This is a genomic window from Agromyces protaetiae (genome assembly GCF_030866785.1).
GTDB lineage: Bacteria > Actinomycetota > Actinomycetes > Actinomycetales > Microbacteriaceae > Agromyces > Agromyces silvae.
The window spans coordinates 2854567-2912237 of record NZ_CP133018.1; the positions used below are offsets into that span (position 1 = coordinate 2854567).

General features: G+C 71.4%; 50 protein-coding genes, 1 tRNA gene and 1 other RNA gene (1 of these 52 running past the window's edge). 24 read left to right on the plus strand and 28 right to left on the minus strand.

Annotation, left to right across the window (positions count from 1 at the left end; all coding sequences use genetic code 11):
* Positions 1-234: 234 nt before the first annotated feature.
* Positions 235-1713, minus strand: a complete 1479-nt coding sequence (locus tag QU602_RS13120; protein ID WP_373692817.1) for a malate:quinone oxidoreductase — start codon at positions 1711-1713, stop codon at positions 235-237.
* A 179-nt stretch (positions 1714-1892) separates the two neighbouring features.
* On the opposite strand from QU602_RS13120, the gene QU602_RS13125 reads away from it, so the two are divergent.
* The gene (locus QU602_RS13125; protein WP_308796912.1) at positions 1893-3014 is read left to right on the plus strand and encodes a glycoside hydrolase family 6 protein; all 1122 of its coding nucleotides are present in this window, start codon (positions 1893-1895) and stop codon (positions 3012-3014) included.
* 175 nt (positions 3015-3189) lie between these two features.
* On the plus strand, positions 3190-4221 hold the full coding sequence (locus tag QU602_RS13130; RefSeq protein WP_308796913.1) for a winged helix-turn-helix transcriptional regulator: 1032 nt from the start codon (positions 3190-3192) through the stop codon (positions 4219-4221).
* Positions 4222-4336: 115 nt separating this feature from the next.
* On the opposite strand, the gene QU602_RS13135 is transcribed toward QU602_RS13130, so the two are convergent.
* On the minus strand, positions 4337-5839 hold the full coding sequence (locus QU602_RS13135; RefSeq protein WP_308796914.1) for a glycosyltransferase family 2 protein: 1503 nt from the start codon (positions 5837-5839) through the stop codon (positions 4337-4339).
* Between the two features lie 146 nt (positions 5840-5985).
* On the opposite strand from QU602_RS13135, the gene QU602_RS13140 reads away from it, so the two are divergent.
* On the plus strand, positions 5986-6627 hold the full coding sequence (locus QU602_RS13140; protein WP_308796915.1) for a hypothetical protein: 642 nt from the start codon (positions 5986-5988) through the stop codon (positions 6625-6627).
* 7 nt (positions 6628-6634) lie between these two features.
* Here QU602_RS13140 and QU602_RS13145 read toward each other — a convergent pair whose 3' ends face one another.
* The 4 genes from QU602_RS13145 to QU602_RS13160 form a co-directional block, all read right to left on the minus strand.
* Entirely contained in the window at positions 6635-7789 is a 1155-nt protein-coding gene (locus QU602_RS13145) for a GGDEF domain-containing protein (RefSeq protein ID WP_308796917.1), read from the minus strand.
* A complete protein-coding gene (locus QU602_RS13150; protein WP_308796918.1) occupies positions 7786-9426 on the minus strand; it encodes a sensor histidine kinase in 1641 nt (546 codons plus the stop codon). The genes QU602_RS13145 and QU602_RS13150 overlap by 4 nt, the downstream gene beginning before the upstream one ends.
* A 66-nt stretch (positions 9427-9492) precedes the next feature.
* Positions 9493-10548 (minus strand): aspartate-semialdehyde dehydrogenase, encoded by a 1056-nt coding sequence (locus QU602_RS13155; protein WP_308796919.1) that lies wholly within the window; start codon positions 10546-10548, stop codon positions 9493-9495.
* Positions 10549-10699: 151 nt separating this feature from the next.
* The gene (locus tag QU602_RS13160; protein ID WP_308796920.1) at positions 10700-11974 is read right to left on the minus strand and encodes an aspartate kinase; all 1275 of its coding nucleotides are present in this window, start codon (positions 11972-11974) and stop codon (positions 10700-10702) included.
* A 181-nt stretch (positions 11975-12155) separates the two neighbouring features.
* Here QU602_RS13160 and QU602_RS13165 point away from each other — a divergent pair, with 181 nt between their 5' ends.
* Positions 12156-12650 carry a hypothetical protein gene (locus QU602_RS13165; RefSeq protein WP_308796921.1) on the plus strand — a complete coding sequence of 165 codons (495 nt, stop codon included), beginning with the start codon at positions 12156-12158 and terminating at the stop codon, positions 12648-12650.
* A 51-nt stretch (positions 12651-12701) separates the two neighbouring features.
* Here the strand turns inward: QU602_RS13165 and QU602_RS13170 are convergent, their stop codons facing one another.
* The 3 genes from QU602_RS13170 to QU602_RS13180 all read right to left on the minus strand — a co-directional run bounded on the left by QU602_RS13170 (position 12702) and on the right by QU602_RS13180 (position 16976).
* Positions 12702-13064, minus strand: coding sequence for a nuclear transport factor 2 family protein (locus tag QU602_RS13170; RefSeq protein ID WP_308796922.1), 363 nt, complete (start codon positions 13062-13064; stop codon positions 12702-12704).
* A gap of 630 nt (positions 13065-13694) precedes the next feature.
* A complete protein-coding gene (recR, locus tag QU602_RS13175; RefSeq protein WP_308796923.1) occupies positions 13695-14291 on the minus strand; it encodes a recombination mediator RecR in 597 nt (198 codons plus the stop codon).
* Between the two features lie 3 nt (positions 14292-14294).
* Positions 14295-16976 carry a DNA polymerase III subunit gamma and tau gene (locus tag QU602_RS13180; RefSeq protein ID WP_373692818.1) on the minus strand — a complete coding sequence of 894 codons (2682 nt, stop codon included), beginning with the start codon at positions 16974-16976 and terminating at the stop codon, positions 14295-14297.
* A gap of 116 nt (positions 16977-17092) precedes the next feature.
* Here QU602_RS13180 and QU602_RS13185 point away from each other — a divergent pair, with 116 nt between their 5' ends.
* A complete protein-coding gene (locus QU602_RS13185; RefSeq protein ID WP_308796924.1) occupies positions 17093-17464 on the plus strand; it encodes a TraR/DksA family transcriptional regulator in 372 nt (123 codons plus the stop codon).
* Between the two features lie 42 nt (positions 17465-17506).
* Here QU602_RS13185 and QU602_RS13190 read toward each other — a convergent pair whose 3' ends face one another.
* The 3 genes from QU602_RS13190 to ffs all read right to left on the minus strand — a co-directional run bounded on the left by QU602_RS13190 (position 17507) and on the right by ffs (position 21062).
* Complete coding sequence (locus QU602_RS13190) at positions 17507-18724, minus strand: acetate/propionate family kinase (protein WP_308796925.1); 1218 nt, start codon at positions 18722-18724, stop codon at positions 17507-17509.
* The gene (pta, locus tag QU602_RS13195) at positions 18721-20913 is read right to left on the minus strand and encodes a phosphate acetyltransferase (protein WP_308796927.1); all 2193 of its coding nucleotides are present in this window, start codon (positions 20911-20913) and stop codon (positions 18721-18723) included. The genes QU602_RS13190 and pta overlap by 4 nt, the downstream gene beginning before the upstream one ends.
* A gap of 52 nt (positions 20914-20965) precedes the next feature.
* Positions 20966-21062, minus strand: an RNA gene (gene ffs / locus QU602_RS13200) — signal recognition particle sRNA small type.
* Positions 21063-21188: 126 nt separating this feature from the next.
* On the opposite strand from ffs, the gene QU602_RS13205 reads away from it, so the two are divergent.
* Positions 21189-21276 (plus strand) — tRNA-Ser (locus tag QU602_RS13205).
* 107 nt (positions 21277-21383) lie between these two features.
* Here the strand turns inward: QU602_RS13205 and QU602_RS13210 are convergent.
* The gene (locus QU602_RS13210) at positions 21384-21884 is read right to left on the minus strand and encodes a helix-turn-helix domain-containing protein (protein ID WP_308796928.1); all 501 of its coding nucleotides are present in this window, start codon (positions 21882-21884) and stop codon (positions 21384-21386) included.
* Positions 21885-22221: 337 nt separating this feature from the next.
* Between QU602_RS13210 and QU602_RS13215 the strand changes: the two genes are divergently transcribed.
* Both QU602_RS13215 and QU602_RS13220 read left to right on the plus strand, forming a co-directional pair.
* Positions 22222-22446 (plus strand): DUF433 domain-containing protein, encoded by a 225-nt coding sequence (locus QU602_RS13215; protein WP_308796929.1) that lies wholly within the window; start codon positions 22222-22224, stop codon positions 22444-22446.
* Positions 22443-22811 carry a DUF5615 family PIN-like protein gene (locus QU602_RS13220; RefSeq protein ID WP_308796930.1) on the plus strand — a complete coding sequence of 123 codons (369 nt, stop codon included), beginning with the start codon at positions 22443-22445 and terminating at the stop codon, positions 22809-22811. Before QU602_RS13215 ends, QU602_RS13220 begins: the two co-directional genes overlap by 4 nt.
* 11 nt (positions 22812-22822) lie before the next feature.
* Here QU602_RS13220 and QU602_RS13225 read toward each other — a convergent pair whose 3' ends face one another.
* Complete coding sequence (locus QU602_RS13225) at positions 22823-23908, minus strand: type I restriction endonuclease (protein ID WP_308796931.1); 1086 nt, start codon at positions 23906-23908, stop codon at positions 22823-22825.
* A gap of 174 nt (positions 23909-24082) precedes the next feature.
* Between QU602_RS13225 and QU602_RS13230 the strand changes: the two genes are divergently transcribed.
* On the plus strand, positions 24083-24715 hold the full coding sequence (locus tag QU602_RS13230; RefSeq protein WP_308796932.1) for a hypothetical protein: 633 nt from the start codon (positions 24083-24085) through the stop codon (positions 24713-24715).
* Between the two features lie 101 nt (positions 24716-24816).
* Here the strand turns inward: QU602_RS13230 and QU602_RS13235 are convergent, their stop codons facing one another.
* From QU602_RS13235 to QU602_RS13260, 6 genes are all read right to left on the minus strand, one after another.
* Complete coding sequence (locus QU602_RS13235; protein WP_308796933.1) at positions 24817-25503, minus strand: GNAT family N-acetyltransferase; 687 nt, start codon at positions 25501-25503, stop codon at positions 24817-24819.
* Positions 25500-27581, minus strand: a complete 2082-nt coding sequence (locus tag QU602_RS13240) for a helicase HerA-like domain-containing protein (RefSeq protein WP_308796934.1) — start codon at positions 27579-27581, stop codon at positions 25500-25502. The genes QU602_RS13235 and QU602_RS13240 overlap by 4 nt, the downstream gene beginning before the upstream one ends.
* A gap of 186 nt (positions 27582-27767) precedes the next feature.
* Entirely contained in the window at positions 27768-29168 is a 1401-nt protein-coding gene (locus tag QU602_RS13245; protein WP_308796935.1) for a sulfate/molybdate ABC transporter ATP-binding protein, read from the minus strand.
* Complete coding sequence (locus QU602_RS13250) at positions 29165-30028, minus strand: ABC transporter permease (protein WP_373692937.1); 864 nt, start codon at positions 30026-30028, stop codon at positions 29165-29167. The genes QU602_RS13245 and QU602_RS13250 overlap by 4 nt, the downstream gene beginning before the upstream one ends.
* Before the next feature lie 196 nt (positions 30029-30224).
* Positions 30225-31043, minus strand: coding sequence for a molybdate ABC transporter substrate-binding protein (gene modA, locus QU602_RS13255; protein ID WP_308796937.1), 819 nt, complete (start codon positions 31041-31043; stop codon positions 30225-30227).
* A gap of 44 nt (positions 31044-31087) precedes the next feature.
* Positions 31088-31492 (minus strand): TOBE domain-containing protein, encoded by a 405-nt coding sequence (locus QU602_RS13260; RefSeq protein WP_308796938.1) that lies wholly within the window; start codon positions 31490-31492, stop codon positions 31088-31090.
* A 451-nt stretch (positions 31493-31943) separates the two neighbouring features.
* Between QU602_RS13260 and QU602_RS19145 the strand changes: the two genes are divergently transcribed.
* The 4 genes from QU602_RS19145 to QU602_RS13285 are packed head-to-tail and all read left to right on the plus strand — an operon-like array spanning position 31944 to position 35561.
* The gene (locus tag QU602_RS19145; RefSeq protein WP_373692819.1) at positions 31944-33539 is read left to right on the plus strand and encodes a ThiF family adenylyltransferase; all 1596 of its coding nucleotides are present in this window, start codon (positions 31944-31946) and stop codon (positions 33537-33539) included.
* Positions 33536-34837 (plus strand): molybdopterin molybdotransferase MoeA, encoded by a 1302-nt coding sequence (locus QU602_RS13275; protein ID WP_308796939.1) that lies wholly within the window; start codon positions 33536-33538, stop codon positions 34835-34837. The genes QU602_RS19145 and QU602_RS13275 overlap by 4 nt, the downstream gene beginning before the upstream one ends.
* The gene (moaC, locus tag QU602_RS13280; protein WP_308796940.1) at positions 34834-35316 is read left to right on the plus strand and encodes a cyclic pyranopterin monophosphate synthase MoaC; all 483 of its coding nucleotides are present in this window, start codon (positions 34834-34836) and stop codon (positions 35314-35316) included. The genes QU602_RS13275 and moaC overlap by 4 nt, the downstream gene beginning before the upstream one ends.
* Complete coding sequence (locus tag QU602_RS13285) at positions 35313-35561, plus strand: MoaD/ThiS family protein (protein WP_308796941.1); 249 nt, start codon at positions 35313-35315, stop codon at positions 35559-35561. The genes moaC and QU602_RS13285 overlap by 4 nt, the downstream gene beginning before the upstream one ends.
* Positions 35562-35856: 295 nt before the next feature.
* On the opposite strand, the gene moaA is transcribed toward QU602_RS13285, so the two are convergent.
* The 4 genes from moaA to QU602_RS13305 form a co-directional block, all read right to left on the minus strand.
* Entirely contained in the window at positions 35857-36903 is a 1047-nt protein-coding gene (gene moaA / locus QU602_RS13290) for a GTP 3',8-cyclase MoaA (RefSeq protein WP_373692938.1), read from the minus strand.
* A gap of 275 nt (positions 36904-37178) precedes the next feature.
* Positions 37179-37610: a molybdenum cofactor biosynthesis protein MoaE gene (locus QU602_RS13295; protein ID WP_308796942.1), complete on the minus strand. Its 432-nt coding sequence runs from the start codon at positions 37608-37610 to the stop codon at positions 37179-37181.
* Positions 37607-38347, minus strand: a complete 741-nt coding sequence (locus tag QU602_RS13300) for a MogA/MoaB family molybdenum cofactor biosynthesis protein (RefSeq protein WP_308796943.1) — start codon at positions 38345-38347, stop codon at positions 37607-37609. Before QU602_RS13300 ends, QU602_RS13295 begins: the two co-directional genes overlap by 4 nt.
* A 170-nt stretch (positions 38348-38517) precedes the next feature.
* The gene (locus QU602_RS13305; protein ID WP_308796944.1) at positions 38518-38979 is read right to left on the minus strand and encodes an SRPBCC domain-containing protein; all 462 of its coding nucleotides are present in this window, start codon (positions 38977-38979) and stop codon (positions 38518-38520) included.
* Positions 38980-39079: 100 nt separating this feature from the next.
* On the opposite strand from QU602_RS13305, the gene QU602_RS13310 reads away from it, so the two are divergent.
* Both QU602_RS13310 and QU602_RS13315 read left to right on the plus strand, forming a co-directional pair.
* Positions 39080-40075, plus strand: a complete 996-nt coding sequence (locus QU602_RS13310) for a helix-turn-helix domain-containing protein (RefSeq protein ID WP_308796945.1) — start codon at positions 39080-39082, stop codon at positions 40073-40075.
* Positions 40072-40914 carry an aminoglycoside phosphotransferase family protein gene (locus QU602_RS13315; RefSeq protein ID WP_308796946.1) on the plus strand — a complete coding sequence of 281 codons (843 nt, stop codon included), beginning with the start codon at positions 40072-40074 and terminating at the stop codon, positions 40912-40914. Before QU602_RS13310 ends, QU602_RS13315 begins: the two co-directional genes overlap by 4 nt.
* Before the next feature lie 156 nt (positions 40915-41070).
* Here the strand turns inward: QU602_RS13315 and QU602_RS13320 are convergent, their stop codons facing one another.
* Entirely contained in the window at positions 41071-42033 is a 963-nt protein-coding gene (locus QU602_RS13320) for a phosphatase PAP2 family protein (RefSeq protein WP_308796947.1), read from the minus strand.
* Positions 42034-42202: 169 nt separating this feature from the next.
* Here QU602_RS13320 and QU602_RS13325 point away from each other — a divergent pair, with 169 nt between their 5' ends.
* The 3 genes from QU602_RS13325 to QU602_RS13335 all read left to right on the plus strand — a co-directional run bounded on the left by QU602_RS13325 (position 42203) and on the right by QU602_RS13335 (position 45144).
* The gene (locus QU602_RS13325) at positions 42203-43357 is read left to right on the plus strand and encodes a fatty acid desaturase family protein (RefSeq protein ID WP_373692940.1); all 1155 of its coding nucleotides are present in this window, start codon (positions 42203-42205) and stop codon (positions 43355-43357) included.
* Positions 43358-43466: 109 nt separating this feature from the next.
* Positions 43467-43670, plus strand: a complete 204-nt coding sequence (locus QU602_RS13330; RefSeq protein ID WP_308796948.1) for a cold-shock protein — start codon at positions 43467-43469, stop codon at positions 43668-43670.
* Positions 43671-44196: 526 nt separating this feature from the next.
* A complete protein-coding gene (locus QU602_RS13335) occupies positions 44197-45144 on the plus strand; it encodes a hypothetical protein (RefSeq protein WP_308796949.1) in 948 nt (315 codons plus the stop codon).
* Positions 45145-45578: 434 nt separating this feature from the next.
* On the opposite strand, the gene QU602_RS13340 is transcribed toward QU602_RS13335, so the two are convergent.
* Entirely contained in the window at positions 45579-46841 is a 1263-nt protein-coding gene (locus QU602_RS13340; RefSeq protein WP_373692941.1) for a multidrug effflux MFS transporter, read from the minus strand.
* 489 nt (positions 46842-47330) lie between these two features.
* The gene (locus QU602_RS13345) at positions 47331-48506 is read right to left on the minus strand and encodes an ROK family protein (protein ID WP_308796951.1); all 1176 of its coding nucleotides are present in this window, start codon (positions 48504-48506) and stop codon (positions 47331-47333) included.
* A gap of 160 nt (positions 48507-48666) precedes the next feature.
* Between QU602_RS13345 and QU602_RS13350 the strand changes: the two genes are divergently transcribed.
* The 4 genes from QU602_RS13350 to QU602_RS13365 are packed head-to-tail and all read left to right on the plus strand — an operon-like array spanning position 48667 to position 54346.
* Positions 48667-49971: an ABC transporter substrate-binding protein gene (locus QU602_RS13350; RefSeq protein ID WP_308796952.1), complete on the plus strand. Its 1305-nt coding sequence runs from the start codon at positions 48667-48669 to the stop codon at positions 49969-49971.
* Between the two features lie 7 nt (positions 49972-49978).
* Positions 49979-50962 carry a carbohydrate ABC transporter permease gene (locus QU602_RS13355; protein ID WP_308796953.1) on the plus strand — a complete coding sequence of 328 codons (984 nt, stop codon included), beginning with the start codon at positions 49979-49981 and terminating at the stop codon, positions 50960-50962.
* A 1-nt stretch (position 50963) separates the two neighbouring features.
* Positions 50964-51845 (plus strand): carbohydrate ABC transporter permease, encoded by an 882-nt coding sequence (locus tag QU602_RS13360; RefSeq protein WP_308796954.1) that lies wholly within the window; start codon positions 50964-50966, stop codon positions 51843-51845.
* On the plus strand, positions 51842-54346 hold the full coding sequence (locus tag QU602_RS13365; protein WP_308796955.1) for a beta-xylosidase/alpha-l-arabinosidase: 2505 nt from the start codon (positions 51842-51844) through the stop codon (positions 54344-54346). Before QU602_RS13360 ends, QU602_RS13365 begins: the two co-directional genes overlap by 4 nt.
* 34 nt (positions 54347-54380) lie before the next feature.
* Here the strand turns inward: QU602_RS13365 and QU602_RS13370 are convergent, their stop codons facing one another.
* A complete protein-coding gene (locus QU602_RS13370) occupies positions 54381-55406 on the minus strand; it encodes a LacI family DNA-binding transcriptional regulator (protein ID WP_308796956.1) in 1026 nt (341 codons plus the stop codon).
* A gap of 104 nt (positions 55407-55510) precedes the next feature.
* On the opposite strand from QU602_RS13370, the gene xylA reads away from it, so the two are divergent.
* Positions 55511-56701 carry a xylose isomerase gene (gene xylA, locus QU602_RS13375; RefSeq protein WP_308796957.1) on the plus strand — a complete coding sequence of 397 codons (1191 nt, stop codon included), beginning with the start codon at positions 55511-55513 and terminating at the stop codon, positions 56699-56701.
* Positions 56702-57021: 320 nt separating this feature from the next.
* A protein-coding gene (xylB, locus tag QU602_RS13380) for a xylulokinase (protein ID WP_308796958.1) crosses the window boundary here: on the plus strand, positions 57022-57671 show its start. Its footprint extends 754 nt past the window's final position; the window shows 650 of its 1404 coding nt (coding positions 1-650); it begins with the start codon at positions 57022-57024; the stop codon falls past the right edge of the window.

Consider the following 57671-nt stretch of genomic DNA (forward strand, 5'->3'; position numbering starts at 1 on the left):
GGGTGTGCACGACATGCTGTCGCGATTCAGGCTGTGTTCGGTCAGGCGGTACCTGAGCGAACGACGAGCACACCCGGAGTCAACGGCGCCTCAGGCGCGGGACGATGGGATGTGCTTACTTCATAGCGGAAACGACCGTACCAGATCGTCGCGCGGAACGCGAGGATGCATCGCGCGACAGCGCGACAGCGCGACAGCGCGACAGCGCGGCGGCGCGGTCGGCGCGGGCCGGAGCTAGGCCGTGAGCTTGAGCGCCTTCGCGGTCGCGGCGAGCGACTCCGCCGCCACGGCCGGGTCGTCGTTCAGCGTGCGGCCGTAGTGCGGGATCATCTCGCGGATCTTCGGCTCCCACTCGGCCATGCGGTCGGGGAAGCAGCGCTGCAGCAGCCCGAGCATGATCGGTGCGGCCGTCGACGCGCCGGGCGAGGCGCCCAGCAGGCCGGCGATGGTGCCGTCGGCCCCGGTGATGACCTCGGTGCCGAACTGCAGCACGCCACCCTTTTCGGGGTCCTTCTTCATGACCTGCACGCGCTGACCGGCCGTGATCAGCTCCCAGTCCTCGGCCTTCGCGGTCGGCATGAACTGGCGCAGGGCCGCCATCTTCTTGTCGCGCGACGCGAGCAGCTCACTAATGAGGTACTTCATGAGGTCGAAGTTCTTCGCCGCGACCTGCAGCATCGGGCCGAGGTTGTGCGCGCGCACCGAGAACGGCAGGTCGAACCACGTCGAGCTCTTCAGGAACTTCGGCGTGAACCCGGCGAACGGCCCGAAGAGCAGGGCGGTGTCGCCGTCGACGATGCGGGTGTCGAGGTGCGGCACCGACATCGGCGGTGCGCCGACCGCGGCCTTGCCGTAGACCTTCGCCTTGTGCTGCGCGACGACCTTCGGGTTCGTGGTGCGCAGGAACTGGCCGGAGATCGGGAACCCGCCGAACCCCTCGATCTCAGGGATCCCGGCGTGCTGCAGCAGCGCGAGCGCGCCGCCACCGGCACCGACGAACACGAACCGCGCGCGCACCTCGTCGGGCGTGCCGCCGACGAGCCGGCGGAGTCTCAGCTTCCAGCTGCCGTCCTTCTGCCGGTCGAGCCAGGTGACCTGGGTGTCGGTGTTGATCTGGGCGCCGCGCCGCTTCAGGTCGTCGAAGAGCGAGCGGGTCAGCGAGCCGAAGTCGACGTCGGTGCCCGACTCGATGCGGGTCGCGGCGACCTTGGCCCGCGGGTTGCGCTTCTTCGCGAGCAGCGGGGTCCACTCGGCGATCTGGTCGAGGTCTTCGCTGTACTCCATGCCGGCGAACAGCGGCTGGTCCTTGAGCGCGGCGAACCGCCGACGCAGGTACTTCACGTTCGGTGCGCCCTTGACGAAGGTCATGTGCGGCGTGGAATTGATGAACGTCGAGGGGTCGGGCAGGTCGCCCTGTTCGACGAGGTGCGACCAGTACTGACGGCTGATCTGGAACTGTTCGTTGATGCTGATGGCCTTGGCCGGGTCGACCGACCCGTCCTTCGCCTCTGGCATGTAGTTCAGCTCGCAGAGCGCCGCATGACCGGTGCCCGCATTGTTCCAGGGGTTGGAGGATTCCTGGGCGACCTCACCCAGGCGCTCGTAGACGCGGATGGTCCAGTCGGGCTGGAGCCGCGAGATGAGGGAGCCGAGCGTGGCGCTCATGATGCCCCCGCCGATGAGCACGACGTCGACGGTTTCGTCAGAATGCACGACCGCCAGTCTATGTCGACCTGAGACGGTCGTCGGACCGTGGCCACTCGAGGCCCGTCGCCCGCGCGGGCGAGCGCATTCCACGAACCCCAATAGGATGGCCGAAACGGGGGTACTGGCGCTCGGGGAGGGAGCCGCTCGACGTGACCGATGAGGTGACGCCGAACGATCGATCGCGCGTGCGACACGTTCGCGACGACGAGGTGTACATTCGCCGCGTCGGCGAGCCCTTCAGCGGGCCGGTTCCGGTCGCGTCGACGGATGCCTCGGCCCCATCGGATGCCTCGCCGCGGACCAGGCGGCGTCCCGCGAAGCCCGCCGCGCCCGCGCCGACTCCGCCGCCTTCGGCGCCACGACGATACTCCGGCGTGATCCTGCTCGTCACCATTCTCGTCGTGGCCGCCGCGGTCGGCGCGACGGCGTGGTGGGCGATGGCGCAGAGCACCGATCACGTGTTCGCCGGACGCGCGCTCTACGTGGATCGGGACTCGTCGGCCGCGGTCGCGGCGGAGACCACCCGGTCGGCGGCCGAGCGCGAGGCGGCCGAGCTGATCGCGGCCCAGCCGACCGGCATCTGGCTCACACCCGAGCGGAACCCCGCCGGCGAGGTCGCCTCCACGGTGCGCTCGATCGTCATCGCGTCGAAGAGCGCCATGCCCGTGTTCGTCGTCTACGGCATCACCGACCGTGATTGCGGCGGCCAGTCAGCCGGCGGGCTCCCACCCGACGACTATCTCGAGTGGGTCGATGAGATCGCCGACGCCATCGGCCACACCCAGGCGATCGTCGTGCTCGAACCCGACGCGCTCGCGCTGGCCCCCGAGTGCGGCGATGCCGCGGGCCGCGCCGAGCTGGTCGGCGAGGCTCTCGCGCGCCTCGAGTCGAGCGGCGCGATCGTCTACCTCGACGGCGGGCACTCGAACTGGCTGCCGGTCGACGAGATGGCCGAGCTGCTCAGCGCGGCGGGCGTGGACCGGGCGCGCGGCTTCGCGACGAACGTGTCGAACACCCAGACCACCGACGCCGAGTCCGCCTACGCGACCGAGCTGTCGGCCGCCCTCGGCGGCGCGCACGCGGTCATCGACACCTCCCGCAACGGCAACGGCCCACCCGCCGACGCCGAGTGGTGCAATGCTCCGGGCCGGGCCCTCGGCGAGGTCCCGACCATCGTCGAGGATCCGGTCGTCGACGCACTGCTCTGGATCAAGCCGCCCGGCGAGAGCGACGGCCGCTGCAACGGCGGGCCCGCGGCCGGCGAGTGGTGGCCTGAGCGCGCCATCGAGCTCGCCGGCACCGGCTGACCGGGACGTCGCCGCCGCGACACCGTACGACCGCTTCACCTGCACCACCGCACCACACGAACCACGCACCACGCGAACCACGCACCACGCACCACACGAACCACGCACCACACGAACCACGCACGACACGAACACGCACGGCAGCACCGCGCCAGAAGCACACCGGGGGAACGACATGGCCACCACCGACCACCGCGTCGCCGTCATCATCGAAGACGATCCCGACATCCGCCGCCTCCTCGTCGAGGTGCTCGAACAGGCCGGCTTCGAGACGCACAGCGCGGGCAACGGTCTCGAGGGCGTCGAACAGGTGCGCCGGTACAACCCCGGACTGACCACGCTCGATGTGAGCATGCCCGGCATCGACGGGTTCGAGGCGGCCAAGCGCATCCGCGCGATCAGCGACACGTTCCTCATCATGCTCACCGCGCGCGGCGACGAGATCGACACCCTCATGGGTCTCGAGTCCGGCGCCGACGACTACATGGTGAAGCCGTTCCGCCCGCGCGAGCTGCGCGCACGCGTCGACGCGATGCGTCGCCGGCTCGAGCGCGAGCGCATCGCCGCAGAACAGCGGGCGGATGCCACGCAGACCGCGCCGATCGTCGGCGTCGCGCCGGCCACGGTCACGCCGCCAGAGGGACTCGTGCTGCCCGAGGCATCCGTCACCGTCACCGTCACGACGCCAGGCGCCCCGACCGCGCCGACCCCCTCCGCAGAGCCGACCGCGCCTGCGGCGCCGGCCGCGAATCCCTCCCCCGCGGCACCAGCGGCCGCCACGCCCGTCGCCGGAGCGCCGGCACCCGCGGGCGACGCCGCGCCCGCGGGCGACGCACCCGACGCCGCCGACCCGGCCGAGTCCGGCGCGGGCGACGATGACGGATGGCTCGAACACCGCGGTCTGCGTCTGCATCCCGAGATGCACCTCGTGACACTCGACGGCGCCGGGGTCGAGCTCACCCGCAGTGAGTTCGAGCTGCTCTACCTGCTCTTGACCACCCGCCGCCGCGTACGCAGCAAGGCCGACCTCGCCCTCGCGCTCCGCGGCGAGAGCTACGTGACCTCCTACTACGTGAGCGAGGCCGACAAGCGCGCGGTCGAGGTGCACCTCGCGAACCTGCGTCGCAAGCTCGGCGAGAGTGCCACCAACCCGCGCGTGATCGAGACCGTGCGCGGCGTCGGCTACCGCCTCACCGCCGACGAGTGACGTGTCAGGGCGCTGACCGAGTGGAGCGCACAGCACGAGGACGCGTATCGAGACCGGGGCAAGGGGTCTCGATACGCGTCACCGCTCGGTGTGGTCGCTCGTCAGCCGACGTGCGTCAGACCTTGTAGCCGTGGTGACGACGCACGAGGCTGCCGAACATGGTCAGGGTCTGCACGACCGTGATGATGCCGAGCACCGGCCAGCCGACCCAGAGGATCGACGACTGCACGACCGGGCTGAGCTGCGTCCAGATCGCGACCAGCGCGACGATGACGCCGAGCACCACCAGCAGCGGCGTGAGGTAGGCGTGACCGGCACCGCGCTCGGCCTTCGCCTGCGCCGCCCAGTTGTCGACCTGCTTGCGACTCGCGAACTTGCTCCACGCGCGGACGAAGTGACCGAGGCGGATCCACATGTAGATCTCAGCCGGGAACAGGAGCACCGCGAACAGCACGTCACGCGCCTTGCGGTTCTGCATCGACAGCGCGATGCGGAGGTTCAGCAGGATCGCGATCGCCGGCGGGATCAGCCAGATCGGGCTGAACACGAAGGCGCCGATCGAGAGCGACGCGACCAGCAGCGCGATGAACATGACGCGGGAGACGGCGTTCATGACCATCGAGAAGTTCTCGAGCCACCGGAGCCGCAGGTTCGGGTGGAACGGCTGCCCCTTCGTGTCGCCGCGCTGACCCGGCCACATGAGCTCGATCGCGCCGTAGTTCCACTTCACCTGCTGGGCGTCGAGCCCGCGCATGGTCGTCATGCCGCCGACGTCGGCGCGAGCACGCGCACTGATCTTCGTGAGGTATCCGGCGCTCTTGATCTGCAGCGACAGCAGGGAGTCCTCGACCTCGCTGTCCTTGACCCACGGCGTCGTCTGGTGGTTCGCGGTCATCGCGTCGCGCAGCGCCTTCGTGGCGAAGATCGAGTATTGGCCGCCCAGCACCGCCATGTTGCGGCCGCGCAGCATGTTCTGCATGTTGAACGCCGCGAACTGCGCGCGCTGGCCGGCGATGAGGAACGGGGCGACGAGACCCTTGAAGGGGCGGTCGTCGATCGAGTAGATCGCCGAGATGCCGCCGATGCGGCTGTCGGACACGATCTCCGCCTCGAGGAACTCGACCGCGCGCGGGTCGGCGACGGTGTCGCCGTCGACGCCGAGCAGGTAGTCCATCGTCTCGACGAGCGTGTAGCCGTAGTTCAGCGCGCCGACCTTCTTGTCGGGGTTCTTGCCGATGTCGTGCACGAACACCTCGGTGAACTGCTCGACGCCCTGCTCGTCCTGACGCGTGTGCAGGCCGGCGTACTTCGCCGCGAACTCGACCGTTCGGTCGGTCGTGTTGTTCACGACCACGTGGATCACGTCGGGCAGCCGGGTCTGGCCGAGCAGCGACTCGAGCACCTCGGCGATCGACTCCTCCTCGTTGTACGCCGGGACGATGCACCCGATGGTGGCGCGGTTGTCGGGAAGGGTTTCCACGACCGCGACAAAGTCATCCGCGTACGCTTCCAGTTCGGGTTCGGGAAGCGGCAGTGCCGACCGTGCGGGGTCACGACGCGACTGAGCCGGAATACCCGTCCGCGGGGCAACGGAGGGGCGGGCTGCGAGGTCGGTCATCACGGTCTCCTTGACTCTGGTGTTCCGCTGGGTGCATCATCCCGGCGATGTGTCGAGTCTGCAGGGGACACCGCGGGAAGCGCTCCGGAATGGGATAGCGTCAGCTCAAGATCAGCTCAAGATTCACGACACGAAAGGATCACCACGTGCGCTCGCGCCCTACCGCCCGCCGCATGACGTTCGCGATGGCGGTTGCGATCGCCGCAGCCGGTCTCGTCGGCTGCTCATCCGAGGTGCCCCCGTGGCTCGAGGGCCAGACCGAGACACCCGCGGCCACGACCGCGCCGCCGAAGACCGCCGTCCCGGTGCAGAACGACCTCGCCGCCGGCTCGGCCACCCGCACGGTGCCGATCGGCGCGATCACCCTCACGATCGACTACTGGTCCACGCTCACGATGGACCTCTGGACCGCGAATGCCTCGAAGCCGCTGAGCTTCTCGATCCGCGGCACGGTCACGCCCGCCGACGGCCAGAAGCTGTACCTCTCGCGCGTCACCGCGGAGACCGTGGTGCGCGACGCCGACGGTGAGGCGCTGCCCGGCGTGGATCCGATCGTGGACCAGAGCACGGTGGCGCCCGGCTACCTGATCCTCGACCCGTACACGTACAGCCAGACGTTCACGCTGCCACCGGTCGACCCAGAGGCGGCGAGCATCGAGGTCAGCATGCGGTACGAGCTGCTGCAGCAGTCGACCCCGACATCGGCGGACTATGCGAAACAGACCGCGGTGGACACGCTGACGATCGCGATCGCGCCGGAGCCGGCCGACGAAGGCGGGTCTCGCTAGCGACAGATCAGTCGGCGAGCACCACCGCGTCGCCGCCGCGCTCCCGGGCGGTCGCGGCCGCGTCGAACGCCGCGGCCACGAGCGCGTCATAGCCGTACCCGTGGGCGTCGGTGCCGGCGAGGCCGATACTCGCCGAGATACGCAGTCCCATCGCCTGCTCGATCGGCCGGTCACGGAGCCCCGACTGGATCGCGAGGCCGTTGCGCCGGGCCTCCTCCATACGGCTGTACGGTGCGACGACGAGCAGCTCGCCCGGGCCCACGGCGCCGATCGCCGCATTCGGCGTGCTGTAGCGGCGCACGCCGGCCGTGAACTGGGCGATGAGCTCGGTTCCCGTGGACCGGCCGAACGCGGTGTCGATGGATTCGCGCTCGTCGAGGCATACGCTCGCGACCACGAGCTGCTCGTCGTGGAAGTTCGCCCGCTCCAGCCAGTCCCCGACCACGGCACGGAACGCGGGCTCGGCGAGCACACCGTCGGCGGTGTACGCGCCGGTCGCGGCCGGGCGCTCCCCCACGCGCGGCACGCGCTCGGACTGCAGGATGACCATGCTCACGACCGTCACGATGACGAGCGCGATGATCACGAACGCCGACGCCTCGGTGCCCAGGAAGACCTGGAACACCATGCTGTCGGGCCCCGAGACGACGAAGACCCCGAACCGGGCCGCGTAGAAGAGCGCGACGACGACGAACATCGCGGTCAGCCCGCGCGCCGTCCAGTTCAGTCGCATCGGTGCACGCATCGACTCGATGGCGCCCATCACCGCGAAGCCGGCCACGAGCGCGAACATGAGCGGGCCACCGGCCCACGCACCCCCGTTCGGCCCCTCGGCGAGCACGGCGACCGCCGCCGCACCCGAGCCCACGATCGAGATCCAGGCGCGATCCCGGCGTCCGTTGTAGACGCGCGCGCCCGTCCAGAGCAGAGCCACGCTGAGCACCAGTGCGGAGTTCCCGGCCGCGACCGCCCACCACCCGTCCGGGATCGCGATCCAGATCGCGTAGGAGAACGACGCCAGGATCCCGGCCATGAACGACGCCGACCAGACCCGGCCGGCCGTGTCCGGCCGTCGCAGGAACGTATCGAGGATGAACATCACCCCGGCCACGATGATGACCGCGCTCGTAGCGAGCTGGATGGAATACAGGTCGATGTTCATTGCGTCGTTGGCCCCTCGAGCGGCAGGGTCACGAACACCGTCGTACCACTGCCTTCTTCACTGCTGATGTCGATGTCGCCGCCATGCCTGAGGATGAACTCGCGCGCGATACCGAGCCCGAGACCGCTGCCGTGCACCGTGCCCTGACGCACCGCGTCGGAGCGGTAGAAGCGGTCGAAGACCTTCGAGACCTCGGACTCCGGGATGCCGATGCCGGTGTCGCGCACGACGATCCATGCGGTGCCCTCGTTGGCGGTCACGCCGATCGTCACCTCACCGCCGTCGCGGTTGTACTTGATCGCGTTCGAGAGCAGGTTGTCGACGACCTGCCGGATGCGGAAGGCATCGACGCGCGCGATCGCGCTGTCCGCGCTCGTGACGTGCACGGAGATCCCGTGGTCGTCCGAGCGCGGGCGCAGCGCCTCGACCGCGTCGCGCACGATCTCGCTGAGGTCGGTCTCCGCGAGCACCAGCGCGACCGGCTGGTCGGCCTGCTTGGCACCCTGGAGGATCGAGGACACCAGCTCGAGCATGCGCTCGCCGTTCCGCTCCATGATCTTCAGGTTGCGTCGTACGCCATCGGACAGCGTGGGGTCTTCGAGTGAGAGGTCGACGTAGCCGAGCACCGACGTCATAGGGGTCCGCAGCTCGTGCGAGACCGAGGCCACGAGGTCGTCGCGCGCCCTGACGGCACGGAGCTCCGCCGTGACATCCCTCGCGACGATCACGCTCCCGTCGGCCTCGCCCAGCTCGTCGTACAGGTTGCTCGCGGTCACCGCGACGGCACGCAGGTCGCCGCCGCCCGCTGCCGTCCACGTGATCACGTTCTCGAACTCCTCACCGGCGATCGCCCGGTTGAACGGCAGCTCGGGCCCGCTGAGCTGGGTCGCACGGTCCTCGGCGAGGAGCACGCCGTAGCGGGCCGCGTCGAGATCCGAGATGTCCAGGTCGTACAGCTTCGCGTAGGCACGGTTCATGACTGCACCGCGACCGTCACGGGTGAGTCGCACGACCCCGAACTCGACCGCGTTGAGCACCTCCGCGAGCAGCGCCTCCTGCCGTTTCGCGCGACGCAGCGCACGCTCGAGCTGCAGGGCCTGCGTACGCATGAGCGTCCGCTGCGCGCTCGCCCGCCGGCTCGTGAGCAACGAGCTCGTCGCGATGAACACGAGCGCGATCGGCAGCACGATGATGCTCGGGAGGCTCTCGGGCGTGAAGACGCGGCCGCCCATGATCTCGGAGACCCAGATGAAGGCACCGGCGAGCGCCAAGGCGAGCGTCGCGCCACGCAGACCGTAATAACTCGCGAGCCAGATCGTCGGGAACACCCAGAGCAGACCCACACCGCTCGTCGGTTCGCCGATGCGCACGAGGCCGATCATGATGGCGTCGAGCACCGGCACGAGCATGACCGCGGCGCGCGGCAGCCGGTGCCACGGCACGACGACCGTGACCCCCGTGACGATGAACGCACCGGTGATGCCCGCGAGCACGAGCGGCGACGTCACGAGCTCGGGAGCGAAGACCTGCAGGGTGAAGATGACGACGACGAAGACGACGCCGAAGAGGAGCTGCGAGAGGATGACGGAGCGGTCGAACGTCACGCGCGCACGGCGCGGCTCCCCCGAGACCCCCATGGCTCGAGCCTAGTGGGCCGTCGCCGGTCGAGAAGCGCGGCTCGCTCCTCGACCAGCTGACTCGGACTAGACGGCGGCGGGCAGCTTCGCCGCGACGAGCTCGGCGATCTGCACCGCGTTCAGCGCGGCGCCCTTGCGCAGATTGTCGTTCGAGATGAACAGCGCGAGGCCCTTGCCGTCGGGCGCGGACTGATCCTGCCGGATGCGGCCCACGTAGCTCGGGTCGTTGCCCGCCGCCAGGAGCGGCGTCGGGATGTCGGTGAGCTGCACGCCCGGAGCATCCGTCAGCACCTCGATCGCGCGCTCAGGCGTGATCGGGTTCGCGAACTCGACGTTGATCGACAGCGAGTGCCCCGTGAACACCGGCACCCGCACGCACGTGCCCGCGACACGCAGGCCCGGCAGCTCGAGGATCTTACGGCTCTCGTTGCGGAGCTTCTTCTCTTCGTCGGTCTCGAGGTCGCCGTCGTCGACGATCGATCCCGCGAGCGGGATGACATCGAACGCGATCGGCCGGGGGAACTTCACGGGCTCCGGCATCTCGACGGCGGAGCCGTCGTGCACGAGCGCGAGCGTGTCCTGTTCGAGCGCGGCCTTCGCCTGCTCGTAGAGCTCCTCGCCGCCGGAAAGACCGGCGCCCGAGACCGCCTGGTACGTCGAGACGATGAGCCGCTCGAGACCCGCCTCGCGGTCGAGCACCTTCAGCACCGGCATGGCCGCCATCGTCGTGCAGTTGGGGTTCGCGATGATGCCCTTCCTGGCCTCATCGATGGCGTGCGGGTTCACCTCGCTGACGACCAGCGGAACGTCAGGGTCCATGCGCCAGCCCGACGAGTTGTCGATGACCGTCACGCCGGCCGCGGCGAACCGGGGCGCCTGCGCCTTCGACGTCGTCGCACCCGCGGAGAAGATTGCGATGTCGAGACCCGTGGGATCGGCCGTCGTGGCGTCCTCGACGACGATCTGCTCGCCCTTCCACGGCAGGGTCGTGCCGGCCGAGCGCGCGGACGCGAAGTAGCGGATGGACGCGACCGGGAAGTCGCGCTCCTCGAGCAGCTTGCGCACGACCGCGCCGACCTGTCCGGTCGCGCCGACGACGCCGATGTTCACTCCGTGAGCCATGGTGTTCCTTCGTTCAGTGCTCGGGGCCGCGGGCGGCCACGATGCGGTGGGGCTTGGGTCCAGTCTGGAGGAGATCGCCTTGGAAACGGGAGGGAACCCGACGAGGCATCCGCTTCTGGCAGGAATTGATGGAGGACCGACGCGACCGGGGCTACCGGCCGGTGCCGGCGTGCACGACCGCGTCCTCGTCGCCGTCGAGCTGGAACGCCGTGTGCACCACACGCGCCGCCTCGTGCACACTGTCGGCCCGCGTCACGACCGAGATGCGGATCTCGCTCGTCGAGATCATCTCGATGTTGATGCCAGCCTCGGAGAGCGCCTCGAAGAGCTTCGCCGAGACGCCGCTCGCCGAGCGCATCGCGTTGCCGACGAGCGAGAGCTTGCCGATCTGGTCGTCGTACTGCAGCGACAGGAAGCCGACCTGCTCCTGCGCGCCCGCGAGCGCCGTGAGCGCCTTCTCGCCCTCGGCCTTCGGCAGGGTGAACGAGATGTCGGTGCGGCCGGTCGACGCGGCCGACACGTTCTGCACGATCATGTCGACATTGGCGTTCGTGCCCGCGACGATCTTGAAGATCTTGGCGGCGACACCCGGCTTGTCGGGCACGCCGACGACCGTGATCTTCGCCTCCGAGAGATCGACGGCGACACCGGCGATGACGGACTCTTCCACAGCTGCTCCTTCGGGGAGGCGCGAGGGGTCGTAGACGATGGTCCCCTCGGCGTTGTTGAACGACGACCGCACGTGCAGCGTCACACCGTGACGACGCGCATACTCGACCGCGCGGATGTGCAGGACCTTCGCGCCCGACGCGGCGAGCTCGAGCATCTCTTCGCTCGTGACCTTGTCGAGCTTGTGCGCCTTCTTCACGATGCGCGGGTCCGACGTGAACACGCCGTCGACGTCGGTATAGATCTCGCACACGTCGGCCTCGAGGGCGGCCGCGAGCGCGACCGCGGTCGTGTCACTGCCGCCCCGGCCGAGCGTGGTGATGTCGCGCGACTCGCGGCTGAAGCCCTGGAACCCGGCGACGATCACGATCGCGCCGTCGTCGAGCGCCTCACGCAACCGCACGGGCGTGACGTCGACGATGCGCGCGGCGCCGTGCGTGGCATCCGTGATCATGCCCGCCTGGCTGCCGGTGAAGCTGCGCGCGTCGTGACCCATGCTCTTGATCGCCATCGCCAACAGCGCCATCGAGATGCGCTCACCGGCCGAGAGCAGCATGTCGAGCTCGCGCGGGGCCTGGATCGGCGTCACGTCGTTCGCGAGATCGAGCAGTTCGTCGGTCGTGTCGCCCATGGCGGACACCGCGACGACCACGTCGTTGCCGGCCTTGCGCGTCTCGACGATGCGCTTGGCGACCCGCTTGATGCTCTCCGCGTCGGCGACGGACGATCCGCCGAACTTCTGGACGATCAAGCTCACGTGGTCTCCCAGGGGGTGTGTACGCGGGGGTGTGCGCCTCGACCTTGGGCCGGCGGCGCCGGAATGTTCATCATACGGCGCGGTGTATGCGCCCCTCGCCATGTGACGCGGGTGCGCGGCGCGGTGGTGCGGGGCGTGGCACTGCAGGTCCCCCGTGGCGCGAGGGCGATAGCATGCCGCCATGTCGGAGCTGCTGGACACCTGGAGCGAGTTCAACGTCGCGATGGTCGGTGCGACCGCGGCGCTCGCAGGTCTGCTGATCGTCGCGATGTCGGTCAACATCAGCACGATCATGCAGTCGAAGACCATGCCCGCACGGCTCGCGGCGTCGATCGCGGCGCTCGTGCTCGCGATCGTCGTCTGCGCACTCGGATTGATCCCCGGCCAGCCGCTCGTCGTCTATGGCCTCACGATCCTGGCGGCGACGCTCGGCGCCGGCGTGTTCCAGTGGCACGTGATCAGCCTGGTGTTCCGCCAGCCCGGCGTGCCGACGAACTACCGCATCGGCCAGAGCGCGGCCGGGGTGTTCCCGATCGTGGCATTCCTGCTGGGCGGGGGGCTCGTCGTGGCCGGCCAGGGAGAGGCGGGACTCGTGGCCGCAGCAATCGGCTCGATCCTGTCGATCATCGCCGCCCTGCTCATGGCGTGGGTCGTGCTCGTCGAGCTGCTCCGCTGACGCCTCGACCCGCGTTTCCCGACGCGCAGACCACGTGGGCGTGTGGCGATGTCAGGTGCGCGGGCGGGTCATGTACCACTCGGTGAAGTGGGTCGCGCGACCGTCGGGGCCGAGCCGGATGACCCACAGGTTGTCGTAGTCCTTCTCGGCCGGGTACTCGGTGCGGCCGGTGATGATCACGAGCTCGGGGGTGTCGACCAGTAGTCGCCAGTCGAACGCCCACGTGCCCGCGTCGTCCTTCGACTCGAGCCACGAGGCGATGATGACGTCGCGGCCGCGCGCGGCCTCTGGATCGTCGGGCCGGTACTCGTAGACCGCGTCATCGGTGAACAGCGCACCGATGTCGGCCGGATCGTTCGTCTCCCATGCCCGCACGTACCCCGCGACCCACTCTGCCCCTGCGCTGGCTGCCATGCCGCCATTCCACCGGCCCCGCCGCGCCGCCGTCAACCCCGGCCGCGCGCCTGCTCAGGAAGCACGCACCCGCCTCCGGCGTGCCGGGCGCCGACACGCCGACCCCACGCCAGTTCTTCCTGAGCAAGGAACAGTCAGCTCTTCCCTTCCCGGGCACGGAACACGGCAACGGCGCACGCCGCGGCCGCCCCGGTCCGACGCGGCCAGGCCCCGGGCCCGGCCTGGCCCGCGCCCCGGCCCGCGGCGACACGGCATCGAATCACCTCCGCGCCCGCGCCTGCTCAGGAAGAACGAACCCACCGCCGGCGCGCCGAGCGCCGACACGCCGACGCCACGCCAGTTCTTCCTGAGCAAGGAGAGGTTACGGGGCCGCGGTCAGTCGGAGCGGTGGACGAACCGGGAAAGCGGCGCCGCGAACCGGGATGGTGGCGCCACCCCACGGGACGCCACCGCCCTGCGAGACCACGGCGCCACCCCGCGAGACCACCGCGCGCGACCACCGCGCCACCGCGCGAGACCACGGCGCCACCCCGCGAGACCACGGTGCCACCGCGCGAGAAAACCCCGGGAGACCACGGCGCCACCCCGCGACACCACGGCGCCACCGGATGCCGGCGGCGGGTGTTCTGCTCAGCCGACGGTGCGGCGGCCCTCGAACGCGCGGCCGAGGGTGACCTCGTCGGCGTACTCGAGGTCGCCGCCGACCGGAAGGCCGGAGGCGAGCCGGGTCACCCTGATCTCGAGCGTGGTGAGCAGTCGGCTGAGGTAGGTGGCCGTCGCCTCGCCCTCGAGGTTCGGGTCGGTCGCGATGATGACTTCGACGACGGTGCCGTCGGCGAGGCGCTGCATGAGCTGACGGATGCGCAGCTCATCGGGGCCGATGCCGTCGATCGGGCTGATCGCGCCGCCGAGCACGTGGTAGAGGCCGCGGAACTCGCGCGTACGCTCGATCGCCACGACGTCTTTCGCCTCTTCGACCACGCAGATGAGCGTGCCGTCGCGCCGGGGATCGCGGCAGATCGCGCAGGTGTTCTCTTCGGAGACGTTGCCGCAGATCTCGCAGAACCGCACCTTGGTGCGGACCTCGGAGAGGATCTCGGCGAGCCGGCTCACGTCGAAGTGCTCGGTCTGCACGATGTGGAACGCGATGCGCTGCGCGGACTTCGGGCCGATGCCGGGAAGCCGCCCGAGCTCGTCGATCAGCTCTTGGACGATGCCTTCGTACACGGATCAGCCACGCTCTCCGAAGCCGGGGGCTTCGATCTCTTCGAGGAAGGTCGCGCCGAGCACCTCGCGCACGACCGCCTCACCGTACCGCTGAATGCCGTCACCGCTGCGCTGCGGGATCGGCCGCGGCGTACGCCCGGCGCGCGCTGCCGGCGCTGCGGCGGCTTGGGCGGGCGGCGTCGCACGAGCGGCTGACGCGGTGACGGATGCCCCGGTGGAGGCCGTCGGCGTCGGCGCGCCCGAACCGCCGCGGTCTGCCGGGAACTCCGGCGCGGGTTCGGGGCCGGGGTCGAACGGCGGTTCGATATCTTCTGGCGGCGCGTCGGCGTCGTTCGGCATGTCGTCGAATGCCTCGCGCCCCGGCGGTTCGGCGACCGCCGTCGCGGTTCGCGTCACCGTCGCCGGCGCAGTGCGCGCCTCGGCCGCGGACGCCTCGCCGGCCCCGTTCGCTGCCGGATCCGTCGGGATCGCGACGGTGGCCCACGAGTCGACCGGTCCGGTCGCGGTCGGTGCGGCCGCGTTCGCCGATTCGGCGTTCGCACCCTCGCCAACCGGCCCGGTGGCGCGCCCGGTGGTGACGTTCGAATCGCGGACCGGAGCGTGCGTCGGTGCGGCTTCGGCGGAGTACGCCGACGCCCCTGCCCGTGCGGGTGCCGTCGGCGGTGCCGGTTCGCGGGCGGGTTCCGGTTCGCCGGTTCGCACTGGACCGGCCGGTGACGGAGCGGTCGACGCGCCGCCGGAACCGTTCGAACCGTGCTCGGGGCTCGGCTCGTCGCCGGGGCCGTCGCCGGGATCGCCACCCGACCCGCGGTGGCCGGGGCCCTCGGCGCGGGCGATGAACTTGACGCGGACGCCGAGCACCTCGGCGATCGAGTTGCGCAGCAGCTCGCTCACGGACTGCCCCGGGGCGCCGCCGCGGAAGCCCGCGACATCCTGCTCGCTCGGGAAGCCGAGCACGAGGATGTCGTCGTCTCGGTAGTCGCGGACCTGCGCGGTGAATGCCACCATCCACGCGCTCCGCTTCGTGCGCTGCAGCGCGGCGAGCACCTCGGGCCACGCATCGCGAACCTGCTGGAGCGTGACGGGCCCGACCGGCTTCGCGCCGGACGCCGGCTCGGCGACGGTGACCGCTTCAGCGACCGACGGCTCGCCCGTGTGCGCACTCGTCGGCGCGCCGGACTCAGCCGGCGCGCCCTCGCCCGCACGCTGAACCGCACCGCGCTCAGCGGCACCACGCTCAGCCGCACCACGCTCAGCCGCACCGCTGCGTGCTGCGCCGGCGTCGGCGGTGTTCCACTCGACCGCGCCGGCCCCGGACGGCGTGGCCGACCGATCGCGCGCTGCGGCGGCGTCCGCGGGCACACCCGCACCCCCGGCGCCGTTCGCCCGAGCGGAGCCGGCGCCCGCCTCAGGCGCTCCGCGCCCGGCCTCGGCTCTGGCCGGCGTTGCGCGGGCCGCGGGCGCCGACCGCCCGCCCGCGTCGTCGGTGCCGCCGGCGCCCGCCCCAGGCAGGGAGCCGTCGACGCCCACGCGTCGCTCGAGTCGCTCGACGCGCGCCAGCGCGCCGCGCTCGGTCTCGTCCGAGCTCGGTACGAGCACGCGCGCAAGCATGAGCTCGAGGTGCAGCCGCGGTGAGGTCGCACCCGTCATCTCGGTCAGAGTCTGGTTGACGAGATCGGCCACGCGCGAGAGCTCGGCCTGCCCGAACGCCTTCGCCTGCGCGGCCATGCGTGCGAGCTCGTCTTCGGGTACGCCGCGCAGCACCGCGGCCGCGGCTTCGGGCGACGACGCGGCGACCACGATGAGGTCACGGAGCCGCTCGAGCAGGTCTTCGACGAACCGTCGGGGATCCTGCCCGGTCTGCACGACACGGTCGGCCGCGGCGAACGCGCCCGCGGCGTCACCCGCGCCGATCGCGTCGACGACCTCGTCGAGCAGTGCGCCGTGCGTGTACCCGAGCAGCGCGACCGCACGCTCGTAGTCGATGGTCGATCCTTCGGAGCCGGCCATGAGCTGGTCGAGCAGCGACAGCGTGTCTCGCGGCGAGCCGCCGCCCGCCCGCACGACGAGGGCGAGCACGCCCGGCTGGACCTCGATGTGCTCCTCGTCGCACAGCTGCTGCACATACTCGAGCATCGGCGCGGGCGGAACGAGGCGGAATGGATAGTGGTGCGTGCGCGACCGGATGGTGCCGAGCACCTTGTCGGGCTCGGTCGTCGCGAAGATGAACTTCACATGCTCGGGCGGCTCTTCGACCAGCTTCAGCAGCGCGTTGAACCCCTGCGGCGTCACCATGTGCGCCTCGTCGAGGATGAAGATCTTGTAGCGATCGCGCGCGGGCGCGAACACCGCCCGCTCGCGCAGGTCACGCGCGTCGTCGACGCCGTTGTGGCTCGCCGCGTCGATCTCGACCACGTCGAGCGAGCCGCCGCCGCCGCGCGAGAGCTCGACGCAGCTCGGGCACGTGCCGCACGGGGTGTCGGTCGGCCCTTCGGCGCAGTTGAGGCAGCGCGCGAGGATGCGCGCCGAGGTCGTCTTGCCGCAGCCGCGCGGGCCGCTGAACAGATACGCGTGATTCACCCGGTCGGTGCGCAGTGCCGTCATCAGCGGCTCGGTGACCTGGGATTGACCGATCATCTCGGCGAAGTTCTCAGGCCGGTAGCGGCGATACAGGGCGGTGACCACGCGTCAATGCTAGACGCCCCCACCCACAGGATCACCCGGCAGAGGACTACCATGCGAGAACGCGACGGATGCCACGTGCCGATGCCGCGCGACGGCGCCGACGGAAGGAGGCGGCGATGACCAGGTCGTTCACCCCGGAACGCATCGCCAAGTTCGAGCTCGCCCTGCTCGCCGAGCGACGCGAAGCCGAGAACCGGCTCGCCGAGCACCGCGAGGGCATGGCCGAGGTCCGGGTCGCGAGATCCGACGCGAACGCCGACGACGAGCACGACCCCGAGGGCCCGACGATGACCCAGGAATGGTCGCAGCGCACGGCGGTGCTCGCCGACGCCGAGTCCGAGCTCGCCGAGGTGCTCCGCGCCCTCGACCGGCTCGCCGACGGCACCTACGGCGTCTGCGCGCGCTGCGGCAAACCCATCATGGTCGCCCGGCTCGAGGCCCGCCCCACCGCGACGCTCTGCATCGACTGCGCCCGCCTCGTGCGCTGACGCACGAGGCCGGGCCGGGGTTCGATCTGTTCCGCGAGGACGTCAGCCGGCCTGCGGCCCGACCGCCGCGACGGTCTGGCGGGCGATCTCGAGCTCCTCGTCCGTGGGCACGACGAGCACCGCCGTGCGGGAGGCATCCGTCGAGATGCGCCGGGCGCCCGGCGCGCGCAGCCGATTGAGCTCGGGGGCGAGCTCGACCCCGAAGCCCTCGAGCCCCGCGAGCGACCACTCGCGCACGAGCGCCGCGTTCTCGCCGACGCCCGCCGTGAACACGATCGCGTCGACGCGGCCGAGCTGCGCCGCATACGCGCCCACGTATGAACGCACGCGGTGCGTGTAGACCTCGAGCGCCAGCGTGGCATCCGGATCGCCCGACTCGGCCGCCTCGACCAGGTCGCGCATGTCGGCGTGGCCACCCAGGCCGAGGATGCCGCTGCGGGAGTTCAGCAGGCGGTCGACCTCGCCGACCGACAGGTCGGCGCGCCGCTGCAGGTGCAGCAGGATCGCCGGGTCGAGATCGCCGGACCGGGTGCCCATGACGAGCCCCTCGAGCGGCGTCATGCCCATGCTCGTCTCGACCGACCGGCCGCCCGAGACGGCACAGGCGGATGCCCCGTTGCCGAGGTGCAGCACGATCATGCGCAGTTCCGCGGCGGGTCGGCCGAGGTACTCGGCGGCCGCACGCGACACGTACTGATGACTCGTGCCGTGGAACCCGTAGCGCCGGATGCGGTGCTTCGCGGCGACCTCACGGTCGATCGCGTAGGTGTATGCCGCCGGGGGCATGGTCTGGTGGAACGCCGTGTCGAAGACCGCGACGTGCGGCACATCCGGGAAGGCGCGCTGAGCCGCATCGATGCCCGCGAGGTTCGCCGGGTTGTGCAGCGGCGCGAGCGCCGAGAGCTCGTCGATGTTGATTTTCACGAGGTCGGTGATGATCGTCGGTTCGAAGAACCGGGCGCCGCCCTGCACGACCCGGTGCCCGACCGCGACCGGCGCGTGCGACGCGAGCGACGGACCGTGGGCGGCGAACGCCTCGAGCATGACGTCGAACGCGGCGAAGTGATCCGGTGCGTCGACCTCGAGGTCCCACGAGGCGCCCTCGCCGCCGTCCGCGGTCGCATCCGTGTGCCGCGCACGGCCACCCGTGCCGCCGATGCGCTCGACGAGTCCGCTCGCGAGCGTGCGCGAGGTGTCGACCTCGATGAGCTGGTACTTGAACGAACTCGAGCCCGAGTTCACGACCAGCACCACGCTCACGCCGGCTCCTCGACGACCGGCAGCGCCTCGACGGCCTGCACGCTCTCCGCGGCCTGGATGGCGGTGATCGCGACGGTGTTCACGATGTCCTGCACGAGCGCGCCCCGCGAGAGGTCGTTGACCGGCTTGCGCAGGCCCTGCAGCACCGGCCCGATCGCGACGGCGCCGGCCGAGCGCTGCACCGCCTTGTACGTGTTGTTGCCGGTGTTGAGGTCGGGGAAGATGAAGACCGTCGCCCGCCCCGCGACATCCGATTGCGGAAGCTTGGTGCGCGCGACGGCCGCATCGGCCGCCGCGTCGTACTGGATCGGCCCCTCGACCGCGAGCTCGGGTGCGCGCTCGCGCACGAGCGCCGTAGCCTGCCGCACCTTGTCGACGTCGGCGCCCGACCCCGACTCCCCCGTCGAGTAGGAGAGCATGGCGACCCGCGGCTCGATGCCGAACTGCGCCGCCGTCTGCGCGGAGGAGATCGCGATGTCGGCGAGCTGCTCGGCGGTCGGGTCGGGCACGATCGCGCAGTCGCCGTACACGAGCACGCGATCGGCGAGCGCCATGAGGAACACGCTCGACACGACCTCGACGCCGGGACGCGTCTTGATGATCTCGAACGACGGCCGGATCGTGTGCGCCGTCGTATGCGCCGCACCGGACACCATGCCGTCGGCGAGCCCGAGCTCGACCATCATCGTGCCGAAGTACGACACGTCCTGCACCCGCTCGCGGGCCTGCTCGAGCGTGACGCCCTTGTGCGCACGGCGCTTGCGGTACTCCTCGGCGAACTTGTACGACATCACGGGGTCGTGGCTGGAGATGACCGTCGCCTTCGACAGGTCGAGGCCGAGCCCGATCGCGCGCGAGCGGATCTCGATCTCTTCACCCAGGATCGTGAGGTCGGCGACCTCACGTGCGAGCAGCGTCGCCGCCGCGCGCAGGATGCGGTCGTCGTAGCCCTCGGGGAGCACGATGTGCTTTCGGGCGCTGCGCGCCCGCTCGAGCAACTGGTACTCGAACATGATCGGCGTGATCACGTCGGGCCGCGCGACGTCGAGCAGATCGAGGAGCCGTTGCGCGTCGATGTGCTGCTCGAAGAGCGCGAGCGCGGTGTCGCGCTTGCGCTGCGACTCGGCCGCGAGCCGACCGCGCGCCTGCGTGATCGCGACCGCGGTCGCGTAGCTGCTGAGTTCCGTGCGAATGATCGGCAGCTGCGCGCGGAGCCCCTCGATGAGCCGTTCGACCGTCTCGGAGAGCGGGAACCCGCCGACGAGCACGATGCCCGAGATCGACGGGAACGTCGCGGACGCGTGCGCGGTGAGGACGCCGAGCAGCACCTCGCTGCGATCGCCGGGCACCACGACGACGGCGCCCTCGATGAGCCGGGCGAGGACGTTCTCCATGCCCATCGCGGCGATCACGACCGCGAGCGCCTCACGGTTCAGCAGCTCGCTGTCGCCCGACAGCAGCTCGCCGTCGACCGCATGCATGATCGTGCGCATCGAGGGCGCGACGAGATAGCGGTCCTCGGGGATCGCCCACACGTGCACGCCGTCGGCCGTCACCGTGCGTGACGTGGCGACCTCGGTGCGGGCGGCGTGCGAGACCGCGTCGACGATCTCGTCGAGCCGCTCGGGGTCGGCGCGGTTGGCGACGATGCCGAGCAGGGTCGCGTGCTCGCGCGTGAGCTCGTCGACGGCGAGCTCGGCGAGCTGTGCCATCTCGTCGGGCGTGCGTGCGACCTCATCGCCGAGCTGCTCGGAGTGGCCGCGCCCTTCGGGCGCCCGCCCGCCGAGCACCAGGAGCACGGGCACGCCCAGGTTGGCCGCGATGCGCGCGTTGAACCACAGCTCGGTGGGGCTGCCGACGTCGGTGTAGTCGGTGCCGACGATCACGACCGCGTCGCAGCGCGCCTCGATCGCCTTGAAGCGGCGCACGATGGTCGCGAGCGCGCCCTCGGGGTCGGCATGCACGTCGTCGTAGCCGACGCCCACCGCCTCTTCGTAGTCGATCTGCACGACCGCTTCGTGGGCGAGCAGCAGATCGAGCACGTAGTCGCGTTCGTCGGTGGATCGGGCGACGGGGCGGAAGACGCCGACCCGGGTCACGCGTCTCGTCAGGGTCTCGAGCACGCCGAGTGCGACGGTCGATTTCCCGGTGTTGCCCTCAGCGGAGCAGAGGTAGATGCTGTGCGCCACGCGTTCCACCCTATTGGCGGGGGCCAGGGCGACGATGGGAATCCCCGGGGAATGGAAAGACCCCTCACGCACCCGCCAGAGCCTGGTTACCCTTGCTTCGTTTCCGACCTAGGGGAGTTGGCCTGGGTGGCGCCACGTGAGGGGCCGTCGTCCAGTGTACCCGCCCGTGCGGGCCATCTTCGAATCGGCGCGGACCTGCGCGTGAACGAATCGCCCGCCGCGGTCCGGTAGCATGTCCTGAGGTCACCGCGTGTGCGAGCACGTGCTGTCCGCCCGGAGGATTCGCCTAGTGGCCTATGGCGCACGCTTGGAAAGCGTGTTGGGTGAAAGCCCTCGGGGGTTCGAATCCCCCATCCTCCGCCATTGTCCTGAGTCGCGACATCGTTGACAAACGGTGTCGCGGCTCGGGATTTTTTTGTGGGTTCAAGTGTGTGCTCGGCTCTGGGTCTTGGGTGGGCTGGGGTGCGGGTTCATCGTCGTGGTGGCTGGTAGTCGCTGCTGGGATCGATGGTGTGTTCGGCGATGATCTCGCCGGTGTCGGCGTTTGAGGTTGTGACGTGGGCGTCGTGGATGAGCATGAGGACGTTGGTCCCGATGTGGGCGCGACCGATGCCGAGGTGTAGGCCGTTGGCATGCAGAATTCGACGGATTGTGGACGTCGATGGGGCGAGAATGCCTTCTTGCTCGAGATGCCAGCCGATCGTGACCGGGCCCGCGTCGGCACCGTCGGCGGTCAGCTCGTGGCGGAGCTGGATGATGCGGGCCCGCACCGGCTCCGGGGTGGTCACCGGTCGCCGCTTCGGTGCCCTGGACTGGGTGCCGACCGCGTCGGGTCCGCCGCGCTGGTAGCGGCTGACGAGAGTATGGACCCATTGCCGGGTCACACCGAACCGGGCGGCGGCCTGCGCGTGGGTCAGGCCCTGCTCGGTGACCGCGCGCACGATCACGAGGTTCTTGTTCTTGCGGCTCATGGCCGCTCATGCTTCCGCCGTCGCAGCTGTCAACGATGTCGCGACTCACCGGTCAACGATCACCCCACCCGGTTCGTCAACGATGCCCCGACTCACCGGTCAACGATCACACGGAAAACCGCCGGCCACCGCTGTCAACGATGTCGTGAGCTCAGACACCCCATCCTCCGCCGTGTGATGTCTCGCGACATGTGTCTCATGTGTCGCGAGACATCTGTCATTTCTGGGGCCAGCGGCGTCGAAGCGGATGACGGTGGGTTGTGATCGTCTGCGATGGCGAGGACGCGTATTCCGACGGATCGGACGACCGAGGCCCCGATTCGGTAGAATTTGCCTCATGATTTCCGACCGGATCTCGGCTGACCCATCGCGTATGGCGGGCGCGCCCACCGTGCGAGATACGCGCGTCACTGTTTCGGCTGTGCTCGGCCAACTCGCCGCGGGGCGAACAATGGAGCAACTGCTCGCGGACTACCCGTATCTGGAGCGCGATGATGTGCTCGCGGTTCTCGCCTTCGCCGCGGAGAACGTGCAGCGCGAGCTGCCCTTCGTAGCCGCATGAAGCTCCTGGTCGACGCGAACCTCTCGCCGACCGTTGCCAACGAACTCCGCGCCGGCGGATTTCATGCGACCCACGTTGGAGACGTGGGGCTGCTCACCGCGCCGGACATCGAAATCTCGGCGTTCGCTGTCAGTATTGGTGCCACCGTCGTTTCAGCGGACAGCGATTTCGCGACACTGCTCGCTCTCAGCGGCGCGATCGCGCCGTCGTTGCTGCTCTTGCGGTCGTCAGATCACCTGGCACCGTCGGAGCAGGCGGCCTTGTTGCTCGCAAATCTGCCCTCGGTGATCGAGGATCTTGAGAACGGCGCGGTCGCGTCGATCGGTCGCGGCCACATCCGCGTCAGGCCACTGCCCGTGAAGTAGCTACGCCCTGGCTACCGGTATCGCACGACCGATTCCCGGATGGCGTCCGCATGCTCATAGATCTGGTCGAGCGATTCGAGCGGATGTCTCGTTTCGACCTTGTCCGCGTCGAGCAACCCGAGGTACTTCTGGCGGGCGTTGAAATGCAGGCGGGCGATCGGCTTTCGGTTGTTGTCATCGAGAAGGACGGCGAAATAGCTCTTCGCATCGCGATGGGTGATGCGCTGCGGCTTGGTCTCGCCGCAGGCAATTGCCTTCACGATCTGATAGCCCTCGAGTTCCACCAGCGTGGTCTCGATTTCCGTGTCTCGGTCGAGATCGCTCTCCGCGGCCGCTTCGCTCGTCACCACCGACGCGTCCTCCATCGGCCGCACTCCTGCGCCAGCTCCAAGCGCCGTCTTGAGGCGGTCGTTCACGCTTTCCGTGAGGAACTGACGCGAGGCTTTCTCGACCAGCCCGGTGAACTGCTCCCGCACGCGCTGCGTAAACGAGCCTTCATATACCCGGGTCGTGAAGAACTTAACCCATTCGTCGCTGGGCGAGCGGAACTGCGATGCGATCTCACGCTTGAGTGCACCGACATACTTGAGCTCTTCGGCCGCATTGATGATCGATTCCAGGTCGAAGCTGTCTTTGCTCAGCTTCTGGACTTCGGGAAGCAACGTCTCGTCGATGTCGAGGAGATCGAGCACGAGGAAGGGCTTCGAGTCCATTCGGTTCGGTGCGTCGAGATCCGTGAAGAACTGCCAGACCGCGCCGTTCGTCAGGGCCGCTATTCGCGCGTTGGTCGTTGAGAAGTATCGAAACAGCTGCGACGCGTGCTCCACCTTCGGAACGCCGGTCGAGGCCTTGCACTCGATCAGGATCTGCACTTCGCCGTCACGCATGATCGCGTAGTCGACCTTCTCGCCTTTCTTAATCCCGACATCTGCGGTGAATTCAGGGACGACCTCCAGCGGGTCGAACACGTCGTACCCGAGGATCGTCGAGATGAACGGCATGACGAACGCATTCTTCGTCGCCTCTTCAGTACCGATCGCGGACGCTTGGTTGCTGACCTTCGTTGCGAGCGCAGTAAATCGATCCTCGAACTCCATCGTTCCCTCTCAGCATCCGGACACGAAACACTCAATTCGAGTGAGACTATCGACGGATTTCCTGGCGGATCGGGATCTTCACACCCCCAGAATGCGGGTCTTCCGGCGCTGTCCCCCTTAATGCCGAATAGCGCTGAACCCCGATGCATCCGCATGATGAGAGGGATGTCAGGGGTGGCGATGCAAGGCGGAAATTGGGGTGCGACGGGTTCCGTCGACCTCTCGGCGACCGAAGACGGCGACGACGGACTCAAGGTCATGACGCTTCGGCCCCGCCGTTCGCTGTTCCGGCGGTTCGCGCTGCAGTCCGCCATCGTGGCTTTGCCGCTGATCGGCATCGCGATGTGGTCCGAGCAGCAGTTCAATCCCGGCACGAGGTGGGCGCTCGCCTGGTCAGTACTGGTCGTCGCGGTACTGGCCGTGTACGTCGTCGTCCGTTACCGCCGCACCGAGATCTCGGTGAGCCCGTACGGACTCGTCGAGCGTGGATTCTTCGGCGGCCTCAACTCCGTCGCAGCCCGCGACGTCGTGTCGATCGTCAGACTGCACACCTACCGGCGCGCAAGCGATGAGACCACCCCGCAGCTGTTCCTCGTCGGCCGCGACGGCCGATGCCTGCTGCGCATGCGCGGCGCATTCTGGGACGACGAGGCCATGGACGCCGTGTCGGCCTCCCTCGGCGTCGAGGAGATCGTCAGGCCCGCGCCGATCACGGTCAGCGAGCTCCGGGCCAGCGACCCCAAACTCCTGTACTGGTTCGAACAGGGCCTGCTCCGCCGCCCGGCCAAGACGTCGAAGGCCGCCTGACCTCACCCCGTGCGAGCCGGCGGAATGCCCCGGGTAACTCGTACCGTGCCGCGCTGACGAACTGAACCGCGCTGCCGCACTCGACCCTCCTGCCGCGCGGCTCAGTGCGTCGCGATGCCCAGCAGCGGAGCATCCGGCCGGCTCGACGGCAGCTCGTGGAAGCCGAGCCGCTCGTAGAACGCCCGCGCACCCAGGTTCGCGGGGTCCATGCCGAGGTGCACCCGCGGGACGCCGCGTGCCGCGAGCGCGTCGAGCAGGGTCGCGATCAGCCGCCGGCCCCATCCGTGCCCCTGCAGCTCGGGCCGCAGATCGATGTGCAGATGTGCGGGGTACGCATCGAGCTCGGCGATGCGCATGCGCTCCGGGTCGCCGCCGTCCGCGACCAGTTGCGCCTCGGTGTACGCGGGGTCAGCGCCGGTCGGCGCGCCCGGTGACGGATGCCTCGCCCGGAACCCGGGCGCCCACTCACGCGCGTACCAGTCGATGAAGGCGGCCGTGTCGGCGATGCCGAGTACGTAGCCGAACACGCGCCCCGCGGCCCCCTCCCCCGGGCGGTCGCGTTCGGCGACGACGAATGCCAGGTCCGGCGCATACTCGACGTACGGCAACGCGAACACCTCGGGCATGAGCGCGTCGTCCGAGTACACCCCGGTCGCGTCGCCGCCACCGGCCGCGGTGATGAGGCAGATCTCCGCGATCTGCGGGCGGTCGCACGGCCGGTACGGCCTGATCTCCAGCGCGGCCGGCACGCCGGACCGCCCCGACGGCGTCGGCACCGCCTCGGTCACCGGCGACGCCTGGTGCCGAAGATGCCCTCGACCACGCCGGTGAGCATGTCACGCGCAGCCTTCGACCCGAGCACCTGTTCGAGCATCGACCCCGAGCCGCCGCCCTTCGCCGCGCCGGTCGAGCGGCTCCGCGAACCCGAGCGCGACGTCCCGCCCGTGCGCTTCATGATCCGGTCGTACTCGGCCTGCGCCTGTTTGGCCGCCTTCGCCTCCTGCGCCCGCATCGCCTCCTGCTGCTTCGCGTACTCGGCGTCAGCTCTCGCGCGCGCCGCGGCCTCGTCGGCCGCCTGCGCCGCCTCGGCGGCCGCGTTCATGCGTGCCGTCAGCAGCTCATGCGCCGATTCCCGGTCGACGGCCGCCCCGTACTTCGCCTGCAGCGGTGACGCCGCGACGACGGCGTCGATCGAGGCATCCGGAGCCGGCGCCATGCTGCCCTGAGGCGCCCGCAGCCGGGTCCACGCGACCGGGCTCGGCGCGCCCTTCTCGTTCATCACCGTGACGACCGCCTCGCCCGTGCCGAGCGAGGTGAGCACCTGCTCGAGGTCGTACGCCGACGTCGGGTAGGTCGACACCGTCGCGCGCAGCGCCTTCGCGTCGTCGGGGGTGAACGCGCGCAGCTGGTGCTGCACGCGCGAGCCGAGCTGGGCGAGCACGTCGGCCGGCAGGTCCTTCGGGGTCTGCGTCACGAAGAACACGCCGACCCCCTTCGAGCGGATGAGCCGCACGGTCTGCACGACCTGCGTGAGGAAGTCCTTCGACGCGTCGGCGAACAGCAGGTGCGCCTCGTCGAAGAAGAACACGAGCTTGGGCCGGTCGAGGTCGCCGACCTCGGGCAGGTCGTTGAAGAGGTCGGCGAGCAGCCACATGAGGAACGTCGAGTACAGCGCCGGCTGGTCAGCCACGCCCGGCACCTCGAGCAGGCTCACGACGCCGTGCCCGTCGGACGCGACGCGCAGGAACTCGGCCGTGTCGATCTCGGGCTCGCCGAAGAAGGCGTCGGCGCCGGCCTCGGCGAACACGACGAGCTCGCGCAGGATGACGCCGACGGTCGCCTTCGACAGGCCGCCGATGCCATCGAGCTCGCCCTTGCCCTCGTCGCTCGTGAGGTACTGCAGCACGGAGCGCAGGTCGGCGAGATCGAGCAGCGCGAGCCCCTGCGACTCGGCGTAGTGGAACACGAGCGCGAGGCTGGACTCCTGCGTGTCGTTGAGCCCGAGGACCTTGCTGAGCAGCAGCGGCCCGAACCCCGCGACGGTCGCCCGGATCGGCACGCCTCGCCCGCGGCCGCCGAGCGAGAAGAACTCGACCGGGAAGCTCGCGGGCGTCCACGTCTGCCCGATGCCCGCCGTGCGGCCCAGCAGCTTCTCACTCGACGCGCCCGGCTCGGCGATACCCGACAGGTCGCCCTTGATGTCGGCCGCGAAGACGGCGACGCCGGCCGCGGAGAGCTGCTCGGCGAGCAGCTGCAAGGTGCGCGTCTTGCCGGTGCCCGTCGCGCCCGCGACGAGTCCGTGCCGGTTCGTCATCGCGATCGGGATGCGCACGGGCACGCCCGGCAGCGGGTCGCCGTTGACGAGCGCGCCGAGTTCGAGCGCCGGGCCGTCAAAGAGGTACCCCGCCCGGATCGCGTCGACCGCGCCCTGGTCGAGCGGGCCGGGCGTCGCGGTCGAATCGCCCGGCACCGGCGCATCGAGCGAGACGGTCGCCTGGCCGGGCGCGGATGCCTCGGGCTGGACGGATGCCTCGGGCTGGACGGATGCCTCGGGCTGGACGGATGACTGGCGCGGGGCGGATGCCTCGGGCTGGACGGATGACTGGCGCGGGGCGGACGCCCCGGGCTGCGCTGACGCCTCAGGCTGAGCGGATTCCTCGGGCTCGGCGGCGGCCGAGGCATCCGCTGCGCTCGACTGAGCCGCCCCGTGCTCAGCAGCGACCTGCGCGTCGAGTGCGGCCTGCGCGAGCGCCGCCGCAGCTTCGGCCTTGCGGATGGCTTCTTGAGCCTGCACCTGCAGCGCTTCAGCCGCGGCTGCCGCCGCCTCCGCCGCCGCCTTCGCCTGCTGGACCGCGTCGTCAGACATGCGCCGATCCTATCCACGTGCCTGTTCCCACGGCAGGGCGCTGCCACGACCGCCGCGCGGGCCGCCCTACCCACCGCGACGCGTTGGAGGTCGAATTGCGTGTTGGAGGTCGCGCAGGACCGACCTCCAACGCGGAATTCGAACTCCAACGTGATGGCCGGGCGGTCGGGAGGCCGTCACAGCGTGTCAGTCCAGCGAGTGCAGGCCGACCTCGGACGCCTTGACCGCGAGCCAGACGCGGTCGCCCTCGCGGAGGCCGAGGTCGGCGAGCGCGGCGGCAGTGACCTCGGCCGCGAGGGGCGGCGCGGCGAATCGGAGACGTGCACCGCCTGGGGCGGGTTCGATCGTCACGATGCGGTCGCTCCAGATGTTGCGCAGGCTCGTCCCCTCGGGGCGGCTCGTCGCGACGATGACCGATGAGGGGCGGAACACGGCCGCGGCTCGCACCCCATCGACGAGCGGCATGGAGCGGGAGTCGGGAGGCACCGCGTCGGCCCCACCACCCGCACCGGCACCGCCACCGGCACCGGCACCGCCCGACGTCTCGTCGGGCAGCGACCCACCGGGCACCACCCCGATCGGGATCGCCGCTCGGTCGGCCGCAGGACCCGCGGCGCCCGCGAACGCGTGCTCCCCCACCACGATCTGTCCGTCTCTGGCGACGCCGACGATGAGGTTCACCCCGGCGAGCGCCGCGACGAACGGGGTGCGTGGAGCCTGCAGCACCCGCGCGGTCGGGCCGGTCTCGACGATGCGGCCGCGGTCGACCACGGCGATGCGGTCAGCGAGCCCGACGGCATCGAGCACCTCGTGGCTGACGAGCACGGCCGACGTTCCGGTCGCGCGCAACTGCTCGCGCAGCAGTCGCCGGATCCCGGGAGCGACCTCGACGTCGAGCGAGGCGAGCGGTTCGTCGAGCAGGAGCACCGCGGGGCGTGCGGCGAGCGCCCGAGCGATCGCGACGCGCTGCTGCTGCCCGCCCGAGAGCTCCCGCGGGCGCCGGTCACCGAGGCCGGCGAGGCCGACTCGGGCGAGCCACGCGTCGGCCTGCGAACGGGCGCGAGCCCGAGGCATCCGCTCACCGTATCGACCGAATGCCGGACCGAACGCGACATTGTCACGCGCGCTGAGATGCGGGAACAGTCTCGGATCCTGGCCGAGCAGCCCGATCCCTCGCCGGGCGGTCGGCACGCTGAGCCCCCGCGAGGCGTGACCGCGACGGCCGGCCCGCGAACGGTCGCTTGTCTTGGCGGCGTCGTCCGTGCGCTTGCCGGGGATACGCACGTGCTCGCTCGCGCCGCGTGCGCTCTCGCCACCCGCGTCGCCCGCGCCGGCCGCGCGGAAGAGGGCTCGGCCGTCGAGCTCGAGGTGCCCACCGGTCGGAAGGAGCAGACCGGCGAGGCATTCGAGCAGGGTGGACTTCCCGGCACCGTTCGGCCCGAGCACGGCAAGCACCTCACCGGGTTCGAGCGACAGCACGAACTCGAACTCGAGGCTGCCGCGGCGGCCGTGAAGGTGCGCGTCGAGGCGCCCGGCTGCCGCAGCGGACCGGCCAAGGCTGCGCGGCTCACCGGCGACGCCGCTCACCGGCTCGCCCCCGGTCGCCAGCCGCGGAGCAGCACGAGGATCGCGAGCGCAGCGGCGAGCAGCATGAGCGACAGCGCGACGGCCTCACCCTGGCTCACGCCGGCCCCGTTGAAGGCGGTGTAGATCGCGAGCGGCATGGTGCGCGTCGTACCGGCGGCATTGCCCGCGAAGAGCGCCGTCGCGCCGAACTCGCCCATCGCCCGCGCGAAACAGAGCACGGTGCCGGCGACGAGTCCGGGTACGGCGAGGGGCAGCGTGATGCGGAAGAACACCGTCATCGGGCCCGCGCCGAGGGTCGCGGCGACGCGCTCCTCGGCGGTGCCCGTCGCGCGAAGCGCGCCCTCCACCGCGAGGACCAGGAACGGCAGCGCGACGAAGCACTGCGCGATCACGACGGCGGCGGTCGTGAACGGCAGACGGATGCCCCAGGCCTCGAGCGTTCCGCCGAGCAGGCCCGTTCGGCCGAACAGGGACAGTAGTGCGATGCCGCCGACCATGGGCGGCAGCACGAGCGGGACGGTCACGAGCGCGCGCAGTACGCCCGCGAGTCGTGCGGACGCGCGGGCCAGCACGAGCGCGAGCGGCACGCCGATGGCGAGGCACACCGCGGTCGCGGCGGAGGCCGTGAGGAGGGAGAGGCGCAGCGCGGCGAGCGCTTCCGGCGACGTGAGGTCGGCGGGCAACGTCGCCCAATCGACGCGGGCGATGAGCCCGGCAAGCGGCAGCACGAGCAGGGCGATCCCGGCGATCGCGGGAATCCAGAACAGTGCGGGGATCGAGGCCGCGGGCCGGGCGCTCTCGGTCCGGGCGCTCTCGGTCCGCGGCGCGCGGCCCCGCTCGCGCGGCCGCCGGCCGGTCATGGTCGGCACGCCGGTCGCCTCGCCCTCGGCGGCCGCCTCGTCGTCGGTCGAGTCGCGACCGCCAGCGAGCACATCGAGACCCGGCGACCCGACCCTGAGGACCGGCTCCCGGGTCTCGATACGCGTGCTCCTTCGGCGCTCGCTCCTCGACCAGCGACGGATGCACCGGGCGCACCGGCCGGGGCGGACGAGCCGGTCATGGCCCCGAGAACCCGAACTCGGCCAGCACCGCCTGGCCCTCCGCGCCGAGCACGAACCTGACGAAGGCGTCGGCGGCCTCGGGGTCGGCCGCGGTGCCGACCGGGGCGATCGGGTACCGGTTGACGACCGCGGGCACAGACGACGTGTCGATCTCTTCGACGGTGCCGTCGGCGCGCACGAGATCGCTGCGGTAGACCACGCCCGCGTCGGCCTCGCCCAGCTGCAGCTTCGTGAGCACGGCGGTCACGTTCTGCTCCTCGCTCACCGGGGTGACGTCGACGCCAGCGGCGGTCAGCAGGTCGTCGGCCGCGCGCCCGCAGGGCACCTCGGGAGCGCACACGATGAAGCGCACGCCGGGTGAGGCGACCGCCGCGAGATCGGCGATGCCTGCGGGATTCCCCGCCGGGACCGCGAGCACCGCGGCGTTCTGGGCGAAGATCTGCGGCGACGCCGCGAGGAGTCCCTCGTCGGCGACGGCCGCCATGGTGACCTCATCGGCGGTCGCGAACACGTCGGCTGGCGCGCCCTCGACGATCTGGGTCGCGAGCACGCTCGACGCATCGGCCACGATCGGTGCGACGTCGATCGACGGATACACCGCTTCGAACCGGGTCGCGAGCTCCTCGAACGCGTCCGTGAGCGAGGCCGCGGCGTACACGGTGAGCGTGGTGGTGGGCGCGGCATTCGACGAGACATCCGCGTCGTTCTGGCCGCCGTTGCCGCCGCCCGGAACGCACGCCGTGAGCGCGAGCGCCGCGAGCGCGGCGAGGCCCGCGAGGCTGACCGCGCGGCCTGAACCGCCGCGGAGGCGCATCCGATCGTGTCCCGTCGCCGGGAGGATTCTTGGAGCGCTTCGGATCATGCGCGTGCCCCGGGGGTTTCGACGATCACCGTGGTGGCCTTCACGACGGCGACGGCGAGCGAACCGACCTCGAGCGCGAGGTCGTCGACAGCCTCAGCCGACATGAGCGAGACCACGCGGTGCGGGCCGGCCTGGATGTCGACCTGCGCCATGATGCCGTCGCGCTGCACGCGCGTGACGAGCCCGACGAAGCGATTGCGCGCGCTGCGAGCGACGCTCGAGGGGTCCTCGGCGGCGTCGGCGAGCTCGACGGAGCGCCGGGCGGCGTCCGCGCCGTCGACGACGAGCCGACCGCTCTCGTCGTGTGTGGCGGCCAGCGATCCGCCGTCGATCCAGCGACGCACGGTGTCGTCGCTCACGCCGAGGAGGCGCGCGATCTCTGAGATCCGATACTGCGGCATGGATTGCAGCATAGCGCCGCATCTGCGGAGATGTGAGGCATCCGTCGTCGGAATCGAACCCGCGTGATGCTCCCGCGCCCGCGCCGAGCCCGCGTCCGACCCCAGTCCGCGCCAGCCCGTGCCCGGCCCAGCCCACGCCCGGCCCAGCCCACGCCCGCGGCCGCGGCCGCGCCCGCGGCCGCGCCGTTCCCGCACACACCCCTCCCCCTTGCTCAGGAAGATCCGGGCGACACGCCGCTCCGGAGACCCCGACACGCCGGGAACGCGTCCGTTCTTCCTGAGCACGGCGGAGGACGAGCGCGACGGCCGGGCCCCCGCGGGGGCGACAGAGCCGGCGAACCGGGGCCGGAGCCGGTGAAACGGGGCGCGCACACGCCCGTGCACGGCCTGGGCTGCGCGAGGCGACGCGAGGTCAGCAGCACGCGCACCCGTGCGGGGCTAGCGTGGGAGCATGAGTCTTCCGCCCCTCGTGACGCCCGCCGCGGCGCTGCCCGAGACCGAGCGCGGGCGCACCGACCGGCAGCGACGCCTGCCCGAGATCGGCGACCTCGGCCAGCGCCGCCTCGCGGCCGCACGCGTCGTCGTCCTGGGCGCCGGAGGCTTGGGTGCCCCGGCCCTCACCTATCTCGCCGCGGCCGGCGTCGGCACCATCGGCATCGTCGACGACGACGTGGTCGAGCTGTCCAACCTGCATCGGCAGCCCGTGCACGGGACCGCCGACCTCGGCCGGCCGAAGGTCGACAGTGCCGCCGAGGCCCTCGCCGCGCTCGCGCCGGACGCGGTCGTGCGTCGCCACCCGGTGCGCCTCGCCCCGGACAACGCCGCCGAGATCCTCGCCGGCTACGACCTCGTCGTCGACGGCACCGACACGTTCGAGACCCGCTATCTCGTCGACGACGTATGTGCCGAACTCGGGCTGCCGCTCGTCTGGGCAACGGTGCTGCGGTTCGACGCGCAGCTCTCGGTCTTCTGGGCGACGCCGCCGGTCGGCGAAGGGGTGCGCCTGCGCACGCTGTTCCCGACGCCGCCAGCGCAGGGCGAGGTGCCCTCGTGCGCCGAGGCCGGTGTGCTCGGCGCGCTCTGCGGACAGGTCGGCGCGATGATGGCGCAGGAGGCGGTGAAGCTCATCACGGGCATCGGCGAGCCGCTGCTCGGCCGTGTCCTCGTGATCGACGCGCTCCGCGCGCGCCAGCGCGAGATCCCGCTGCGCGCCGACGCGCCTGCTGCGTCGGATGCCTCGCGCGCAACGGATGCCTCGGACGCGACGGATGCCTCGGACTGGTCGGATGCCTCGGACTGGCCGGATGCCTCGGCAGCGGCCGACCCGCGTGCGACGCCCGACCGTCCTGGGTCGGACCGCATGCGCCGCCCGCTGCGCCACTTCGGCAGCGCTGCGCCATCTCAGCTGGCGCAACCCCGCAGAACTGGCGCAACGGCGACGCACGAGCCTGGCACCGAGCAGGACGCGGACGAGCCGGGCGACCTCGCCGGCCACGCAGACACCGACGACCATACGACGGCTCCGCGCCACTTCGGCAGCCCTGCGCCATCACAGCTGGCACAACCCCGCAGAACTGGCGCAACGGCGACGCACGAGCCTGGCACCGAGCAGGACGCGGACGAGCCGGGCGCGAACGCTGATCCCGCCGCGGCGATCTCGTGGATCGACGTCGTGACGCTGCGGGAGCGGCTCCGCCGCCGGCAAGCCGGGACCGACCGGTTCACGCTGGTCGACGTGCGTGAGCCGGACGAATACGGGGCCGGCGCGATCCCGGGTTCGGTGCTGCTCCCGCTCGGCGAGGTGCTGCGCGACCCGGCCGGCGTCCGCGCCGAACTCGCGGCAGCGGGCGCGGCCGACGCCGACACCGACGCCGACGCCGCGATCGTCGTGCACTGCCAGACCGACCGCCGGTCGGAGCGTGCCGCCCTCGCCCTCGCCCGTATCGGCGAGCCGGTCACCGTGGTCCGGGGCGGCTACCTCGCCTGGTCCGACCTGGAGCCCGTCGCCGCGGATCCCGCGGGCATCAGCGAAGCGGAACCCTCATGACCAGCGCACCGATCGAGGTCGAAGCCCACCTCGCCGAGGTCCTCGCCGCGGTGCGGCCGCTCGCGCCGGTGCGCGTTCCGCTGGCGAACGCGCTCGGCCGCGTGCTCGCGGCCGATGTCGTCGCCGACACACGGGTCCCCGCGGTCGACAACTCCTCGATGGACGGCTACGCCGTCCGCCGGGCCGACGTCGCCGAAGCGTCCGCACACGCCCCGGCCGACCTCCTCGTCGTCGCCGAGGTCGCGGCCGGCAGCCCGCTGGATCCGACGCTCGCGCCAGGGCAGGCGGCTCGCATCATGACGGGCGCGCCGGTCCCGAGCGATGCCGACGCGGTCGTGCCCGTCGAAGACACCGCCGAATACCGGTCGGGCGACGGGTGGGTCACGTCGGGCGCACGAGTCCGCGTGACGACGGCTCCCGCGGCCGGCGCCTTCGTACGGCGGGCCGGCAGCGATCTCACGCCGGGCTCGATCGTGCTCGCCGCGGGCGCCCGGCTCACGCCGTACCGTGTCGGTGCGGCCGCCGCCGCGGGCGTCGGCGCGGTCGACGTCTTCCCGGCACCGCGCGTCGCGGTGATCGCGACCGGCGACGAACTGGTCGAACCGGGCGTGCCGACCCGTCGCGGCCAGCTCGCCGACTCGAACTCGGCTCTGCTGCGCGGCGTCGTGTCGGACGCAGGCGGTGAGCTCGTCGCGGCCATCCGCGTCGGCGACGACCCGGCCGAGTTCCTCACCGCACTCGACGAGCTCACGAGCCCGGCCGGCCCGCCCGGCCCGCCCGGCACGACGGGCGCGACGGCCGCCGCAGCCGCCCCCGACGTCATCATCTGCACCGGCGGGGTGAGCGTCGGTGCGCATGACGTGGTGAAGGCCGCGCTCGCGCCGGGCGGTCGCGTCGCGTTCCGCCGGGTGAGCATGCAACCAGGCAAGCCGCAGGCCTTCGGCCGCCTCGAGTCCGGCGCCCTCTGCTTCGGGCTCCCGGGCAACCCGGTGAGCGTCGCGGTGTCGTTCGAGGTGTTCGTCCGCCCTGCGTTGCAGGCGATGCAGGGCCTCGAGCCTGCCGGCCCGCCGCGCACGGAGGCGATCGCCGCCACGGGCTGGCGCACGCCCCCTGGCCGGCGCCAGTACATGCCCATCGTCTTCGACGGCGACGGCCGCATCCGGCCCGCGACCGCCGGCGGGTCGGGTTCGCACCTCGCGGGCGGGCTCGCGCGCGCCGAGGGATTCGCGATCGTGCCGGCGGATACCGACGAGGTTCGCGCCGGCGAGTCGCTCCCTGTCATGCTGGTCGCATCATGAGCGAGCAGGCGCACCCCTTCACCCATCTGGATGCGCGGGGCCACGCCCGCATGGTCGACGTCACGGCGAAGACGCCGACGGTGCGCACCGCGACCGCCGAGGGGCTCGTGCGCTGCCCGGCCGCGGTCGTCGCCGCGCTGCGCGACGGAACGGTGCCGAAGGGCGATGTGCTCGCGGTCGCCCGTATCGCGGGCATCCAGGCGGCGAAGCGCTGCGCCGAGCTGTTGCCGCTCGCGCACGTGATCGGCGTGCACGCGGCATCCGTCGACCTCGAGGTGACCGACGAGGGCGTCCGCATCGGCGCGACGGTCGGCACCGCCGACCGCACGGGCGTCGAGATGGAGGCGTTCACGGCCGTGAGCGTCGCGGCCCTCGCGGTCGTCGACATGGTCAAGGGCATCGACAAGGATGTCTCGATCGAGGGCGTGCGGCTGGTCTCGAAATCCGGCGGGAAGTCGGGCGATTGGGTTCGGGGGTGAGCGGCGTGGTCACGGTTCGGTACTTCGCGGGCGCGGCCGAGGCCGCCGGCCGTGAAGAGGAGCTCATCGAGGCATCCGATCTCGGAAGCCTGCGTGACGCGATCACGAGGCGGCACGGCGACGCGCTCGCGCGCGTGCTCGGCCGATGCAGCCTGCTCGTCGACGGACGGCGGGCGGATGCCCCGGGCACGCCGCTGCCCGCGGGCGCGACCATCGACGTGCTGCCCCCGTTCGCGGGCGGCTGAGCCGCGCGGCCGGTCCTGCCCCGCTGTCCGTCTTCGCCCGCCGTCCGTCCTCGCCCGCCCGTCCTCGCCCGCCCGTCCTCGCCCGCGGTCCGTCCTCGCCCGCCCGTCCTCGCCCGCTGCCGGCCCTCGCCCCGTGAGGACGCCATTCGGGCGGCCCACCCTGCGAGGACCCTATTCGTGCACTCTGACGGCGTTCGATCGCCAAAAGGCGTCCTCACGCGGAATCCGACCGGCGGGCGGCGAGCGGCCACGGGCCCCGAGCAACAGGCAGCGGGCAGCGGGTACGGCTGCCGGCTCAGCCGCCGATGGCGCTCATCGGGCGGTCGGGCTGCAGGAAGCCCTCGTCGTCGATGCCGTGCCCGGCGCGCTTGCCGGTGATGCAGCGTCGCATGAGCTCGGCGATCGCGTCGTCGTCGGCGTCGCCGCGCAGCAGCGCGAGCAGGTCGGACTCCTCGCGCGCGAACAGGCAGTTGCGCAGCTGGCCGTCGGCCGTCAGGCGCACCCGGTCGCACGCGCCGCAGAACGGCGCCGTGACCGATGCGATCACGCCGACGGTCGCGGGTCCGTCGTCGACGAGGAACCGCTCGGCCGGCGCGGCACCGCGCTCGCCGATCGGCGTGAGCCGGAACGCCGCGGACAGCCGCTTGAGGATCTCCTCGCCGCGCACCATCTCGACGCGCGACCACACGTGACCCGCGTCGAGCGGCATCTGCTCGATGAACCGCAGTTCGGCACCGCGCGCGACCGCGAACCGCAGCAGGTCGACGAGCTCGTCGTCGTTCACGCCGCGCATCGGCACGGCGTTGAGCTTGATCGGGTCGAACCCGGCCGTGCGCGCCGCGTCGATGCCGTCGAGCACATCGTCGAGCCGGTCGCGGCGGGTGAGCTCGGCGAACCGCTCGGGCCGGAGCGTGTCGATGCTGATGTTCACGCGCGCGAGCCCCGCCGCCGCGAGCTCGCCCGCGAGCTGCGGCAGGCGGAGCGCGTTCGTCGTCATCGACACCTCGAGCGGCCCCTGCTCGCCCTCGATGCGGGCCATGCGCCGCACGACGTCGACGACGTCCGGTCGCAGCAGCGGCTCGCCGCCGGTCAGCCGCACCTCGGTGATGCCGAGCGACGCGGCCACCCGCGCGACGCGTTCGAGCTCGTCGGTGGTGAGGATGTTGCCCTTCGCGAGCCAGGGCACGCCCTCGGCGGGCATACAGTAGGTGCAGCGCAGCGAGCATCGGTCGGTCAGCGAGATGCGCAGGTCACGGTGCACCCGGCCGAACCGGTCCACGAGTGCCCCGCGGTGCGGGACCCGCTTGGAGGCGGAGTCCAAGCTCGGACTGGAGCGGAGGATGGAGGCGGGATCTTCGAGCGGTCGCTCGGCGGGCCGTTCGGAGAGCGTGACCGGCACGCGGCCCGGCGCTGCGTGGTGCGCTGCGTGAGTGGGGAGATGCTCGGTGCCAGCGGGCCCGGTGCCGATCAGCGGCGCCGCGGGCGCCGCGTGCACGGGCTCTACGTGCACGGGCTCTGCGCGCACGGGCGCCGCGTGCACGGGCTCCGCGCGCACGGGCTCTCCAGGCGCCGCTTCATCAGGCGCGGGCGCCGAGGTCGAGGGCAGGCGCCGGGCGCTCACGAGAGCCCGACCCAGGTCGCGTCGCCGTCGGCGGTGTGCTGACGTTTCCAGATCGGCAGCTCTGCCTTGATCGCCTCGACGAGGGCGCGGCAGCGGTCGAACGCATCGGCGCGGTGCGCGGTGGACACCGCGCAGACGAGTGCGAGGTCGCCGACGCCGAGCCGGCCGACGCGGTGGCTCACGGCGACGCGCGCGCCGTCGGTCGCGAAACGCGTGGCGAGCTCCTCGAGGATGCGGCCGGCATCGGGATGCGCCTGGTACTCGAGCAGGATGACCCGACCTCCGGCCGCGGGGTCGTGATCGCGCACGACGCCGACGAAGTTCGCGATCGCCCCCGCGTGCGGATCCGAGACCGCCGCGAGATGGGAGGCGAGGTCGAGCGGCTCCGCGGAGACCGCGCTGCTGACCGGGGCGTCGGGAACGGTCATCGTGCCGCCGACCCATCCTCCGCGTGCGGATGCTCGCCCATGCTCCCGCCCGCGTCAGGTTGGTCGCCCGCGTGCGGATGCTCCCCGCCTCGCGGGTGGTCGCCGCCGGTCCGGTGGTCTGCCTCCTCGGGGCGGGGCGCGTGCCCATGGACGGGCGCGCGCCCACCGACGTGACGATCGTGCCGGGCAGCGTCGGAGTCGCGATCACCGTCGTGGCCGGCGCCGTGGCCGGGATCGTGGTCGCCGCCGTCGAGTTGGGCGATCGCGTGCCGGGCGACGGGCAGCACGACCTCGATCCCGTCGCGGGCACCGCCGGGCGATCCGGGCAGGTTCACGATGAGCACGCCGCCCGTGCCGGGCTGATCGGCGACGCCCGCGAGGCCGCGCGACAGTACCGCGGTCGGCACATGTTCGGCGCCCGTTCGTCGCAACGCCTCGGCGATGCCGGGCAGCTCGTGCGCGAGCACCTGCCGCGTTCCCTCGGGCGTGCGATCGTGCGGCCCGATGCCCGTGCCGCCGCTCGTGAGGATGAGTCGCGCCCCGGCGGCGATCTCGGCGCGGAGCGCCGCCTCGACCGAGTCGGCGCCGTCGGGCACGATCCGCGCGCCCCCGAGCTCATACCCGTCGGCACGGAGCCGCTCGACGAGCACAGGGCCGACCGCGTCGGCACGCTCGCCGCGCGCGCTGCGGTCGGACACGATCACGACCGCGGCACGGAGCACCGACTCGGGCTGCATGCCCCAAGCGTAGTTGGTGCGTCCGTCGGCGCACCGACCACCCACCGGCGCTGCGAGTCGTCGGGAGGATCGGCCGACACGCCGGCTCAGCGACGGCCGGGCCGGCGTGTCGGCGAACGGTCCCGACGACTCGCACCGAGGGCCCGTCAGCCCGGGACGGCGAGGGCCCGTCAGCCCGGGACGGGCAGCGCGCGGCCGGTCTCGACGAACGACTTGAAGCTCGACAGCACGTGCGGCCAGGTCTCGGCGGTCGCCGTCTGCGCGGGATGCGCCGGGCTCCACTCGTCGTTCGTGAACGTGACCCGCGTGAGCCCCTCCCCGGCCGACTCGATCCGCCAGGTCATCCGGCTCGTCAGCTCGGCGTGGTTCTCCCGGTAGGTCGGGCCGGGATGCTCCGTGAGCTGCAACAGCCCCGGAGCATCCGCCTGGAGCACCTCGCCGTAGACATGCACCGTCTCATCGCCGTCCTGCCCGGGTCCGACGTACTCGTAGCGCTCGCCCGGCGCCAGTGTGCCGCGCAGGACGCTGCCGAACATGACGGCGCGGCTGCCCGCGGCGCCGGTGATCGCGTCCCAGACCTGCTGCGGCGTGCCGGCGATGTAGATGGTCATCTCGAAGTCGTTCTCGCGCATGGAACCGACGCTACGGATGCCTCGATCGAGCATCTTGCACGAACACGACATGCCCGCCACCCCCGGACGGCGTGCCCCGGGGCCGAGGATACTGGGAGGAATGGACGACTTCTGGCGCTCGCGGGCGGGCCTGCCGGCCAGCCGGGGCGTGCTCGCCGCGCAGCCGGGCGATCCGGCGCTCGCGACGGCGCCGCCGGGCGCGACTCCCTCGCCCGACGCACCGATCCGGATGACCCGCCTGCCACCCTCGGCGAAGCTCGCCGAACTGGTGCGGCACTACTGGATCCCGCGCTGGCGGCTGCCTGCGGGCCACTCCGTGACGCAGCGGGTCCTCGAGTACCCGTCGGCGAACCTCGTCGTCGAGGGCGGAGCCGTCGCGGTGCACGGGCCGTCGATCGGGCTCGGCAGGCGCACGCTGACCGGCGAAGGACGCGCCTTCGGCGTCCTGCTCCAGCCGGGCACGGCGAACGCACTGCTCGGTGCCGACGCGCGCAGCCTGGTCGGGCGTGCGCTGCCGCTCCGCGAATCCCCCAGACACGCGCACCCACCGGCGGTCGTCGCCGTCGCCGCGATGCACGACGCCGTCCAACGCGAACTCCAGCACGACGACTCCGGCGCCGACCTGCGTGCCGTGACCGTGTTCGAGCACTGGCTGACCGGGCTCGATCTCACGCTCGACGACGATGCGCGATTCGTGCGCGAGCTCGTTACACGTGCCGAGGAGGACCGCACGATCGTGCGCGTCCAGCAGCTCGCCTCGCTCGCGGGCGTGGGCGTACGGCAGCTCGAGCGCATCGTGCGCGAACAGCTGGGTCTGACACCGAAGTGGCTGATCCGCCGGTATCGGTTGCAGGAGGCCGCCGAGCGACTCGCGGCATCCGACCGCCCATCGCTCGCCGGGCTCGCGACCGAACTCGGCTACGCCGACCAGGCGCATTTCACGCGTGAGTTCGCCGCCGTCATCGGCGTGCCGCCCGGGCGCTACGTGCGCGAGGCCGGCGCGCGGACCGCGGCGATGGGCTCTGGCCCAGCGGATGCCTCGGGCGCACCGGATGCCGCGGGCGCACCGGATGCCGCGTCGGGAGGCCACTCGTGAGCGATCTCGGTCCCGTCTCCCCCGGCCATGCCGCCGACGCGGCGTGGCTCAGGCGGTGGCGGCTGCGCCCCGACGGTGACCTCACGACCACGGCATCGAGCATCCTCATGCCCGTGCTGACCCGCGGCGGCGCGCCCGCGATGCTGAAGATCGCGCACAGCGAAGAGGAGGAACGCGGCGTCGGCCTGCTCACCGCGCTCGACGGGCACGGCGCCGCACGCGTGCTGCGGCACGACCGCGATGCGGTGCTGCTCGAGCGTGCGACGGGCGACCGCGACCTGGTCGACATGGTCCGCGACGGCGACGACGACGGTGCGACGCGCATCATCTGCGAGACGGCCGCGCAGATCCACGCCGCCTCACCCGAGGTGTTCGCCGCGGCACCTCCACTCATCGACCTGCGCACCTGGTTCCGGCTGCTGTTCGAGCAGGCCGACGACCACGGCACGCTGCACCGCCGCGGCGCCGACATCGCGGGCGAGCTGCTCGACGACGCGCGCGAGCCCGTCGCGCTGCACGGCGACCTGCACCACGGCAACGTGCTCGACTTCGGCGATCGCGGCTGGCTCGCCATCGACCCCAAGGGGCTCGTCGGCGAAGCCGGCTTCGACTTCGCCAACCTGCTGTGCAACCCGTCGCACGAACGTGCGCTCATGCCGGGGCGGCTCGAGCGTCAGTTCGGCGTCGTGGTCGAGGCATCCGGCCTGGAACGCGCGCGCCTCGCGCGCTGGCTCGTCGCCTGGTGCGCCCTCTCGTCGATCTGGTTCGCGATCGACGACGACCCGGCACACGCGGAGTCCGCCGCCGCGATCGGCGAGCGAGCGCTCGGACTCGCCTGACGCTGCCGCACCCGCGCACCGGCACCCGCGCACCGGCACCCGCCCAACCGCACCCGCGCACCGGCGCGCCGCGTTCGTCCGGCCCGGCGCCGGCGTGGCGCGAACTCGTGCCGCCGACCAGCGACGGGCCGGGGAAGACGGGCCGGGGAAGAACGGCTAGCGCGGCCGCGCCGGCGGCGTGATGTGCGCCTGGGCGCGCGCGGCGTTGAGCTTCGAGATCCGTGCCGTCCAGGCGAGCCGTTCACGCTCGAGCGGGCCCGCGAACAGGGCCCAGACGAGCAGCGCGACGCCCGCACCGATGAGGAGCCCGCCGACGGTGTCGGTGAACCAGTGCGCCCCGAGATACGTGCGGCTGATCGCCATCAGGATCGTGTACGCGGCGCCCGCGATCCACACCCCGACGCGCGGCACGATCACGCCGAGGGCGACCGCGATCGTCGCGGCGTTCGCGACATGCCCCGACGGGAACGAGCCGAAGTCCGAGACGACCATGATGTCCTCGGGGCGGGCCCGGCCGAACAGGTGCTTCAGCAGCTGGACGACGCCCGCGCTCGCGGCCGACGCGACGATGAAGTACAGCGCGCCCCACGGCCGCCGGCAGACGAGCAGCACGATCGCGATGCCGATCGGTACGAGGAACACCCCCATCACGCCCCCGCCGAGCGCATTCATGCCGTACGCGAACAGGTCGCCCACCGGGCCGCGCAGGGACAGGACCTCCTCGGCCCACTCCTCGTCCATCTCGAGCAGCTCGCCGATGCGCAGCACGATGACGAGCCCGAGCAGCGCCGCGATGACGAGTGATGAGAGGCCGACGATGAGCGGGACGCGACGGCGCATCGTGTGCACCCGGCGCTCGACCTGTGCGTGCGGCGGGGTCACGTCGACGCGCGGCGCCTCGACGTCGTCGTGCTCGCCCGACGTGCCCTCGGCGGTCGCGTCGGGCGCGGCGGGCGCGTCGGGCGAGAGCTGAGCGGATGCCTCGGTCGAGGCATCCGTCCCGTCCGAGGCATCCGTCCCGTCCGAGGCATCCGTCCCGTCCGAGGCATCCGTCCCGTCCGAGGCATCCGTCTCGCGCGAGGCGTCCGTCGTCTGGTCGTCGTCGTGAACCGGCGTCATCCGCCCACCGTAGCGACCGGCCGCCGGCCGTCGCGGCCGCTTGACACTGCGATCGGCGCCGATGTCAACTCCCAGCTCCTCAACATGCTGGACCCGTAGACTGGGCTCATCTTCAGCGGGCGGTCGCCCGTGTGACACCGGCTGGGAAGTCGTCAACAGGCCGGATCTCATCATCCCCTTCTCCGTCGCCGGAGCCGCCGGCACCTCGAGTCCCACTGTCCCTTCCGACCGGGCGGTCCTTCCGGAACGGCTCGGCGCCGTCCGGGCGACCCGACCGAAGTCCGACGGGCCGAACCCGACGCAGAGCTACACCGCGCTGTCGCGCGTCGTGCGCGAATCGGGCCTCCTGCGCCGCGAGCGCGGGTTCTACATCGCCCTCTTCTCAGGGCTCGTGCTGGCGCTGGCGGGCACGATCGCCGGCATGATCCTGCTCGGCGACAGCTGGTTCCAGCTGCTCATGGCCGCGGCGCTCGGCATCATCTTCACGCAGTTCGCGTTCCTCGCGCACGAGGCGTCGCACCGCGCGGTCTTCGCGTCGGGGCCGGCCAACGACAAGGCCGGTCGCCTGCTCGCGACCTCCATCGGCATGAGCTACGCGTGGTGGATGAACAAGCACACGCGGCACCACGCGAACCCGAACCGCGTCGGCAAAGACCCCGACATCGAGTTCGACACGATCTCGTTCACCGAGGAGTCGGCGGCCGAGCAGCGCGGCGTCATCGCGTGGATCACGCGACGCCAGGGCTACCTGTTCTTCCCGCTGCTGATGTTCGAGGGCGTGAACCTGCACTACATCAGCATCCGCACGCTGTTCGCGAAGCGCCGCATCGAAGGCCGGGCGCTCGAGCTCTCGGTGATCGCGGCCCGCTTCGCGGTGTACCTCGGGCTGGTGTTCTGGATCATGCCGTTCGGCATGGCCTGCGCATTCCTGGGCGTGCAGCTCGCCGTGTTCGGCGTCTACATGGGCGCGTCGTTCGCACCGAACCACAAGGGCATGCCGATCGTGCCGGCCGACGCGAAGCTCGACTTCTTCAGCAAGCAGGTGCTCACCTCGCGGAACATCTCGGGCGGGATCTGGGCGAACGCGCTCATGGGCGGGCTGAACTACCAGATCGAGCACCACCTGTTCCCGAGCATGGCGCGCCCCCACCTCGCGAAGGCCCGCCAGATCGTACGCGAACACTGCCGCACCACCGGGACCCCGTACACGGAGACGACGCTCGTGCGGTCGTACGGCATCGTCATCCGGTATCTCAACCGGGTCGGCCTCGCCGCGCGCGACCCGTTCGACTGCCCCATGGTCCAACGCTTCCGCCGGGTATGACCGACCCCACATGCGTCTCTCCGGCGGCTCCCGCCGGAGAGCGGCACGCGCACCAGCGCGTGAACGGCCCCGCACCTTGCGGGGTCGAAGAACACGAAGGAAACACCACATGACTACCGGAACCGTCAAATGGTTCAACGCCGACAAGGGCTTCGGCTTCATCGCCCCCGACGACGGCACTGCCGACGTCTTCGCGCACTTCAGCGCGATCACCACGGGCGGCTACCGCAGCCTCGAAGAGAACCAGCGCGTCGAGTTCGACACCGAGCAGGGCCAGAAGGGCCTGCAGGCGGCGAACATCCGACTCGTCTGATCTGCTGACTCCCGCGGGCGGCTCCCACCGGAGCGGTCCGCGCAGCACGAAGGCCGGCCCATCGGGCCGGCCTTCGTCGCGTCCGCCGCCCACTCCGTCCCTCGCCCCGCACGTTCCCGCCCCCATTCGCTTGCTCAGGAATCCCGAGGCCCGGGTCGGCGTGTCGGTACCCGACACGCCGACCGCCCGCCCACTCTTCCTGAGCAAGGAGCGATGCGACTTTGAGCGAGAGACTGCCGACGCTGAGCGGATGCCTCGCGGCCGGTGCGTCGCCCGGCCTCGGTTCGGGCGGTCGGATCACGCGTCCCGCGCATACCCGCCACGCCGGCCGATTCCCTTGCTCAGGAATTCCGGCGCCACGCTCGGCGCGTCAGCGCCCGACACGCCGACGCAGGCGATGGCATTCCTGAGCACGGCGGCCAGGGGTCAGCCGCGCGCCCCCTCCACACCCCGAAACGGATGCCTCGGAGTGCACAGATTCGCGAAAGCCCGCCGCGTCTCCGCGCCGCGACGAGAGGCTCGACGGGTGAGCGACGACCTGCGATTCGTGATGAGCCTCGTCGGTGAGGTGGCCCACATCGACACCTTGCGGCGCTTCGGCTTGCCGGACGCGGTGTGGCGCAGTGCCGTGCGGGATGGCCGGATCCGCCGACTCCGACGCGGTTGGTACGCGTCGCCCGCCGCGGATCGCGACCAGTGCCACGCCGTGCGTGTGCATGCCCGCATCGGCTGCGTCTCGGCATTGGCGAGGTTCGGTGTCTGGTCCGGCGAGACGTCCGCGCTCCACCTGCAGGTCGCTCGACACGCCGCGCGTCTGCGCCCGGAGGCACCCCCGGAGCGAAACGAGGCGAGCCAGGTCTGGCACCCCAAGGTCCCCGACCGGCTCCGCCGAGAGCTCCGCGTGTCGACGCGTTCGTCGCCGGTGGTGCACTGGCGTAACGACGCCGACCCCGTCAACGCTCTGGACTGGCTGGTCTCTGCACGCTCAGCGCTCACGGAGGCAATCCGCTGTCTCGACGCCGAGCATGCCCAAGCGGCCGTCGATTCGATGATCGCCGAACGGGTGCTCAGCCGGCGCGAGGTCGACCGCATCGTCGCGGCCGCCCCGAGCCGTGCCGGCGTTCGGGTCGACGAGTTCTGCAGCCTCCTCGAATCGGGCGCGGAATCGCTGTTCGTCCGACGACTCCTGCGGGCCGGCTATGTCGTGCGACCGCAGTTCGAGCTCGCGGGGCACGGCCGCTTCGACGGAATGATCGAGGGCTGCGTGCTCTATGAGGTCGACGGGTGGGCGCATCATCGCTCCCACGAACGGTTCTACGGGGACCGCGACCGCACGCTGGTCGCGCAGTCGTTCGGCGTGCCCGTGATTCGGGTGTCTGCGCAGCACGTCCTCCGTGATTGGCCGACGGTGGCGGCCGCCGTCGCGCGTACCGTCGCCGACGCCCGCGCCGTGCGCGCCACCCGTTCACGCTGACACGGCCCGGCCCCTCCCTCGCGACACGCCTCGTCGTGCCCGCGATTGCATCGTGTCGCTCTCGAATGCGTCGTGTTCCTTGCTCAGGAATCGCGGGGGCATCGGCGGCGTGTCGGCGGACGACACGCCGCACGCACGCCGGATCTTCCTGAGCAACGAATCAGGGCGCGGGCGAGGCGCAGCCGGCACGGCCTTCGGCACGGAACCAACTGCGCGCTTCCTTGCTCAGGAAACGCGGGGGCATCGGCGGCGTGTCGGCGGACGACACGCCGCACGCGCGCCGGATCTTCCTGAGCACGAGACTCGGGCGAGCGCGCGGCGGCTGAGCGGCGAGTGGCAGTCACGGCGAGCGGATGCCTCGTGGCCCGCGCAGCACGAAGGCCGGCCCCGTCGGGGGCCGGCCTTCGTCGGGTCCGCCGGGCGTCTCGCGGTACTCAGTCGGTGAGCGGCGGCACCGAGCGCGGACGCACGAGCGCCCACAGGGCGGTGATCGCGACGATCGACGCGAGCACCTGGACGAACGCCATGGGCACGGCGCTGCCGACGCCGAGCATGCCGATGAGCGGCGAGATCACGCCGGCCAGGCCGAAGTTCATCGCACCGAGCAGCGACGCGGCGGTGCCGGCCTCGGCGCCGTGGTGCGCGAGCGCGAGCACCTGCACAGCCGGGAACGAGAACCCGCACGCGAGGATGTAGAACCACAGCGGGATCGCGGTGCCCCAGAACCCGGCGCCCGACGAGTCGAGCAGCATGATGGTCACGGCCATGGCCAGGTGCACGAGCGTGGTCGCCGCGAGGATCCACTGCGGCGGCACCGGGCCGCGCATGAGCCGCGAACTGGTCTGCACGCCGATGATGACGCCGACCGAGTTCACCGCGAACAGGATGCCGTACTCTTGCGCGCTGAACGCGTACACCTCCTGGAACAGGAACGACGACGTCGACAGGTAGCCGAACAGCCCGGTGAACGTCATGCCGCCGACGATCGCGGCGCCGAGGTACACGCGGTCGCGGAACAGTGCCCGATAGCGGTCGCGCATGGTCGAGTGGCCGGCGACGTGCCGCTTCGAGGCCGGCAGGGTCTCGACGATGAACAGCGTGACGGCGACGACGACGACCAGGCCGTAGGCGCCGAGCACCCAGAACACGCCGCGCCAGTCCATGATGCCGAGCAGCTGCGAGCCGATCACGGGCGCGAGCACGGGCGCGAGGCCGTTGACCAGCGCGAGGCGCGAGAGCATGCGTACGAGCGGCTTGCCGCCGAACAGGTCGCGCACCATGGCCATCGCCACGACACCGCCAGCGGCCGCGCCGAAGCCCTGCAGCAGACGGAACACGAGGAGCCAGGTGATGTCGGGCGCGAACACGACGCCGACGGACGCGGCGATGTGCAGGATGGTCGACAGAATGAGCGGCAGCTTGCGGCCGACCTTGTCGCTCCAGGGGCCGACGATGAGCTGGCCCAGGCCGAACCCGATCATGGTCCCCGTGAGGGTCAGCTGCACCGCCGAGGCGGAGACGCCGAGGTCGTCCTGCAGTGCGGGGAACGCCGGCAGGTAGAGGTCGATCGTGAACGGCCCCAGCGCGGTCAGCGCGCCGAGCACGAGCACGTAGACGAGTCGCTGCCTGCGGCTGAGCGCGTCGCCCGGGTGCGCGGGCACGACCGGGGTCGAGCGGGTGTCGTCGGGACGGATGATCGGGATGGAGCTGGTGATGGACACGAGGATTTCCTGTTGCGAGGGCGAGGCGGACAGCGGATGCGGCGCACAACTCCGGACGCCGTGGAACGAAAACCGGCGACGCCCGGACTCGGCGTCGCCGTGGATCGAGCGCGGCCAGCTGGGGTCGCGGGTCTCGAATCGATTCGACTAGCGCCAAGTCTACCCGGGTCGCGGGGGCGCATCGCAAGCCCCCGCGACCTCCCCGCCGCGATTCGCGCATCGCGGCCGGCGCACGGCAGCTCACACTCAGCCGGCTCCGCGCACCAACTCACGCCCAGCCGGCTCCGCGCCCCAACTCACGCCCAGCCGGCTCCGCGCCCCGACTCACGCCCCGCAAACTCCAACCGGCTCCGCGCGGCACCAACGCCACGGAGCCGGCACGCGCGTGCCGGTGCCGCCGGCCGCGCAGCGGTCTCGCACTGCGGGCCGGACCGGCCTGGCCGCGCTCCGCCCTCGATGCTGCGGTCAGGAGGCCGAGGCGAGCGGATCCGCCAGCAGCCCGGCGAACGCGGCCTCGGCCGCACCGATGAGCAGTCGATCCTCGCCGAGCGCGGCGACGCGGAGCTCGACGGCTTCGGCGGCGGCCGGCATCGCCTGCGCCGCGAGGGCGTCGCGAAGCGCGTCGAGGTCGTGCTCGGCCAGCGTGGCGAGGAAGCCGCCGAGGATGATCAGGGCCGGGTTCAGCACGTTCACGGCGTTCGCGAGCGCGGTGCCGAGGATGCGCCGCTGGCGCGCGAGCTCGGCCGCGACCTCCGGCCGGTCGCCCGCCGCGGCGAGCGCGGCCGCGAGCGTCGGCTCGTCGGCGGAGGACATCCCGGCGATCTCGAGCAGGCGGGCGCGGCTGACCTCGTCCTCGAGCACGCCCCCGGGTGCACGCCGGTCGCCGGCCGCATCGATGCCCGGCCGATTCTGCCCGAACTCCCCCGCATATCCGCCGACGCCGCCGACCGGGCGCCCGTGCACGATGAGCCCGCCGCCGATGCCGCTCGCGCCGCCATTGAGGTACACGAGATCGTCGACGCCGCGGCCGGCGCCGAACAGGTGCTCGGCGGCGGCACCCAGGCTCGCATCGTTATCGACCGCGACCGGCAGCCCGATGGCCTGTTCGACCAGGGCCCTGAGCGGGGCATCCGCCCATTCCAGGTGCGGTGCGAACCGCACCAACCCGTCTGACGCGCGCACGAGGCCGGGCACCGCGAGCCCGACGGCGACGACGTTGGCGGACGCGATCGCACCTCGGCGCCAGCGAGTGAGGGTTGCGGCGACGAGCCGCGCGGTCTCGTCCGGGGTGACGAGACGGTCCATCTCGATGCGCTCGCGGACCGCGATGCGGCCGTTCAGCCCGACGGCGGCGATCGTGACGGCGTCGACCTCGGGGTTGACGGCGATCGCGAGCACGTCGGCGCGCGCGGCGACGACCGGCGACGGGCGGCCGACCCGGTTCGTCGGGTCCGGCGCCCGTTCTTCAACGAGCCCGAGCCCGATGAGCTCGCCCGCGAGGGCGCCGACCGTCGATCGGTTGAGTCCGGTGGCGGCCGTGAGTCGCGCTCGGGACTGCGGCCCTTCGAGGTGCACGAGCCCGAGGAGTTTCGAGAGGTTTCGACGGTGTACGCCATCGAACGTGCCGGGCCGGTCAGTCACGGGACCACTCTAGGGTGGCGCGGTCGGGAGGGGTCGGATGCCACGCTGGATTTGTTGTTATTGACGGCAAATCCATCGCCCGTTAGAGTTCGAGGCGTCCAGATCACTTTCGACGATGCGGTCGAAACTTTCGAGAGGTTCAGCGATGAACGGTTCAAGGATGAACAGACGCAGCACCCGACTCGTCACCCTCGCCGCCGCGACCGGTCTCGCGGTCGCAGCCCTCACGGGCTGTACGGCGGGCGACGGCGGCGACAGCGACGGCACCACGATCGTGTGGTGGCACAACGGCACCGGCGAGCCGCTGCTCGGCCTATGGGAGGACGTGGCCGCCGAGTTCGAGGAGGCGAACCCCGGTGTGACCGTCGAGGTGCAGGCGTACCAGAACGAAGAGCTGCAGCGCACACTCATCCCGAACGCGCTGCGCAGCGGCAGCGGCGTCGACCTCTACCAGTCCTGGGGCGCCGGCGAGCTCGCGGCGCAGGTCGAGGCCGGCTACGTCATGGACCTCACCGACGACGTGCAGGCCGAGGTCGACGCGCTCGGCGCCGTCGTCGCGCCCTGGCAGATCGACGGCCAGACGTACGGACTGCCGTACAACTTCGGCATCGAGGGCTTCTGGTACAACGAAGACCTCTTCGCCCAGGCGGGCATCACCTCGACGCCGACGACGCTCGACGAGCTCACGACCGCGATCGAGCAGCTGAAGGCCGCGGGCATCACGCCGATCGCGGTCGGCGCCGGCGATAAGTGGCCCGCCGCCCACTACTGGTACAACTTCGCACTCAAGTCGTGCTCGCCCGAAGTGCTCCAGGAAGCGCAGAAGGACCTCGTCTTCGATGACGAGTGCTTCGTGCAGGCGGGCGAGCTGCTGCAGGAGTTCATCGCCTCCGATCCGTTCCAGGACGGCTTCCTCGCGACGACGGCGCAGCAGGGTGCGGGATCGTCCGCTGGCATGCTCGCGACCGGCCAGGCCGCGATGGAGCTCATGGGCCACTGGAACCCCGGCGTCATGGGCGGCATCCTGCAGGAGGAGACCGGCGATGAGAACGCGACGCCGCCGGAGTTCCTCGGCTGGTTCAACTTCCCGGGCATCGAGGGCACGGCAGGCGACCCGACCGCCGCGCTCGGCGGCGGCGACGGCTTCTCCTGTGCGGCATGGGCCCCGCCGGAGTGCGTCGATCTGCTGAAGTACATCACGAGCGAGGCCGTGCAGACCCGCTTCGGCGAGGTCGGTGCGGGTGTGCCGGTGACGCCGGGCTCGGAGGCGGGCCTCGCCGACGAGAACCTGCAGACGGTGCTCGAGGGACTGCGCTCGGCCTCGTACGTGCAGCTCTGGCTCGACACCGCCTACGGGCCGACGGTCGGCGGCGCGATGAACGACGGCATCGTCTCGCTCTTCGGCGGCCAGGGCACACCCGAGGACGTGGTGACCGGTATGCGGGACGCCGCGGGAACGCTCTGATCGCACCATGACCACCAGCACCATATCGGCCGAGCCCGCGGCGCCCGCGGGCTCGGCCCCCGGTGGGGCCGCGCCGGCGCCCGTGCGGCGCCGGCGCGGTCCGCGCACGAGCACGCTCTTCGTCTGGGCCTTCGCGGGCCCCGCCCTGCTCGTCTACGTCGGCTTCGTGCTCGTCCCCGTCGGGCTCGCGGCCGTGTACAGCCTCTTCAACTGGAACGGGCTCGGCCCGCTCGAACGATTCATCGGGTTCGACAACTACGTCCGCGCGCTCGGCGACCCGGTCTTCCTCGGCGCGATCGTGCACAACCTCGGCATCGTCGGGCTCTCGCTCGTCATCCAGGGCCCGCTCGCGATCGGCATCGCGTTGCTGCTGAACCGGCCGCTGCGCGGCCGCACGGCCATCCGCACATTGATCTTCGTGCCGTACGTGCTGAGCGAGGTCGTGGCCGCGCTCGCCTTCAAGCTCATGCTGCCGCCCGACGGCCCCTTCGACACGTTCCTGGCCGCGCTCGGCTGGACCGGCGACACGCCCCAGTGGCTCGCCGACCCGGACATCGCGTTCTGGACGCTCTTCGCCGTGCTCACCTGGAAGTACGTCGGCTTCGCCATCATCCTCATGCTCGCGGGACTCCAGGGCGTGCCCGAGGAGCTGTTCGAGGCGGCGCAGATCGACGGCGCGAGCTGGTGGCAGATCCAGCGGTACATCACGCTGCCGCTGCTCGGCCCGACGATCCGCATCTGGGCCTTCCTGTCGATCATCGGCTCGTTGCAGCTGTTCGACATGGTGTGGGTGCTCACAGGCGGCGGGCCGCTCAACTCGACCACGACGATGGCGACCTACATGGTGCAGTTCGGCTTCCAGCGGTCACAGCTCGGGTTCGGCAGCGCCGTCGCCGTGATCCTCTTCATCATCTCGCTGGTGATCGCGCTCGCGTACCAGCGCTTCGTCCTCCGCCGCGATCTCGCGGGCGCGATCACGAGAGGCGGCTGACATGACCGCGACCATGTCCCTCACCACACGGCGAGCGCCCAGGCGCGCACGCGGCGCCGGTCAGCGCATCGACTGGGGCACCCCGCTCGTGTACCTCGTCGCGCTCGTCGCGGTCGCGATCACGATCGCGCCGGTCGCCTACGTGGTGATCAACGGGTTCCGCACGACCGCGCAGATCAACCGGGACCCGAGCGGATGGCCCGATCCGTGGGTGCTCGACAAGTACGCGGACGTGTTGACGTCGAGCACCTTCTGGGTGCAGTTCATGAACAGCACGATCGTCGCGGTCGCGACGACGACCGCGGTCGTGATCGTGGGCGTCATGGCGGCCTTCGTCATCGCGCGCTATGCGTTCCGCGGGCGCGACGCGCTGTTCGCGCTGTTCGTGGCCGGCCTGCTCTTCCCGCTCACGGTCGCCGTCGTGCCCCTCTACACGATGCTGAAGTCCATCGGCCTGCTCGGCACCCTCGCGGGCGTCATCATCCCGCAGGTCGCGTTCGCGCTGCCGACCACGATCATCATCCTCGTGCCCTTCCTGCGGGCCATCCCGGCCGAGCTCGAAGACGCCGCGACCATCGACGGCGCCGGCCGGTTCGGCTTCTTCTGGCGCATCCTCGTGCCGCTGTCGGGGCCGGGCCTCGTGACCGTGGGCGTGCTCGCCTTCGTCGCGAGCTGGAACGCCTACCTGCTGCCGCTGCTCATGCTCGGCAACCCGGCGACCGCGACCCTGCCGGTCGGCGTGCAGTACTACTCGACCGCGTACTCGCAGGACACCGCGGGCGTGCTCGCCTTCACGTCGGTCGCGATGCTGCCGGCCCTGCTCTTCTTCACCCTCGCCCAGCGACGCATCGTCGGGGGCCTCACCGGAGCCGTCAAGGGATGACCACCGAATCCATTCTGCAGACCACGACCACGCCGGATGCCCCGTGGCGCGACCCCGCCCGCCCCGTCGCGGAGCGCGTGGCCGATCTCATCGGGCGCATGTCGCTCGACGAGAAGCTCGCGCAGCTGTACGGCGTGTGGGTGGGCGCGTCCGACGACGGCGGCGGCGACGTCGCCCCGCACCAGCACGATCTGAACGACGACGTCGACCTCGACGCGCTGTTGCCGTCTGGCCTCGGCCAGCTCACCCGGCCGTTCGGCACCGCGCCGGTCGACGCCGCGGTCGGCGCGCTGTCGCTCGCGCGGATGCAGGAACGTGTCATGCGGGCCAACCGGTTCGGCATCCCGGCGCTCGCGCACGAGGAATGCCTCGCGGGCTTCGCAGCGTGGGGTGCGACGGCGTACCCGGTCCCGCTGTCATGGGGCGCGAGCTTCGATCCCGAGCTGGTCGAGCGGATGTCCCGGAGGATCGGCGACGATCTGCGCGCCGTGGGCGTGCACCAGGGCCTCGCGCCCGTGCTCGACGTCGTGCGCGATGCGCGCTGGGGACGGGTCGAGGAGACCATCGGCGAGGATCCGTACCTCGTGTCGACCGTCGCCACGGCGTACGTACGCGGGCTCGAGGCGTCCGGGGTCGTCGCGACCCTCAAGCACTTCGTCGGCTACTCGGCATCGAAGGGCGGGCGGAACCTCGCACCCGTCTCGATCGGCGCGCGAGAGCTCGCCGACGTGCTGCTGCCGCCCTTCGAGATGGCCGTCCGGGAGGGTGGCGCGCGTAGCGTCATGAACGCGTACACCGACCTCGACGGCGTGCCCTCGGCCGCCGATCGGGGGCTGCTCACCGAGTTGCTGCGCGAGACCTGGGGTTTCGAGGGCACGGTCGTCGCCGACTACTTCGCGGTGGCCTTCCTGAAGCTGCTGCACGGCACGGCGGGCACATGGGCCGAGGCGGCCGGAGCGGCGCTCGCGGCGGGCATCGATGTCGAGCTGCCGACCGTCAAGGCGTTCGGCGAGCCGCTGCGGCTCGCGGTCGAGCGTGGGGCGGTCGACGCGGCGCTCGTGGACGTCGCGCTCGAGCGGGTGCTGCGTCAGAAGGCCGAGCTCGGGCTGCTCGACGCCGACTGGTCGCCCATCCCTCCGGCTCTCGCCGCGCTCGGCGTGGATCTGAACGGCACCGATCTCGCGGGCGCCGATCTCGCGGGCGCCGATCTCGCCGGCGCCCGGCTCGACGCGGGGCGCGGCGTGCCCGACCTCGTGCGGGGCCGCGTCGACCTCGACTCGCCCGGCAATCGTGCGCTCGCCGCCCGGCTCGCCGAGGAGGCGATCGTGCTGGTCGCGAACGATGGCACGCTGCCGCTGGCTTCGCCGCGGCGCATCGCCGTGATCGGACCGAACGCCGACGACCCGTACGCCATGCTCGGCTGCTACTCGTTCCCCGCGCACGTGGTCACGCAGCACCCCGGCGTCGACATCGGCATCCGCATCCCGACCCTGCTCGACGCGGTTCGCACCGAGTTCCCCGATGCCGAGGTCGTGCACGCGCTCGGCACGACCGTCGACGGATTCGAGACGGATGGCTTCGACGACGCCGTCGATCTCGCCGCCTCGGCCGACGTCGTCGTGCTCGCGCTCGGCGACCGCGCCGGGCTGTTCGGCCGCGGTACGAGCGGCGAGGGCTGCGATGTCGAGTCGCTCGACCTGCCCGGCGCGCAGGCCGCGCTGCTCGACGCGGTGCTCGACGCGGGAACGCCGACCGTGCTCGCGCTGCTCACCGGCCGGCCGTACGCGCTCGGCCGGGCCACGACCGAGGCCGCCGCGATCGTGCAGGCGTTCTTCGCGGGCGAGGAGGGCGCGCCGGCGATCGCCGGTGTGCTCGGCGGTCGAGTGAACCCGGGCGGCCGGCTCCCCGTGAGCATCCCCGCGACCTCGGGATCGCAGCCCACGACCTACCTCGCCGCACCGCTCGCGCGCGCGAACGACGTGTCGAACGTCGACCCCACCCCGGCGTTCCCGTTCGGGCACGGACTCGGCTACGCAGAGATCCGGTGGGACGGGTTCGAGGTCGGCGCCGACGAGGTGGCGATCGGCGAGGATCCCGGTGCGGTGGATGCACGTGGGGCGACGAACGCGAGCGGATCGACCGACCTGCGGGTGCGCCTGACGAACACGAGCGCACGGGCAGCGGTGGAGGTCGTCCAGCTCTACCTGCACGACCCCGTGGCGTCGGTCGTGCGGCCCGTCCAACGGCTCATCGGGTTCGCACGCGTAGAGCTCGCGGCGGATGAGTCCGCCGACGTGCGGTTCAGCGTGCCGGCCGATCTCGCGTCGTTCACCGGGCGTGACGGCCGTCGCATCGTCGAGCCGGGCGAGCTCGTGCTGAGCCTCGGCCGGTCGAGCGGCGACCTCGTGTTCGAGCACCGCGTACGGCTCGTCGGAGCAGTCCGCACCGTGGATCACACGCGTCGCCTGCATCCCGGCGTCGTCGTCGAGCGGATCGGCTGAGCCCGGCGCGGCCCGGCTCAGGTCGGCGCCGCGCTCAGGCGGGCGCCGCGGTGCTCTCGCGGACGACGAGACTCGTGGCGAGATCCATGCGCGGCGTGGGGCCGCCAGGCGTGGCATCCGTCTCGCTCAGGCCGATCGCGAGCCGAGCCGCCTCCTCGCCCATCCTCCGGAGCGGCTGGTGCACCGTGGTCAGCCGAGGCGTGAGCCAGCGCGCGAGGGGGATGTCGTCGTACCCCACGATCGAGAGCTCGTCGGGCACGCGGATGCCGAGCTCGCGCGCGGCCTCCATGACGCCGAGTGCCTGCATGTCGCTGCCCGCGAAGATCGCGGTCGGCCGGTCGGGCCGTGCGAGCAGCTCGCGCGCGCGGTCGCGGCCGCCCGACACATGGAAGTCGCCGAACCGGATCCATGCGGGGTCGATCGCGAGCCCCGCGGAGTTCATCGCCGTGCGGTAGCCGTCGACGCGGGCGAGCGAGCACATCATGTCCTCGGGCCCCGTGATCGCCGCGATGCGGCGATGCCCGAGCTCGATGAGGTGTCGCGTGGCGGCGAGCCCGCCCGACCAGTTCGCCGACCCGACCGACGGTGCGTCGGCCGAGGGGTCGCCCGCCGGGTCGACGATCACGAACGGGATGGCGCGTGAGCGCAGCTGCTCGCGGTACTCGGGCGCGAGGTCGCTGAAGACCAGCACGACGGCGGCCGGCCGGCGGCGCATGACGCCCTCGATCCAGTCGGGCGCCGGCGAGTGGCGGCTCCCGCTCACGGTGAGCACGACGCTCAGCCCGTGCTGTTTCGCGACCTTGCCCACCCCGTCGATGAGCTCCATCGACCAGATCGGGTCGAGCTCGTGGAACACGAGCTCGATGAGGTCGCGGTGCTCGGCGCGACCGTTCCGACGACGGTAGCCGCGATCGGCGAGCAGCTGCTCGACCCGCGCGCGGGTGGTCGGCGAGACATCAGCCCGGCCGTTCAGCACCTTCGAGATCGTCGAGAGCGAGACGCCGGCCTCGTCGGCGACCTCGGCGAGCGTGACGCGCTCCGGCGCCGCATCGAATTCCATGTTTCGGATCATAGCTCCGAAACTTGCGATGGCAGAGCACCCCGGCATGCGATAGGTTGTTGCTCACAACAATTCGATTCCGTTCACCGAGGAACAGGAGCATCATGCCCAACCCCACCCGCGAAGACCGCTTCTCGTTCGGCCTGTGGACCATCGGCTACACCGGTATCGACCCGTTCGGCGGGCCGACCAGGCCGGCCCTCGACGTCGTGCACGCGGTCGAGCGGCTCGACGAGCTCGGCGCGTACGGCCTGACCTTCCACGACGACGACCTGTTCGCCTTCGGCTCGACCGACGGCGAGCGGCAGCGCCAGATCGATCGGCTCAAGGGCGCCCTCGACGCGACCGGACTCGTCGTGCCCATGGTCACCACGAACCTGTTCAGCGCACCCGTCTTCAAAGACGGCGGGTTCACGTCGAACGACCGGCAGGTGCGACGCTTCGCGCTGCGGAAGGTGCTGCGCAATCTCGACCTCGCCGCCGAGCTCGGAGCTTCGACGTTCGTCATGTGGGGCGGCCGCGAGGGCGCCGAGTACGACAGTGCGAAAGACGTGCGCGCCGCGCTCGAACGCTACCGCGAGGCCGTGAACCTGCTCGGTGAGTACGTCACCGATCGCGGCTACGACATCCGGTTCGCGATCGAACCCAAGCCGAACGAGCCGCGAGGCGACATCCTGCTGCCGACCGTCGGGCACGCGCTCGCGTTCATCGAGACCCTTGAACGCCCCGAGCTCGTCGGCGTGAACCCCGAGGTCGGGCACGAGCAGATGGCCGGGCTGAACTTCGCGGCCGGAATCGCGCAAGCGCTGTACCAGGGCAAGCTCTTCCACATCGACCTCAACGGCCAGCGGGGCATCAAGTACGACCAGGACCTCGTCTTCGGCCATGGCGACCTGCACAATGCGTTCGCGCTCGTCGACCTGCTCGAGCACGGCGGACCGAACGGCGGGCCGGCCTACGACGGTCCGCGGCACTTCGACTACAAGCCGAGCCGCACCGAGGATGAGACCGGCGTCTGGGAGTCTGCGGCCGCGAACATGCGTACGTATCTCCTGCTGCGCGAGCGCGCCGCCGCGTTCCGCGCCGACCCCGAGGTCCAGGAGGCGCTTGCCGCCGCTCGTGTGCCCGAGCTCGCCGAACCCACGCTGGGCGTCGGCGAGTCGTACGACGATCTGCTCGCCGACCGTTCGGCGTACGAGGACTTCGACGCCGGCGCGTACTTCGGTGGCCACGGGTTCGGCTTCGTCCGCCTGCAGCAGCTCGCGACCGAGCACCTGCTCGGCGCGCGCGGCTGACGCGCGCGGCTGACGGTCGCGGCTGACGGTCGCGAGCGACTGACGGTACGCGGCTGACTCGTTGTGCACGTGGCCGTCGCCGGATTCCGCACCCTCGTCTCGACGCCGGTACGCTCGCCGTACGCCATCGTTCGGCTCCACCGGACGAGTCCGCCGGGCGATGGCGTATCAGCGGCACGATCCTGAAGGCCCGCGATCCTCGGATCGCCGGCCGGGTCGCGCCCACCGATCAGGCACCGCGGAACCACACACCACCACGGTGCGCATCACCACGGTGCGCACCACCACGGTGCGCACCACCACAATGCAAGGGAGCACAGGTGACCCTCGTCGCCGGCATCGATTCGTCCACCCAGTCCTGCAAGGTCGTCGTCCGCGACGCCGAGACCGGGGCGCTCGTGCGCAGCGGTCGCGCGTCGCATCCAGAGGGCACCGAGGTGCATCCCGACGCGTGGTGGGCCGCCATGCAGGCGGCGATCTCGGAGGCGGGCGGGCTCGCCGACGTCGCAGCCGTCTCGATCGCGGGACAGCAGCACGGCATGGTCGCGCTCGACGCCGAGGGCCGCGTGGTGCGCCCCGCGCTGCTGTGGAACGACACGCGTTCGGCCGCCGCCGCGCGCGATCTCATCGCCGAGGTGGGCGCCGACGAGTACGCGCGCCGCACGGGCGTGGTGCCGGTCGCGTCGTTCACGGCCACGAAGCTGCGCTGGCTCGCCGACGCGGAGCCGGCACACGCGGCTCGCACCGCGGCGGTCGCGCTCCCGCACGACTGGCTGTCGTGGCGGCTTCGCGGCTACGGTCCGGTGGGCGATCCGGATGCTCCGCACGGTGCCGAGTTCGAGGCGCTCGCGACGGACCGGTCGGATGCCTCGGGCACGGCGTATTGGGGCGCAGGCGGCTACGACCATGACCTGCTGGTGCTCGCGTTGGGGCATGAGGCGGAGCTGCCACGCGTGCTCGGCCCCGCCGA

Bases quoted from the DNA above. Each gene is read 5' to 3' on its own strand.
- QU602_RS13130 (WP_308796913.1), top strand. From the start codon at position 3,190: ATGGCCACCACCGACCACCGCGTCGCCGTCATCATCGAAGACGATCCC.
- QU602_RS13135 (WP_308796914.1), bottom strand. From the start codon at position 5,839: ATGACCGACCTCGCAGCCCGCCCCTCCGTTGCCCCGCGGACGGGTATT.
- QU602_RS13145 (WP_308796917.1), bottom strand. From the start codon at position 7,789: ATGAACATCGACCTGTATTCCATCCAGCTCGCTACGAGCGCGGTCATC.
- QU602_RS13150 (WP_308796918.1), bottom strand. From the start codon at position 9,426: ATGGGGGTCTCGGGGGAGCCGCGCCGTGCGCGCGTGACGTTCGACCGC.
- QU602_RS13155 (WP_308796919.1), bottom strand. From the start codon at position 10,548: ATGGCTCACGGAGTGAACATCGGCGTCGTCGGCGCGACCGGACAGGTC.
- QU602_RS13165 (WP_308796921.1), top strand. From the start codon at position 12,156: ATGTCGGAGCTGCTGGACACCTGGAGCGAGTTCAACGTCGCGATGGTC.
- QU602_RS13170 (WP_308796922.1), bottom strand. From the start codon at position 13,064: ATGGCAGCCAGCGCAGGGGCAGAGTGGGTCGCGGGGTACGTGCGGGCA.
- QU602_RS13185 (WP_308796924.1), top strand. From the start codon at position 17,093: ATGACCAGGTCGTTCACCCCGGAACGCATCGCCAAGTTCGAGCTCGCC.
- QU602_RS13210 (WP_308796928.1), bottom strand. From the start codon at position 21,884: ATGAGCCGCAAGAACAAGAACCTCGTGATCGTGCGCGCGGTCACCGAG.
- QU602_RS13215 (WP_308796929.1), top strand. From the start codon at position 22,222: ATGATTTCCGACCGGATCTCGGCTGACCCATCGCGTATGGCGGGCGCG.
- QU602_RS13220 (WP_308796930.1), top strand. From the start codon at position 22,443: ATGAAGCTCCTGGTCGACGCGAACCTCTCGCCGACCGTTGCCAACGAA.
- QU602_RS13225 (WP_308796931.1), bottom strand. From the start codon at position 23,908: ATGGAGTTCGAGGATCGATTTACTGCGCTCGCAACGAAGGTCAGCAAC.
- QU602_RS13240 (WP_308796934.1), bottom strand. From the start codon at position 27,581: ATGTCTGACGACGCGGTCCAGCAGGCGAAGGCGGCGGCGGAGGCGGCG.
- QU602_RS13250 (WP_373692937.1), bottom strand. From the start codon at position 30,028: ATGACCGGCCGGCGGCCGCGCGAGCGGGGCCGCGCGCCGCGGACCGAG.
- modA (WP_308796937.1), bottom strand. From the start codon at position 31,043: ATGCGCCTCCGCGGCGGTTCAGGCCGCGCGGTCAGCCTCGCGGGCCTC.
- QU602_RS13260 (WP_308796938.1), bottom strand. From the start codon at position 31,492: ATGCCGCAGTATCGGATCTCAGAGATCGCGCGCCTCCTCGGCGTGAGC.
- QU602_RS19145 (WP_373692819.1), top strand. From the start codon at position 31,944: ATGAGTCTTCCGCCCCTCGTGACGCCCGCCGCGGCGCTGCCCGAGACC.
- QU602_RS13275 (WP_308796939.1), top strand. From the start codon at position 33,536: ATGACCAGCGCACCGATCGAGGTCGAAGCCCACCTCGCCGAGGTCCTC.
- moaC (WP_308796940.1), top strand. From the start codon at position 34,834: ATGAGCGAGCAGGCGCACCCCTTCACCCATCTGGATGCGCGGGGCCAC.
- QU602_RS13295 (WP_308796942.1), bottom strand. From the start codon at position 37,610: ATGACCGTTCCCGACGCCCCGGTCAGCAGCGCGGTCTCCGCGGAGCCG.
- QU602_RS13300 (WP_308796943.1), bottom strand. From the start codon at position 38,347: ATGCAGCCCGAGTCGGTGCTCCGTGCCGCGGTCGTGATCGTGTCCGAC.
- QU602_RS13305 (WP_308796944.1), bottom strand. From the start codon at position 38,979: ATGCGCGAGAACGACTTCGAGATGACCATCTACATCGCCGGCACGCCG.
- QU602_RS13310 (WP_308796945.1), top strand. From the start codon at position 39,080: ATGGACGACTTCTGGCGCTCGCGGGCGGGCCTGCCGGCCAGCCGGGGC.
- QU602_RS13320 (WP_308796947.1), bottom strand. From the start codon at position 42,033: ATGACGCCGGTTCACGACGACGACCAGACGACGGACGCCTCGCGCGAG.
- QU602_RS13330 (WP_308796948.1), top strand. From the start codon at position 43,467: ATGACTACCGGAACCGTCAAATGGTTCAACGCCGACAAGGGCTTCGGC.
- QU602_RS13350 (WP_308796952.1), top strand. From the start codon at position 48,667: ATGAACAGACGCAGCACCCGACTCGTCACCCTCGCCGCCGCGACCGGT.
- QU602_RS13355 (WP_308796953.1), top strand. From the start codon at position 49,979: ATGACCACCAGCACCATATCGGCCGAGCCCGCGGCGCCCGCGGGCTCG.
- QU602_RS13360 (WP_308796954.1), top strand. From the start codon at position 50,964: ATGACCGCGACCATGTCCCTCACCACACGGCGAGCGCCCAGGCGCGCA.
- QU602_RS13365 (WP_308796955.1), top strand. From the start codon at position 51,842: ATGACCACCGAATCCATTCTGCAGACCACGACCACGCCGGATGCCCCG.
- QU602_RS13370 (WP_308796956.1), bottom strand. From the start codon at position 55,406: ATGGAATTCGATGCGGCGCCGGAGCGCGTCACGCTCGCCGAGGTCGCC.
- xylA (WP_308796957.1), top strand. From the start codon at position 55,511: ATGCCCAACCCCACCCGCGAAGACCGCTTCTCGTTCGGCCTGTGGACC.